Here is a 51,060-nt window from a genome sequence, read left to right as displayed (position 1 = left end):
CTACCCCGCCCTGCCGGACTAAGAGCGCTGCAGCACTACCGTGCCGCCGTCAGGCGGGCGCGGCCGGTGCGCGGAACCGGCATCACGTCGGTTCCTCCGCGCCATCCGCACCATCTGACAACGGCTCGCTATGTTTTGTCAGCCGCTGCAAGGCACACCGGCTGCGCTCGGCATCAAGCGAGCGCAGCCGCTGCCGCAGGTCGGTCGGTCCGTCCATGCATGCAGCGCGGCTCCGGGCCTCGGGCAGCCCCGTGCGTCTTGCATGCGCCAAGCGCCCTGCTGCGGATCGCGATGCGGCGGCCATCGGGCACCTGCCCACTCAATCGTTGAACCAGCGCGCAACACCACGCGCTTGTGCGTGTTACGCAACAGGTTGGCGACTTACGCAACAGGTTGGCGACGACGCATACGTATCCATGGCACCGTGCTTGCAACGCCGATGCCTTCGCACCGTCGCACTATCGGCAGCAACCACATGACGCGCGCACCCGGCCCCGCTAGGATCATGCCGACACTGTTTTCTGGACTGTCGATGCGGCCCCTGCTCACTGCTGTTCTCTTCTGCACGCTGCTGATCTGCGGGCAAGCGTCCGCCGTGCCGTTCTGGGGCGCGCGCCAGTCCAGCCCTGCGGAAACGGCGCCGGCCGACCTCAAGCCGGGCGAATGGATCTGGGGCGGCGTCAGCAAGGGCTGGGGGCCGATGGCGGTGATCGTCAGCCTCACCGAGCAACGCGCCTATGCGTATCGCAACGGCATCCTGATCGGCATTTCCACCATCAGCTCCGGCAAGCCCGGGCACGAGACACCGACCGGTGTGTTCACCATCCTGCAGAAGGACAAGGACCACCGCTCCAATCTCTACAACGCCGCGCCGATGCCGTATCAGCAACGCCTGACCTGGGACGGCGTGGCCCTGCACGCAGGCGGCCTGCCCGGGTATCCGGAATCGCATGGCTGCGTGCATCTGCCGTCGGAATTCGCGCGGCTGCTGTTCGACAACTCCAACATGGGCATGGTGGTGGTGGTTGCGCAGGCCGGCGTGGATGCCGACGCGGTGGTGCATCCACGCGCGCTCAGCCCGATCGACCCCACCACCGGCGCGCAGCGTGCGTTGCTGCCGCTGCCCAACGGCCAGACCTTTGCGTGGCAACCGGAACTGGCGCCCACCGGCCCGATCTCGATGCTGGTCAGCAGCAGCGATCAGCAGCTGGTGGTGTATCGCAACGGCGTGGAAATCGGACGCGCGCAGGTGGCATTGCGCGCACAGACCGGTGCCGCGCCGCTGGGCACGCAGGCGTTCATCGTCGGCCAGGGCTTCCTGCCTGGCGAGGTGCCTGGCCTGCCCGGTCAACGCATGCCCAACTGGATGCGCATCGGCATCCCCGGCAGCAATGCCGCGGCAGGACAGCCGCTGGATGCCGACACCATCGCCCGGCTGCAGGTACCGCCGGCATTCCTGGCAGGCCTGCTGCCGCTGTTGACGCCTGGCGTGGTGTTGGTCGCCACCGATCAACGCATCCTTCCCGAAACCACCGGCGGCAAGCTGCAGGTGCTGGATTCGGACCCGCCCGAGGCGCCCTGAGCGCAGGCTCCGCCGCGTTATCGCGCCGGCGAGTTGCAAGCAGCGCGTGAGGTTGCGCGCGCACATGCTTGCAGCCCAGCATCGGCAGGCACTCGTATGCGCTGGCAGTGCCGAGCGCTGGCCGCCCGCCCGGCGCTGTTGAGCGCGCGACCCGACGCGCGTTGCTGCGATTGTCAGCGCGACCTGCCTGGCAGATGATGCGGACATCCCTCATTGCCAAGGATGTGCGTGATGCGTTTACTCACTGCGGTTCTGCTCGGCAGCACGCTATTCGGTTACGCGTCCTCCACGGCAGCGGCCGAGCCGCTGCGCCCTGCCGCACCGAACGCCGAGTGCCTGGATGCGCGCAAGGTGACGGAACTGCATCAAGCCGATCCGCGCACGCTGGCGGTGGCCGAACAAGGCGGACGGCTGTTCCGCATCAGCCTGGCGCAGGACTGCCCGCAGCTGGCCGCACAAGCCGATGCCAGCCTGCTGGCGGCGCACGGCTGGGTCTGCAACGGTGCACCGGCATACGTGAGCTCGGGCCAGCAGCGTTGCGCGGTCAGCCAGATCGCCAGCTTGAGTGCGCGCGAGTACGCCAGCGCGGCGCGGCAACGCGACAGCATTATCCCGACCCTGGACGGGGTCAGCGTGCGCGAAGCGCGCCGGCGCAATTTCGCCGGCTCGTCCAGCTACTGCTTCAACCCCAGCATGCTGCGTTCGTGGTCGGAAGACGGCCAGGGCTGGTGGTGGAAGTGTCGCCTCGTCACCCCGGCACGCATCGCCACTACCGCGTCGAACTGATGGACAGCTGCCGCGAACTCAGCGGCGCGCCGCCGATTCGCTTCGTCTCCGGCATGGGCTTGAACGCGATCTGCGGCAATCCCGGCGACAAGGTCGATGTGCTCGACGAAATGGCACTTGCCGGCGCAGCTGCCGGATCCGGCCAGCAGGGCGACCTGAGCACCACCCGCGGCGGCCTGGCTGCGCGGATGCGCCAGAGTTGCATGGTCGCGGCGGTGTATCCGCGCGACTGAGCGTGCCGCAACGTAGGAGCGCGCTTGCGCGCGAGGGAGCGTTAGCGACGACGCCCCATCGCGCGCTAGCGCGCTCCTAACACACGCTACATGCGGCGCCCCCGCAACAGCCTCAGGCCTTGCGCAGGAAACAGGTCTTCAACACCAGCCCCTTGATCTTTTCCGAATTGCCTTCGATGTGCTCGGCATCGTCTTCGACCAGGCGGATGTTGCGGATCAGCGTGCCCTGCTTGAGCGGAATCGACGAACCCTTGACCTTCAGGTCCTTGATCACGGTCACCGTGTCGCCGGCCTGCAGCAGGTTGCCGTTGCTGTCGCGCACCACCGTCGTGGTCGCGGCGGATTCGCCGGCGCTCCATTCGAAGCCGCAGTCTGCGCAAATCCACAACGCGCCATCGGCATAGGTATTGTCCAGGCCACATTGCGGGCAGGCGGGAACGGGAGACATGCGATTCCTGAGAGTTGAAACGGGTGTGAATTGTAGCCTCCCTGCCGCGCGATCACGTCTCCGGCACGGCACCAGCGCGATAGTGCGGCGCTTGTCGAATGCCCTGCAGGTCGCGCGTGTCCAACCCATCGGTTCCCCAAGCCCCCGGCGCTGCGCCAGGACCCACCGAGCCCGCGGCTGGCGAACCGGGCGCGGAAAAAAAGACCGGCTCGCATCTGGTGGTCTACGTCGCGCTGGCCGGCAATCTTGCCATCGCGGTCGCAAAATTCATTGCCGCAGGGATTTCGGGCAGCTCGGCGATGCTCAGCGAAGGCGTGCACTCGCTGGTGGACACCGTCAACGAAGTCCTGCTGCTGTACGGCCTGCGCCGCGCAGCGCAGGCACCGACGCCGACCCATCCGTTCGGTTACGGGCGCGAGCTGTACTTCTGGAGTTTCATCGTTGCGCTGCTGGTGTTCGCGATGGGCGCAGGCGTGTCGCTGTACGAAGGCATCGTGCATCTGCGCAACCCCGAGCCGGCCAAGAGCCATCTGATCGCCTACATCGTGCTCGGCGTGTCGATCGTGTTCGAAGGCATTTCCTGGGTGGTGGCGCTGCGCGAGTTCCGCGCCAAGAAGGGCCGCATGGGGTATTTCCAGGCATTCCGGCAGAGCAAGGACCCCAGCACGTTCACCGTGCTGCTGGAAGACAGCGCCGCCTTGATCGGCTTGTTCATGGCGGTACTGGGCTTGGCCGGCGCGCAATTGCTGGACATGCCCGAGCTCGATGGCATCGCCTCGATCGGCATCGCCTGCGTGCTGGCCTTCACCGCATTCCTGTTGGCGCGCGAAACCAAGGGCCTGCTGATCGGCGAACCCGCGCACGCGCACGTCACCGAATCGCTGCTGCGCATTGCCGCCAGCGATCCGGACGTGCGTGCCGCCAATGGCGTGTTGACCATGCAGATGGGCCCGAACCAGGTGGTCGCCGCCCTGAGCGCCGAGTTCGAGGACAGCCGCACCACCCCGCAGATCGAGGCCTGCGTCGGGCGCATCGAAGCGGCCGCCAAGCGCCAGCACCCCGAACTCACCGCGCTGTTCATCAAGCCGCAGACACCGGAAACCTGGCACGCGCGGCGTGTCCAGATGGAACAGGGTGCCGAGAAGGAATAGCGCGCTGCAGGCCGTGAATTGCGCGCGATGCGATCCGCTGCGATACGGCCAACCGCTGCGCAGTGTTGCGCACGGCGCTGCTGACATTCGAGCACCGATGCAGCGCCAGGAATGGGCCGCATCGCAGAGCTGACATCGTCACCACCAAGCTGATCCTCGCCATAACCGCCGCCGCGGCTGCAGTTGCATCGCCCGGGGCGATTGCCTACGGTAGGCGGGCACCAACTCCTGGCGTCGTGAGTCAGCCGACGCATCCCACTCGATCATCAGCATGGAGGTTTCCGATGGAAATCAGCCAGGGTCGCGTTGCGACCATTCATTACACCCTTTCCGACGACAGCGGACAGGTCCTGGACCGTTCGACGCCAGACACACCCTTGAGCTATCTGCACGGCGCCGGCAACATCGTGCCCGGCCTGGAACAGGCGCTGGACGGCAAGCGCAGCGGCGAGACGCTCACTGCCGACGTGGTGCCCGAACAAGGCTACGGGCCGCGCCACGCGCAGCTGATCCAGCAGGTGCCGCGCGCGGCATTCCCGACCGATGTCGAGGTCGTGCCGGGCGTGCAGTTCGAGGCGCGCACGCAGCAGGGCCCGGTGCTGGTCACCGTCACCGAGGTCGGCCCGGAACAGGTCACCGTCGACGGCAACCATCCGCTGGCCGGGCAGACCCTGCACTTTGCGGTCGAAGTCGTCGACGTGCGCGAAGCCACCACCGAGGAACTGAACGAAGGCCAGGTCGCCAGCGTCGCTGCCTGACCCTGCGTGCCGCGTGCCGGCGGGCATGCGGCACGTCGCTTGCTGCGACGTCCGAACGCAGGGCGATGGGCGTCGCCGGCGGCAGAAGTAGTAAAGTGCGCGGCCCGCTTACAGGCCCGTCCGCATGAAACTCGGCATCGACTTCGGTACCAGCAACTCCGCCGCTGCGGCGATCGTCGATGGCCAGGTAGTGCCGGTGCGCTTCGGCGAGGCCTTGCAGTTCCGCACCACGGTGTATTTCCCCGACACGATGCGCGACCCGGACGATTTCAGCCTGACCCCGGCGCTGGAATACGAGGTCGAACGGCTGATCGACTCCGGCCGTCGCGACGCGGCCGCGGCCGGCCGCACCTCCAGCACCGAGAGCCTGCGCCGCGACGCGATCCGCATCGTGCGCCGCCAATGGATGGAAGAGCAGGTGCGCGAGCCGCGCAGCTCCGCCGCCCTGCTGCAGAACGCGGTCTACGGCGACGAAGCGCTGGATGCGTACTTCCTGGAAGGCGAAGGCAGCCTGGTGCAGAGCCCCAAATCGATGCTGGGCTACAACCTGCATCCGCGCGCGCGCCAGACCATCACCGGCATCGCCACGCATGTGCTGGAGCACATCCGGCTCACCGCCTCGCGCCAGTTCGACATCAATATCCGCAGCGCCACGCTGGGCCGCCCGGTGCAGTTCCGCAGTTCCATCGGCGAGGCCGGCAACGCGCAGGCGCTGGAAATCCTGCAGACCGCCGCGATCGCCGCCGGCTTCGACCAGGTGGATTTCCTCGAAGAACCCGCAGCGGCCGCGATGCACTACCACGTCAGTCACGACAGCCGCCACGACACCGTGGTGGTGGACATCGGCGGCGGCACCACCGACATCGCCCATGCCAGCGTCGGCGGCAGCACCGCGCCGCAGGTCCACCGTGCCTGGGGCATCGCGCGCGGCGGTACCGACATCGATCTGGCGCTCAGTCTGGCCGCCTACATGCCGCTGTTCGGCCGCGGCATCACCCGCGTGCCCACCCACCACTACGTCGAAGCGGCGATGGTGCAGGACATGACCCGCCAGCGCGAATTCCGCCTGCACAAGTACCAGGACGTCCCCGCCCCGTTCGACAAGCGCCTGCAGGCACTGCAGGACACCGGCAACACCGCGCGCCTGTACCGCGGCGTGGAAGCCTGCAAGATCGCACTCAGCGAGCGCGACCGGCATCAGGCCGCACTGGACTTCATCGAACGCGGGCTGGACGTGGAGGTGCAGGCCAGCGCGCTGGTTGCGTCTGCTTCCAACTATCTGGGCGAACTGGAAGGCTTGCTCGCACAGGTTCGTGCCGACCTGGCTGCGCCGCCCGCGACACTGTTCCTGACCGGCGGCATGTCGCGCGCCGGCTATATCCGCGACACGGTGGCAGCCGTGTTCCCGGAATCGCGCCTGGTGCAGGGCGACCCGTCCTTTGGCGTGGTGCAGGGCCTGGCCTGGGCAGCGGCCGCCGGGGCCCGCCCGTCGGGCGGTTAAGGCAACCTGCGCTCGCATCCCTTATAATGCACGGTTGCTGCATGATGCTTAGCCGTCTTGTCAGCAAGGCACGCTTGCCGTGCCACCGCGATTGCGCACCGAACGCGACCGCACCTCTCGACACCGCTTCCGCGCGCGCCACCCTAGCCGCACGCGGTGTCATTGCACTTCCCCGCTACAGGAGGCCACATGGCACGTCCCGCGACCAAGCAGAAATCCCAGCCCAGCATCGCTCGCAGCGAAGGCAAGTCGCAGCCGCTCAGTCGTGAGCGCATCGCTGCCGACATCGCCGCGTTCCGCAAGACCGGCGGCCGGATCGAAGTGCTCACCACCAACTTCGGCCCTGCGCGTAACGACGGCGACAAGATCGCTTAAGCGTTACCCGCAATCGAAAAGCGTTGAACCGACGTGCCACCGCAAGGTGGCACGTTCGTTTCCGGCCCTGGGCGTTGCGGGCGTCCGGCATCGTCATCGATGCGCCCCCGACCAACATGCGATGCCGGCCCAGTGGCGCCATCGCCGGTCCCCAGCGGCAACGCCGCGGCGACATGCGCGATCCCGCAAGCCATCGCAGCAACCATGAGTGCGTCCTGCCGTCGCCACCGCTGCGCGCACATTCACCCCGCGCACCGGCCGCGCAACGACGGCCCCGTTACAATGAGGGTTCTCCACGAACCTGCACGATGTGATGTCCGCGTCCGACGCTTTGCCCACGATGATCCGTAGCCTGCTGCCGCACTGGAACCCGCAGTGGCTGACCGTCGCCGTAGTGACGGTGCAGATCGTGTTGATCCTCGGCGTTGCCGCATTGGTTCGGCTGCTGCTGCGGCAAGTGCTGCGACGCCTGTGTACGCGCTACAGCCTGCCGGCGGAAATGATGATCGGCATCCGTCGCGTGGGCAGCTTCGTCATTTCCGTCACTGCGGTGCTGACGGTACTGAACGTGCTGGGCGTCTCCAGCGGCACCTTGTGGACGGCGTTCACCGGATTTGCGGCAGTTGGTGCAGTGGCGTTCTTCGCGGCATGGAGCGTGCTGTCCAATATCTTCTGCACCTTCCTGATCATCACCACGCGCCCGTTCCGCCTGCACGACCATATCGAACTGCTGGAAGGCGGCGACAAGCCCGGCCTGAAGGGCCGGGTGATCGACATCAACGTGATTTACACGACCCTGGAAGAAACCGGCGACCACGCCGGTAGCGTGCTGCAGGTGCCCAACAGCCTGTTCTTCCAGCGCACCACGCGGCGCTGGCGCGAGACCAGCCACTTCAACCCCAACTGAGCGTAGGCGCCAGCAGTGCCCGATAACACCTGGCCGGCAGCTCCCAGATGCGCGGTCGGCGCATCAGCTGCCGCGGCGTACCAGCGGCAAGGGCCGTCCGTAGCACCGGCCGCGCCCGCTTTTGCGCCTAGCCCAGTCGTCGGTTGGCCGCGCTGGAACGCCCCCCATGGCAATCAACGCAGCTGGCTGTCCTTGCTGCCACGACGGTTGTAGCCGCCTTGCGCGGCCTGCTCCTGGTCATGCGCCTGCTGACAATTCACGCATAAATGCACCCCCGGCACCGCCTTGCGGCGTGCCTCGGGAATGGGGGCATCGCATTCTTCGCAATGCGTCAGGCTCGGGCCTTGCGGCAGCTGGCTCCGCGCGCGCTTGATCGCATCCTCGACGGTCGCATCGATCTGGTCCTGCACCGCCCCATCACCTGCCCATCCGGTCGCCATGATCGCCTCGGCTTGTCTGCTCAGAACTGGAATATGGGCATGCGCACGGGCAAATCCAAGCCACACGTGCACAGTGCGCTCAAATCAGGTGCTTTAGCATCCGCTCATCCGCACTCTTCGAGGAAGTCGCAATGGAACAACCCGTCCACCCGTTCTCCGAACTATTTTCCCAGTTGGGCCTGCCATCGGACGAAGTCAGCATTCGCGGCTTCATCGATGAACACTCCCCGCTGCCGGGCGACATGCGTCTGGAAGAGGCGCCTTTCTGGACGCCGGCACAGGCACAGTTGTTGCGTGAAGAACGTCTCGACGATGCCGACTGGATCGTGACCATCGACCAACTCAATATTGCGCTGCATACCACTGCCGAGAACACCGGCGTCTGATCTGCGCACGCGGGCAGCGATCGCCCTGCGCTCGACCTCGCTCGCGGCCTCGCTGTCGTTATGTCGGTTCAGCAGATGGCAGGAACAAAAAAGGAGCGGCCAGTGGTCGCTCCTTCTGCTTTCCGGGTGATGCGGCCGGCACGCAAAGCGCACGCCGCAGCCACGCCCTGCGGGTCAGGTCACCTTCTTGGCGATCGTCATGCCGAGCACGAACAGCACGATGGCGATGATGATGCCGGCCCAGAACAGGAACTTGGCAATCCCCATCGCAGCGCCTGCCATGCCGCCAAATCCGAGCGCACCGGCAATCAGTCCGATGATGGCGAAAATAATGGCCCACTTGATCATGTTTGTTGTCTCCTCATCCGGCACGGTGCCGTGTTCAGTCGTGTGCTTGCGCGGTCGTGCCGCAAAACATGCGCTGCACGCTACGCATCCGGATGTGCCGCATTCGTGAATACGCCTGACACACGACGCCACATTCGCGCATGCACAGTCGCCAGCAGCACCCGCATCGGCGATCATGCGCACTTCGCAGCAATCGATTGGCATGGACACTCTTCGCTACCTCGCCGGTTACCCGCCCGCCGTGCTGGATCAGGTACGCGAGCTGATCGCGCAGGACAAACTCGCACTGGTGCTGGCACGCCGCTACCCGGATCGCCACACGATCCGCAGCGACCGGCAGCTGTACGACTACGTCAAGGCCATGAAGGAGCGCTACATGCGCTCCTCGCCCACCGTGCACAAGGCGCTCTACGACAACCATCTGCAGGTGGTGAAGCATGCGCTGGGCACGCACACGGCGATCTCGCGCGTCCACGGCACCCGCCTCAAGGCCAGCCGCGAGATCCGCATCGCCTCGGTCTTCCGCGACGCGCCCGAACCGTTCCTGCAGATGATCGTCGCCCACGAGCTGGCGCACCTGAAAGAAGCCGACCACAACAAGGCCTTCTACCAGCTGTGCAACCACATGCGCCCGGACTACCACCAACTGGAGTTCGACCTGCGCCTGTATCTGACCCAGCTGGCGCTGTCCACGGACGCCTGATCGCGCACCGGCAAGCGAAGGCAGCGCGGCCAGGTCGCCGCCCGTCCGTGGCGGCCGGTTGCCAGGCCGGCAAGCACCATCTGCACCGATCACCGGCACTGCTGCCCTCCACCTGGCCTCGGGCGGCATCCGCGCCCGCCCGAGGCCAGGCACGACAGGGGTGCCGGCCTCTCCTAGAATGCGGCCATGCAGGCACCGTCCCTCCAGCAGCTCACCGATGCCGCGCAGACCGCGCAACCTGCAGCAATGACGGCGTTGGCACATGCGTTGGTGCGCATGGGGCAGGCCGAGCAGGCGCTGGACTGGTACACGCGTAGTGCGGCCGCAGGCGATGCCAGCGCGCAGATCGAAGCCGGCCGCATGCTGGCCTACGGTGTCGGGTGCGAGGTGGACGTGGCCCAGGCGCTGACCCACTGGCAGCAGGCCGAACGCCAGGATGTGGCGGCAGCGCGCTATCTGTTGGCGACCCTGGCCGTCACCGAGAACCCTGTAGCGCTGGACGTGCAGGCGGCCTCTCGCCTACGGGCCGCAGCCGCTGCCGACCATCCGCCTGCGCTGCGCGCGCTGGCCATCCAGCACGGCCGGATCGATCACCCCGCGCAGCAACGCCGCTGCGTTACCTTGCTGGAGCGCGCCGCCGCAGCCGGCGATGCAGTGGCGGCCGCGCTGCTGGCCGAGCGCCTGCTGCGTGGCGAAGGTGTCCCGCCGCAGCCCGACGCCGCGGCCCAGCTGCTGCGGCAATTGCAACCGCTGGGCATTGCCGCGCCGCCTGCCGTGCGGATCACGCCACCGGATCCGGGCGGCGACGATCAGCGCATCGGTTTCGCTGCCCGACACATCGCCACGCGCCGCCATGACGCGCCCATGATCGAAGAAATCTCCGGCGTGCTGTCTGCCGACGAGTGCCGCTTGCTGATGTTGCTGGCGCGGCCGCACCTGCGCGCCTCCGAGGTGGTCGACCCCGACGATGCCAGCACACGCCGCGCGCCGATCCGCACCAGCCGCGGCGCCACGCTGGATCCGATCCTCGAAGACTTTGCCGCGCGTGCGGCGCAGGCGCGCGTGGCGGCCTGCGCGCAGCTGCCGTTGACCCATGCCGAAACGCTATCGGTGCTGTGCTACGCGCCGGGTGAGCAGTATCGTGCGCATCGCGACTACCTGCCGCCCGGCACGATCGCCGCCGACCGCCCCACTGCCGGCAATCGCCTGCGCACCGCCTGCGTCTACCTCAACGACGTCGACGCAGGTGGCGACACCGACTTCCCGGTCGCGGGCGTGCGCGTGCGTCCACGTGCCGGGTCGGTGGTGTGCTTTGACAATCTGCACGCCGATGGCCGCCCCGACCCCGACTCGCTGCACGCCGGCCTGCCGGTCAGCGCAGGGACGAAATGGCTGGGAACCCTGTGGTTTCGGCAGCGGCGCTATCGGCATTGGTGAACAGATTCATACACCAGCCCCCGCCGACGTGGTTTAAAATGTTGCAGCGCGACGTGATCGGACAGGGTCTGCAGACGTCGCGTTTTTGTTTCCCATTGCACGGGTTCCGGCCCGGCCTCAGGGAAGGCACATCACGCAGCCCCCGCGGAGCCTTCGATGCTTTTCGAAACCCTCGACACCACCGGCCACGAGCAGGTGATCTTCTGTCACAACCGCGACGCCGGCCTGAAAGCGATCATCGCCTTGCACAGCACCCGCCTCGGGCCTGCGCTGGGTGGCGTGCGCATGCGCCCCTACCCCAATAGCGAGGCGGCGCTCAACGATGCGCTGCGGCTCAGCCGCACCATGACCTACAAGAACGCGCTGGCCGGATTGAATGTGGGCGGCGGCAAGGCGGTGATCATCGGCGACCCCAGAAGCGACAAGAGCGAAGCGCTGTTTCGCGCGTTTGGCCGCTTTGTCGACACCCTGGGCGGACGCTACATCACCTCCGAGGACGTCGGCACCGACGTCAACGACATGGAACAGATCTATCTGGAGAGCGAGTACGTCACCGGCGTGCACCAGGTGCACCGCGGCTCCGGCGACCCGGCCCCGTTCACCGCCTACGGCGCGTTGCAGGCACTGATGGCCTCGCTCAATCGCAGGCTCGGCCACGAGGAAGTCGGCAAGGCCAGTATCGCGATCCAGGGCCTGGGCCATATCGGCATGGAGCTGGTGAAACTGCTCAAGGAACGCGGCGCCAAACTCTATGTGGCCGACCTGAATCCGGCGCTGGTGGACCGCGCGGTGGCCGAGTACGGCGCCGAAGCGGTGAGCATCGAGGAGATCTACCAGGTGCCGGCCGATGTGTTCGCACCGTGCGCGCTGGAAGGGGCGATCAACGAAGACACACTGCCGCGGCTGAAGGCCAAGATCATCTGTGGCACCGCCAACAACCAGCTTGCCAGTGCCGCCATCGGCGAAGAACTGCACAAGCGCGGCATCCTGTATGCGCCCGATTACGTGGTCAATGCCGGCGGCGTGATGAATGTGTCGCTGGAGATCGACGGCTACAACCGCGAACGCGCGATGCGCCTGATCCGCAGCATCTATCACAACCTGGAAAAGGTGTTCGACCTGTCCACCCGCTTGGGCGTCGCGCCGCAGCAGGCAGCCGACCAGATTGCCGAGGCGCGGATCGAGGCCATCAGCAAGCTCAAACTGCCGCTGGGCCGCACCGCACCGCGCTTTCTGCACAAGCTGCGCGGCGAGTGATCCACCTGCCCAGGCACGTTGCTGCCTGGACAGGTGCACCACCGATCACACACCAACGCTCACCCATGCAACGCGCCGATCAGAAATCGGCGCTGTAGCGCAGGCTCAGCGCGCGATCGTCACCGCGCCCGCCCACCCGCTGGTCATAGCCGAAGCGCAACTGGCTCTGCTGTCCCAACGGCGCGGCAGCGGTGATGCCGAACAGCCCACCCGAGCGCGCCGGCTGCATGCCGCGCAATGGCGCCCATGCATCCACGCCGATGAAGCTGGCATCGAGCATCAGACCTTCGCTGCTCAACGCCTGCTGCCATTCGGCATAACCGCCGAGCTGCACGCCGCGCCAGCGATAGGCCGAACGCACACCGGCCAGCACCTGGGTGCGCGAGGACGTGCTGGCATCGGCACGCAAGCCGAAGCCGTCGCCACCGCTTTCGCGGAATCCTTCGCTGCGCAGGCGCACGTAATCCACGCCCATGTAAGGCGTCAGGCTGGCGCGCGCGCCGCCCAGGCGATACCCGGTTTCCAGGTTGCCGCTGAGGTAATTGCCGCTGTAGTCGCTGAAGGCATTGCTGCGCTCTTCGCCCAGTTGCAGGCTGCGCTCGATCTGCCGGTTGACGTTGCCGAAACCCAGCTGGCCCAGCGTGTACGCCGCCCCCAGCGTGGTGCCCCAGTACAGCTGCCCCTGCACCTGCCGGTCGCGCCCGCGTGCACCGTCCAGATCGCCCAGGCTGCTGGAGCGCGTTTCGCCGAAGGCAAAACCGGTGACTGCGCCGGACGCCAGGCGCAGGTCGTTGCCCATCATCCACCCCGAAGTGGCGAATCCCGCGGTGGTCACCCCACCCTCGCCCGGCCCGCCGAGCGCGCGCTGCCAGACGCCCAGCAGGCGCGGCTGCTGCGATACCCCATCGAAATGCGCGGCCAACGCACGCCTGCCCAGATCGATGGTGTCGAAGGTCATCGCTGCCGACTCGGCATGCGCACGGCCGGACAGACTCCGCAGCGAATCGGCGGCAGCCCTGGCATCCGGTGACTGCTGCAAGGCCGCTGCGGCGCGGATAAAGCCGCTGCTGATGCCGCCAGTGCCCTGCAGCTGTTGCGCATCCACCTGCTGGAATGCCTGCTCGACACGGATTGCCGAATCCATCGCCGCCGTGCCGGTCATGCCCAGCGTGGCGGCAACGGCGGTGGCATTCAAACTGCGCAGGGCAAGGTAGGCCGTATTGCTGTCGTAGGTCAGCGAGGCATCCAGAAAGGTCACGGCCGCGCCGCGGCTGAGCGTATCGAAGGTGCCCTGCAGCCCGCTGCTGGCCTGCAACAGCGTGTAGGTGGTGTTGTCGACCACGTAATCGCGGCGACCGAGCACCTGCAGATCGCCGGCAATCGTCGCGGTCCCGATCACGTTCACCCGGTCGCCCACGTTCAGCGCCAGGCGACCGTCGCTGGCCTGGGTGTAGTTGCCTGCGATCGACAGCGTCGCACTGTTGACCTGCAACGTGCCGGCATTATCGACGCGTCCGCCGATCCTGCCTGCGCCGATCAACGCCGCACCATTGGCAATGCCCACGCGCGCACTCTGCAGGCTGGCCGTCTGCAAGGTGCCCTCCAGCACCTGGGTGTCGCCGTTGAACGTATTGGCGCCACTGCTCAACACCAGCGTGCCGGTGCCGCGTTTGGTCAGGCCACCTGTGCCACTGATGTCGTTGCCCCAGGTGGAACGCAAGGTGTTGACGGTGACATCCACCGTGCCCCAATCGAAGCGCGCCGGCCCCAGCACCGCCTTGCCGACATTGAGCAGGCCGTAGCCGAAGGTCGGGTCGACACCGGCCGCGCCCAGATCGGTCGCCGTTCCCAATAGCGTCTGCCGCACCAGGTCGTTGTTGAAGTACGGAAACGCCTGCCACACCAGCGCAGCCGCACCGGACACCAGCGGTGCGGCAAACGAGGTGCCGCTGCCATAGAAATAACGGAGATTGCTGGCGGTGGCATCGGGGTCGAGGAACATCGAGGTGCCCGGCGCCACCAGGCAATAGCGCATCGCCACGCCGCAGGCATTGGAATACGACGCCAGCTGCGTGGGATTGGCGGTATCCAGTGCGCCGACGACCAACCAGCCACGTTCCAGATCGGCGGCCGGCAGCGTGCCGTTCGGGCCCACCTGGCTGGGCAGCGCGGCGGTATCGGACGGTTGCGATCTGGATTCATTACCCGACGCGAACACCACCAGCCCATCGTTGCCGATGACGAACGGCCGGTATTCCTGCGCGATCTGGTTGGTGACGGCCGGGTCGTTCCAATACAGCCCGCCCCACGAGTTGTTCATGATGCGCACGCCTGCGCTGACCAGATCGGCATGCACCGGCGCCAGGCCAAGCGGACCATCGACCTGGTTGCCTTCGCCGCTGCCATCATCGTCCGGCGCTTCGTCGTTGATGATGCGGGCGGACACCAGGCCCGCGCCGCTGGCGATGCCGCCCGGCCACTGGCCCACTGCGCGCCCGGCTGCCAATTGCGCCACGACGGTGCCGTGGCCCACCACATCGCCTGCGGCGACATTGTTCGTGCGCGGATCCACATAGATGAAGCTGTCGCTGACCCGCCCCTGCAGGGCCGGATGATTGGTATTGATGCCGGTATCGATCACGCCGATGCGATATCCCGCACCTGTGAACCCCAATGCCTGCGCGGCGCGTGCGTTGGTCAGCGTCAAATGCGCATCGATTGCAGGCTCCGGCGTGGTCGGCGGTGCCACCACCGGCGGCGGCGGGGGCGGAGGCGGCGGTGAAGTCGGCGGCGGCGGGGGTGGTGGCGAGGTCGGTGGCGGTGCCGTCGGCGTGCTCGGCCGGATACCACCGCCCCCGCCACCGCCGCCACACGCGGTCAATGCCACGGCCAACGCCGAGGCCAGGACAGTCCTGGCGACGTCTCTCTTCTGCATTTGGATGTTCTCCCCGAACCCATTCCATGGATAGGGCCCAGTCCCGGGCCCGAACGCCGTCTTTATACTGCATCCTCACACCCCTGTCGCAGCTGAGTGCGTAGCGCATGGCGCCGCATCGGCACGTGCTGGCGCGAACCGGGCGTGAGGCAGATAATCGTTTCACTTTCAACGGTATCTCCTCATGTCCGACATCGTCATCGTTGCTGCCAAACGCACTGCCATCGGCTCGTTCCTTGGTCAATTCAACGGTGTGCCGGCGCCGACACTCGCCGCCGCCGCGATCGAAGGTGCGCTGGCGCAGTCCGGCGTCGCGCCGGCCGACATCTCAGAAGTCATCGTCGGCTGCGTCCTGCCGGCCAACCTGGGCCAGGCACCGGCACGGCAGGCGGCGATTGCCGCAGGCATCCCCACCTCGACCGGCGCCACCACCATCAACAAGGTGTGCGGCTCGGGCATGAAGGCGATCATGTTCGGCCACGACCTGATCAAGGCCGGTTCGGCCAGCATCGTGGTCGCCGGCGGCATGGAGTCGATGAGCAACGCGCCGCATCTGCTGCCCAACTCGCGCACCGGCAACCGCTACGGCAACTTCCAGGCGGTCGACCACATGGCCTGGGACGGCCTGACCAATCCCTACGACGGCCAGGCGATGGGCGTGTTCGGCGAGGCCACCGCCGAGAAGTTCGGTTTCAGCCGTGCCGATCAGGATGCGTTTGCGATCGCCTCGGTCGAACGCGCGCAGGCGGCGCAGCGCAGCGGCGCGTTTGCCGATGAAATCGTTCCGGTCACGGTGGCCACGCGCAAGGGCGAGGTGGTCGTCGACAGCGACGAGCAACCCGGCAAATCCGACATCGCCAAGATTCCGACCCTGAAGCCGGCCTTCAAGAAGGACGGCAGCGTCACCGCCGCCAGTTCGTCGAGCATCTCCGATGGCGCGGCGATCACCGTGCTGATGCGCGCAGACGAGGCGCAACGGCGTGGCATCGCGCCATTGGCACGCATCGTGGGGCATGTCACCCACTCACAGGAACCTGAGTGGTTCACCACCGCCCCGGTCGCTGCGATCCAGACCTTGATCGGCAAGATCGGCTGGCAACTGGACGAGGTGGATCTGTTCGAAATCAACGAAGCATTCGCGGTGGTGGCGATGACGCCGATCGCCGAGCTGGGCATTTCGCACGACAAGGTCAACGTCAACGGCGGTGCCTGCGCATTGGGGCATCCGATCGGCGCATCCGGCGCCCGCCTGGTGGTGACATTGGTGAATGCGTTGCGCACGCGCGGTGGCAAGCGCGGAATCGCGACGTTGTGCATCGGCGGCGGCGAGGCGACTGCCATCGCTATCGAATTGATTTAATTGTTTTTAACGGCGATTTTGCAAAACTGAATGCGCGTACGCTTGACACTGGTCTTTGGACCGTCATCATGTCGGGGGCGCGCAATAGCGCGTTGCCTAATCTAACGACGAGGATTGAAACAATGACCATTAACAAGCTGCTGATCGCAATGGCTCTGGGCCTGGCCCTGACCGCTTGCTCGAAGCCGGAACAGGCTCAGGACGCTGCTGCTTCGGCTAACGAAGCCGCTGCCGACGCTCAGACCGCTGCTGACCAGGCTTCTGCCTCGGGCTCGCAGTCGGCTGACGCCGCTCAGGCTGCTGCCAACACCGCCGCTGCTTCGGCTGACACCGCTGCCGACGCTGCTCAGGCTGCTTCCGGCGCCGCCACCGACGCTGCTGCTGACCAGGCTGCCGACGCTGCCAAGACGGCTGAAGACACCGCCGAAGCTGCCAAGGACACCGCCGAAGAAGCCAAGAAGTAATCACTTCTTAGCTCCAAGCGAGTTCGGAGAAAGCCGCTGGTTTCCAGCGGCTTTTTCTTTGCCTGCGATTGGCCGTGAGCGGGTTGCGTCGCTGTCCAAACCGTCGAACGCGCGCCATGTCGCGGCGTGGATGGCGCATGCCGCCTACCGGCTGAATGGCCGGCAGCGCATTGACGCCGGCTGCATCGGTGCGTGCATAAGCTCCGCTTTCCAACACCGGAACAGGAACAGGACCACCCATGAAGACGATCCGCATGCTGTCGTTGAGCGCCATTGCCGCCTTCACTCTCGCCGCTTGCCAGGGCCCTGACGCCGAGCAGGCGCAACGCGATGCCGCCTCCGCTGCCAAGCACGCGGCGGCTGCGACCGAACAGGCTGCCGATCGCGCAGCCGTGCAGGCCAAGGCCGCCACCGCCGATGCACGCGTGGCAGCACGTGAACTGGCCGCCGATGCGAGCCGCGCAACCGCCAACGCCGCAGATGCCACCGCCGATAAGACCCGCGAGATGGCCAACAAGGCCGAGCAGAACGCCGACAAGCACGACGCCGAACATCCGCAGCACTGATCGACCGTGTGACCGTCTCAACAGTTTGCAGATGTGCCGGCCAGATTGCGCCGGCGCATCTGCGTCCTGCCAACGGCAACCTCGTGTTGTCCAGTCTGGCGGGCTAGCATCCGTCCATGCCCTTCTCTTTCACCGCGCGCCGCCGCAACCAGCTGGCGCTTGCGTTTTCCGCCCTGATCTTCATCGCCATCGGTGTCGGCATCTTTGTCGGTGCCCGCCGCTCACTCGCCGACGCGGCACTGGTCTCGCATACGCATGAAGTGATCGGCCGGGTCGACGAGATCCAGGCGCGTGTGCTGGACGCCGAATCGGCGCAGCGCGGCTTTCTGCTGACCGGCAACGATGCCTATCTGCTCGACTATCAGACCAGCGTCGAGCGCCTGCCGATCCTGCTCGACAACCTGCGTCGCCTGATTGCCGACAACCCCGACCAGGTGCAGCACCTGGACAGCTTGCGGCGACTGGTGGAAACGCGACTGCAGCAGATCCAGCATGTCCTGGACGTGTACGCGCAGGACGGCCTGGAGCCGGCGCGTGCCGGCATCCGCCAGACCGCCTTCCGCACCACCAGCGCGATCCGCGAGCAAGCGCTGACCATGGTGCAACGCGAGCAGGAACTGTTGACGCAACGCGCCGAAAGCAGCCGGCAGAGTGCGGCCTTGTTGCTGGTACTGGCACTGGCCGGCATCCCGTTCGGGCTGGCGGTGGTCGGCCTTGTCTATGCCCTGCTGATGCGCGAGCTGCGGCATCGCTCGCAGGCCGAGAAAGAGGCGGCGCAGGCCAATCGCGAGTTGGCCGACAGCGTCGTGGCGCTGCAACGCAGTACCGCCGATCTGAATCTGCTCAGCCGCTACACCGGCCTGCTGCAGGGCTGCATCAGCGCGGAAGAGGCGCTGATGGTGACCAGCCGCACCCTGGCCAGCCTGCTGCCGGGCGTTGCCGGCAGCGTCTATCTGCTGCGTGCCTCGCAGGATCGCGCCGAGGCGATCAGCCACTGGGGCGAGCCACTGGTGCACAGCGCACCCCATCTGTTGCCTGAAGAGTGCTGGGCGCTGCGCCGCGGTCAACCGCACATCATCGAAGACCTGGCACGGGATGCACCATGTGCGCATATCGGCGCGCCCGAGCACGGCAGCGCCGTCACCACCGCATGCCTGCCGATGTCTGCGCAAGGCACCCAGCTCGGCTTCCTGTTCCTGTCTTCGCCGGGCCCGGGGCCGATGCCGCGGCTGGAAATCGCCGAGGCGGCCGCCGAACAGCTGTCGTTGGCGCTGAGCAACCTGCGCCTGCGCGAATCGCTGCGCCGGCAGTCGATTCGCGACCCGCTGACCGGGTTGTACAACCGCCGCTATCTGGAAGAATCGCTCAGCCACGAGCTGGCGCGCTGCGCACGCCGCAGCCTGCCGTTGTCGGTGCTGATGCTGGACGTGGACCACTTCAAGCAATTCAACGACAGCCAGGGCCACGCCGGCGGCGATCTGCTGCTGGCGGCGCTGGGCGAGTTGCTGCTGACCCGGTTGCGCGCCGAAGACGTGGCCTGCCGCTACGGCGGCGAAGAATTCACGGTCATTCTTCCCGAGGCCGACGGCGCCGAGGCAGCGCGTGTGGCCGAGGCCATTCGCGGCCATATCGCGGCGCTGGCAGTCAGCGACGGCCAGCGCGCGTTGCCGCGGGTGACGGCCTCGATCGGCGTGGCCAGCTTCCCGGTCGATGGCGAGCTGGGAGCCAGCCTGCTCCAGAAGGCCGATGCGGCCTTGTACGTGGCCAAGCGCGGCGGCCGTAACCGGGTCGAGCGGCACGGCGCGGCCAGGCCCGCAGTGGACTGAGCACGCGCGCCATCGACCTTGGTTTGCGCAATCCATCACACAAAAGATCGGCCCACGCGGCGATAGTCGGCTTTGATCCCCTGGCGAGGCAGTCCGATGTCGATGTGGCGCGATCAAGGTCCCAACAAGAAAGACGGCGTTCCCGCAGCAGCTGAGGTCCCCGCGGCCGATGGGCGGCTGTTCACTGCCGAGGCCAGCCCGGCGCCGCCGGTGCCTGCCGCCACGCCACCCAGCGTTGCGACCGCTGCGACCACACCGCAGCGACACAGCGAGGCCAAGGAATCGCTGATTGCCGCCGACATCAGCATCGAAGGCAAGATCGAGGGCGTCGGGCACGTACGCCTGGCTGGCCGCTTCAAGGGCGATGTCAACGTCAAGGGCGATCTCACCATCGAGCGTGGCGCCAAGCTCAACGGCGGCGTCCGTGCCAACAAGGTGATCATCGCCGGCGAGCTGGAGGGCAATATCGAATCGGCCGCGCAGGTGGAACTGCAGACCTCCGGCGTGCTGGTCGGCGACGTCAAGGCCGGCAGCCTGACCGTGGCCTCGGGTGCGCGCATGCGCGGCCAGGCCGATTTCGGCTGGGGCGAGGACACCGGCAAACCGGTCGGGACGGCCAAGCCGGTTGTCAGCGGAGACAGCGACGCCACATGACCGCGCTCCGCCCGGGCACGCCCGGTGCCACGCGCAGCTGCCCGCATTGCAAGGCGACGATCCTGGAAAGCGCCAGCGTCTGCCCTGCGTGCAAGCACCACCTGCGCTTCGACTCGGCGGCGGTGCAGCACGCACAGCCGGCCCCGATCGTGCCGCTCAAGGTGGACGGCACCATCCGCCATCCCGCCGATGGTGATCCGTGGGAATACACCGTGGTGGTGGTGGTGCGCAACGGCAAGGGCGAGGAGATCAGGCGCCAGGTCGTGGACGTGGGCGCGATGCAGGGTGGCGAAGAGCGCGGCTTTACGCTGGCGGTGGAGGCGACCGCCGTGCGCGCGCCTGGACGGCGGGCGCGGCATTAGGGGTTGGGGCGGGGATTGGGGGATTGGGGGATTGGGGGATTGGGGGATTGGGGGAATCGGGAATCGGGAATCGGGGATCGGGGATTGGGGATTGGGGATTGGGGATGGGGGATTGGGGATTGGGGATCGGGAATCGGGAATCGGCGAGGAGGATGCTGGACAGCGCATGCGTGGGTGTTCGATTTCCGAGTTCTGACTAATTGTTCCGATGAGCAATGGCGCGAGCTGGCGGCGTGCGTGCCGCATTGAAGGCCAGCTCACGCCCCGCCAGGCGCTTGATCGATTCGATGGCCTTGCATTGATCGTGCACTGGCTCGATTAGCGATTGCGATCTGCAGGCCTAGCCGCATCGGTACACCGATGCGTGCCATTCCCATTCTCAGGATCTGCACACCGGCTTGGCCAGAGTTGTCGCATGCGCAACGGCAACGAACAATCTGGCGATCTGGTGGTGCTCGGGCCCGAAGGCCTGTATTGCCCGCAGGGTGATTTCCATATCGATCCCTGGCGGCCGGTGCCACGTGCGGTGATCACCCACGGACACGGCGACCACGCACGCAGCGGCATGGGCGAGTACCACTGCACGCACGAGAGCCTGCCGATCCTGCAATGGCGCCTCGGCGAGCAGGTCTATCACACGCATGCCGACGGCGAAGCGTTCGATCTGGGACGCGCGCGGGTGTCGTTGCATCCGGCCGGGCATGTGCTCGGCTCGGCGCAGGTGCGCATCGAAGTGGACGGCGAGGTCTGGGTCGCCTCGGGCGACTACAAGCGCCAGCACGATCCCACCTGCAAGCCATTCGAAGTGGTGCCCTGCGACACCTTCATCACCGAAGCGACCTTCGGGCTGCCGGTGTATCGCTGGCCGGATACCGCCGATGTCGCGGCCGACATCGTCGCCTGGCGCCACGAATGCGCCGAACGTGGCGAGGCGGCCATTCTGTATTGCTATGCCCTGGGCAAGGCGCAACGCGTGCTGGCCGAATTGCGCGCCTGGGATACGCAACCGGCGTTGCTGCATGGCGCCATCGCCGTGGGCGTGGAGGTGTATCGCCAAGCCGGCATCCCGATGCTGGATACCCAACCGGTCAGCGAACATGCGCGTGGCGCCGACTATGCCGGGCAACTGGTGCTGGCGCCGCCATCGGCGGCCGGCAGCGCCTGGATCCGTCGCTTCCGGCATGCGCAACAAGGCTTCGCATCGGGCTGGATGCGCATTCGCGGCAACCGCCGTCGGCGCAATTACGACCGCGGCTTCGTGGTGTCCGATCATGCCGACTGGCCGGACCTGCTGCGCACCATCGAAGACACCGGCGCACGGCGGGTGATCGCCACCCACGGCAATACCGATGCGTTGATCCAGCACCTGCTGGAGCGCGGCGTCGCTGCCGAAGCCTTCCGTACCGATTTCGGAGCCGAGGAATGAACCCCTTGCCTGCACGCCGTTATGCGCGCGCGCGCCCACGTCTGCGTCTGACCGGCGCCCTCGCGTTCCGCCGGCACGCATTGGCATTTCGCCTACATCGCGCAGTGCCGGCCGCGGTGATCGGGCCGCCGCGGCCCTACCGGCGTCCACGCTGCCTGAGCGCATTTACGCGCCGCGCACTGGAGCTGCGTGCTGCCGACCACCGCGCATACCTGCAGGGCCCCGCGTGAAGCGATTTGCCGCGTTGTACCGCACCCTGGATCGCAGCACCGGCACGCTCGACAAGCGTGCGGCCTTGGTCGCCTACTTCAGCAGCGCACCGCCGCTGGATGCGGCGTGGGCGCTGTACCTGCTGGCCGGCGGCAAGGTGGCCGGCACGCGCATGCGCATTGCCAGCAGTGGCGAATTGCGCGAATGGATCACCGAAGCTGCCGGCATCGCCGACTGGCTGGTGGCCGACAGCTACGACCATGTCGGCGACCTGGCCGAGACCTTGGCCTTGTTGCTGGACGACCCGATCACCGAAGCGGCCGATCTGCCGTTGGCCGACTGGATCGAGCAGCGGTTGCTGCCGGTCGCCAATCAAGATGTCGAGGTGCGCAAGGCCTGCATCGTGCAGGCGTGGCGCAGCCTGGCCTTCGACGAGCGCCTGGTGTTCAACAAGCTGCTGACCGGCGCCTTGCGCGTGGGCGTGTCGCAGCGCCTGGTGCAGCAGGCGCTGGCGGAGATGTCCGGAATCGAGATCGCACGCATCGCGCAGCGCATGCTCGGCAGCTGGCGGCCGCATCCGACCTATCTGGCCAATCTGCTGACTGCAGAAGAACTGCCCGGCGATCGTCAACAGCCCTACCCGTTCTTTCTCGCATCGCCACTCGAAGCCGAGGTCGAAACGCTGGGCACGGTCGATGACTGGTTGCTGGAATGGAAGTGGGACGGCATCCGCCTGCAGCTGATTCGACGCGCGGGCGAAGCGGCGCTGTGGTCGCGTGGCGAAGAACGCCTGGATGGCCGCTTCCCGGAAATCGAACAGGCCGCGCTGCAGTTGCCCGATGGCACCGTCATCGACGGCGAGCTGCTGGCCTGGCAACCGGAGCAGCCCTTGCCGATGCCGTTCACCGCATTGCAGACGCGCATCCAGCGGCTCAAGCCCGGGCCAAAGACCTTGGCGGCGGCGCCGGCGCGGGTGGTCGCCTACGATCTGCTTGAGCTCGGCGGCGAGGACTTGCGCGAACGTCCCTTGCAGGAGCGCCGCGCGTTGCTGGAAGGGGTGCTGGGCACGCTCGCCGACCCGCGTATCGTCGCCTCGCCGCTGGTGCAGGTCGGCGACTGGCAGGCGGCGGCGCAGGTGCGCCTGGATGCACGCGAGCGCGGTGTGGAAGGGCTGATGCTCAAGCGCGCCAGCTCGATCTACCAGTCTGGCCGCCGCCGCGGCGACTGGTGGAAATGGAAGATCGACCCGCTCACCATCGACGCGGTGCTGCTGTATGCGCAGGCCGGCCACGGCCGCCGCAGCACGCTGTATACCGACTACACCTTCGGGCTATGGCACGAGGGCCAGCTGGTGCCGATCGCCAAGGCCTACTCGGGTCTGGACGACAAGGAGATCCTGCAGCTGGATCGCTGGATTCGCGCCAACACCACCGAGCGCTTCGGCCCGGTGCGTGCAGTCACCGCCCATCATGTCTTCGAGCTGGGGTTCGAAGCGGTCAACCGCAGCGCGCGGCACAAGTCCGGCATTGCGGTGCGTTTCCCACGCATCCTGCGCTGGCGGCAGGACAAGCCGATGAGCGAGGCCGATCACCTGAGCAGCCTGCAGGCGCTGGCACGGTGAGTGCCGCGCAGCAGACGCGCGGCACGCCCTTGCAGCAATGGCGTGCCTGGTTCGCGCAGCGCGGCTGGGCGCCGTTGCCGTTTCAACGCGATGTGTGGAAGCGCTATCTCGCCGGCGAGTCCGGCTTGCTGCATACGCCCACCGGCAGCGGCAAGACGTTGGCCGCCTTCGGCGGGCCATTGCTGGAAGCCTTGTCCACACGTGGACGCAAGCCGGCGATCAAGCCGGCGCCGGCCGCGCGGCGCCAACAGCAACGCACGCTGCAGGTACTGTGGATCACGCCCCTGCGCGCACTCGCCGCCGATACCGCACGCGCCCTACGCGAGCCGGTGGAGGCCTTGGGGCTGGATTGGCAGGTGGGCCTGCGGACCGGCGACGCCAGCGCGCGCGACAAGCGGCTGGCGCGCAGCGGCAAGCTCGATGTACTGGTCACCACGCCCGAATCGCTGGCCTTGCTGTTGTCCTATCCCGACACCGCGCCGCAGTTGTCGGCGTTGCGCTGCGTGATCGTCGACGAATGGCATGAGCTGCTCGGCAACAAGCGCGGCGTGTTGCTGCAGCTGTGCCTGGCGCGGCTGCGCGGCTGGGCGCCGGCGCTGCGCATCTGGGGCCTGTCGGCGACGCTGGGCAACCTGGCGCAGGCACGCGACGTGCTGCTGCCGCATCTTCCCGATGCTGCGCTGGTCTCGGGTGTCAAACCCCGCGCGATGACCCTGGAGACACTGCTGCCCGACAGCGGCGAACGCTTTCCGTGGGCCGGACATCTGGGCCTGGCGCAGCTGGCGCGCGTGCTGCAGAAGATCATGCAGCAGCGCACCAGCCTGGTGTTCACCAATACGCGCGCGCAGGCCGAGTTGTGGCATCAGGCCTTGAGTGCGGTGTGGCCGGACGACCTGGCCACGCTCGCGCTGCATCACGGCTCGCTGGACCCGTCCTTGCGTGCGGCCGCCGAACACGGCTTGCGCGATGGCAGCCTGCGCTGCGTGGTCGCCACCTCCAGCCTGGACCTGGGCGTGGATTTCCCCGCCGTCGATCAGGTGCTGCAGGTCGGCAGCCCGAAAGGCATTGCGCGCCTGCTGCAGCGCGCCGGCCGCGCGCGCCACCGTCCGGGCGAGTCCGGGCATGTGGTGTGCGTGCCCTCGCATGCGCTGGAGCTGGTGGAGTATGCCGCCGCGCGGCGCGCCATTGAGCAGGGCCAGATCGAAGCGCGGCCGCCGCCGCGGCTGTCGCTGGATGTGTTGGCGCAGCACTGCGTGACCCTGGCACTGGGTGGCGGCTTTCAGGCCGATGCAGTGTTCGAGCAGGTGCGCGGCACCGATGCGTTTGCAGCACTGGATCATGCCACCTGGCAGGCGGTGCTGGACTTCATCGTGCAAGGCGGCAGCGCGCTGGCGCATTACCCGGATTTCCACAAGGTCGTGCGCGACGAACAGGGCGTGTATCGCGTCATCGATCGGCGCGTGGCGCTGCGGCATCGCCTGTCCATCGGCACGATCACCAGCGACGGCAGCGTGCGCGTGCAGTTCCTGCGCGGCGGGCGCCTGGGCGCGGTGGAGGAACAGTTCGTCGGCCGTCTGCGCCGTGGCGACCGGTTTCAGTTTGCCGGCCGTTTGCTGGAGCTGGTGCGGCTGGAAGACATGACCGCCTATGTGCGCGTGGCCAAGGGCGGCAGCGGCGTGGTGCCCAAGTGGATGGGCGGACGCATGCCGTTGTCGTCGGCGTTGGGGCGCGAAGTGGAAGCGGTGTTTGCCGATCCCGGCGACGCGCCGGAGATGCAGGCGCTGGCACCGTTGCTGCGCCTGCAATCGTCACTGTCCTCGTTGCCCGGCCGTGACCATCTGCTGGTGGAAAGCATCAAGGCCCGCGATGGCCGGCACGTGTTCGTGTATCCGTTCGCCGGCCGCCAGGTCAACGAAGGGCTGGCCGCGTTGCTGGCGGCGCGCTGGGGCCGGCGCAAGCGCAATACCTTCAGTTTTGCTGCCAACGATTACGGCTTTGTGCTGTCGCCGGCGCAGGATGTGGACCTCGATGCGGGCGTCTTGCAGGCCTTGCTGTCGCCGGAGGGCCTGTTTGCCGATCTGCGCGACAGCCTCAACCTGGGCGAGCTGGCACGCCGCCAGTTCCGCGAGATTGCGCGCGTGGCCGGTTTGCTGTCGCCATCGTTGCCCGGCCGTGCACCACGCAGCCTGCGTCAGCTGCAGGCCTCCAGCGGATTGCTGTACGACGTGTTGCAACGTTTCGATCCGGATCATCTGCTGCTCGCGCAGGCCGAGCGCGAAGTATTCGAAGGCCAGCTCGAACTGGCACGGCTTGCACATGCGCTGGAAGATTGCGCGCGGCGCGACCTGCGCCTGTGCAAACCGCGCAGCCTCACCCCGTTGTCGTTTCCGCTATGGGCCGAACGTGTGCGCGGCCAACTCAGTACCGAAGACTGGAAGGCCCGCGTGTTGCGTGCTGCCGAACAACTGGAGCGCAAACATGGGCGATAGCGTGCAGCTGCAGCTGGCCGGCGAAACGGTGGAACTGCTCGGCGAACGCGCACTGTATCGGCCAGCACAACGCGCCTTGTTGATCGCCGACCTGCATCTGGGCAAGGCCGATGTGTTCCGTCGCGCCGGCATCGGGATGCCGGCCGGCGGCACCGCGCACGATCTGGAGCGGCTGGATGCGCTGCTGGAACAGCGCGAGGTGGACGCGTTGTGGATACTCGGCGACCTGCTGCATGGCCCCGCACCGCGCGCAGCCTGGCACCGCCGCTGGAGCGCATGGCGCGAGCGGCATTGCGCATTACGCGTGATCGCCATCCGCGGCAATCACGACCGCGCCTTGGCCGGCGCCGATCTGCATATCGAGCCGGCCGGCGAACAGGTGGAAGATGGCCCCTTCGTGCTGCGCCACGATCCGCTGCCGCATCCGACCGGGCACGTGCTGTGCGGGCATCTGCATCCGCTGGCCGCACTGCCCGGCATGGCGCGTCGCTGGCCGGCGTTCTGGTTGCGCGAGCGCGTCACCATCCTGCCGGCGTTCTCGCATTTCACCGCCGGCATCGTGCCGACGCTGGTCGAAGGCGAACGCCTGGTTGCCTGCGTGGAAGACGACGCGCTGGCATTGCCGGTGCGCTAGCGGGCGCGGCCGTGCGTGGGCTGCGACGGCCTCTATGCGGCCGCTCCGGTCTTGTCGACGGCCACACGCGGCAACGGTTGCGACAAGGCCTCCATAAACTCCGGCGCCAATGCCAATTTGCCGAACCAGCCGTGCTGGGTGCCGCTGAGCACGCGCAACATGTGTCCGCGCCCGCCGGGCACGCGCCCCATCGGGTGCAGCAGTAGGTCGCGCCCGTGCGCCCACAGATCGCGTTCGGACTGGAACAGCGGCGTCAGCCAACGGCTCCAGCGGTGGTAGATCGCCACATGCGCCTGGCGCTCGCGCTGGTAGCGCTGCAAGGCCGCATCCAGATCGGCACCGGCCCGCAAGGCATCGCGCAGCGCCAATGCGTCCAGCAGCGCCATGTTGACGCCCTGCCCCAGCTGCGGACTCATCGCATGCGCAGCGTCGCCGGCCAGCACGAAACGGCCGCGATGCCAGCGTTTGACCACCGCGTCGCGGTAACTGGCACGCGCCAGTGCGCCATGCACCTGCACGCTGTCCAGACGCGCATGCGCCTGCGGCCACATCTGCGCGATCTCCTCGCGCCATGCGGCAATGCCGCGCTGCTCCCATGCGGCAAAGTCGCTGCACGGCAGGCTCCAGAAAAAACTCAGCCGCGGGGTGTCGTCGCCCGGGCGCGTACCCACCGGCAGCAGGCCGATCATCTTGCGCGCGCCGATATAGCGCTGGCGCAACTCGTCGACAAACGGCCAGTCCTCGCGCGGCAGCAGACACCACAACGCCCCCCACGGATACACCCGATCCAGCCGCGTGCCCTGCGCCTGCGCGCGCAAGCTCGATGCGGAACCATCGGCGGCGATGATCAGATCATACGGGCCATGCCAGTGCCCACGCTGGTCCTGCACGCGCACGCCGTCGTGATCGATGGCGGTGATCTGCGTATCCACATGCAGTTGCGCGTGCTCCGGCCAGGCCTCGCGCAACAGCGTGAACAAGGCGCCGCGCTGCATCCCCAGGCCCATCAGCCGCGCATCCAGGTCGCGATACTGCATGTCCATCACCGCGCGTCCGCACGGCGTTTCGCCATACAGCCGGCGCACCGGCGCGCCATGCGCAAGCGCCTGCGGCAGCAATCCCATCGTCCACAGCACCTGCAGGCCGCTGGGCTGCAGCAGGAACCCTGCGCCCACCGGCCCGGGCGCGGCAGCGCGTTCGAACACGTCCAGTCGATGCCCGTCGGCGCCCAGCAGCGCGGCCAGTGCCTGCCCTGCCGTGCCATAGCCCGCTACCGCAATCCGCAATGTTCGCTGCATGTCCTTCGCTCTTTGAAGCTCACCGACCCCGCATGGACCGGTGCAAAAAAAACCCCGCCGTGGCGGGGTTCTTCAACCGCACAATCGAGTCACATCACTCGACCGGCGTGATGTTCGAAGCCTGGGCACCCTTGGGGCCCTGGGTCACGTCATAACTGACGCGCTGGCCTTCCTGCAGGCTGCGGAAGCCCTTGGAGTTGATCGCGGAGAAGTGCGCGAAGACATCGGCGCTGCCGTCCTCCGGTGAGATGAAGCCAAATCCCTTGGCGTCGTTGAACCACTTGACGGTACCGTTCGGCATGGTGATGCGAGACCTTTGCAATAATTAATGGGTGGTGTACGGCAATGCGTACGCGCCGAGTATGCAAAGCTTATGCCCCGATGACAATCACCCGCGTGCAAGTTCGCCAATCAGCTCCGGCAATCCGGACGAGGCGGCATCGACGTTGGCCAAAACCTCCGCCATGGTGATTTCCTGCGCGTCGCCGCAGCCGGCCGCCCAGTTCGCCACGATCGCCAAACACGCATATTCCAGGCCTTTTTCGCGTGCAAGACCGGCTTCGGGCATGCCGGTCATGCCGACCAGATCGCAGCCGTCGCGACGCATGCGGGCGATCTCTGCAATCGTTTCCAGCCGCGGTCCCTGGGTGGCTCCGTAGCATCCGCCGGCAACCATCGTGACGCCGGTCACCTTGGCCGCGGCGATGACCTTGCTGCGGAACATCGGCGAATACGGATGACCGAAATCCACGTGCTGCACCTCGCTGCCCGGCTCTTCGCAGAAGGTCGACACGCGGCCCCAGGTGTAATCGATCAGCTGATCCGGGCAGGCCAGCACGCGCGGACCGAACTGCTCGGTGATGCCGCCGACGGTGTTGAGCGCCAGCACGCGCGCAGCGCCAATTTGCTGCAGCGCAGCGATGTTTGCGCGGTAATTGACCTTGTGCGGCGGCAGCGAATGGCCTTCGCCATGGCGCGCCAGGAACGCCACGCGGTGGCCCAGCAACATGCCGACGTGGATCGGGCCGGAGGGCGCGCCATACGGCGTTTCGATAGCGTGCGTCTGCACCTCGTCCAGCTGGGCGAGCTTGTAGACGCCAGTGCCGCCGATGACGGCCAATGCGATGGAATTGGGGGACACAAGCAACCTCTGCTACAAAAGACATGACGGTGCGCGCACGCGTGCGCGCCGGGCTGCCCGCAGAAACGCGGGCACGCTGCGGCAGTTACTGCTTCGTTGCGTAGATGGCGGGAATGCCGCGCAGCTGCTCGTTGACGTCCATGCCGAAACCGAACACGTAACGGTCGGCCACTTCCACGCCGACATAATCGGCGGCCACGCCGGGCACGCAGCGGTCGTGACGCTTGACGGTCAGCACCGCCACGCGCACGTCGGTGGCGCCCTGCTCCAGGCACCACTGGCGCACGCCCTGCAGCGTGTAGCCCTCGTCGAGGATGTCATCGACCAGGATCACCCGGCGGCCGAACAGCGCAGTGGCCGGACGGTGCTTCCACACCAGCTCGCCGCCGGTGGTTTCGCCGCGATACCGGGTGGCGTGCAGGTAATCGAACTGCAGGTCCTGGCCGCGTGCGCCCAGCTCCAGCGCCAGCTGGCCGGAGAACGGCAGCGCGCCGTGCATGATAGTGAGATACACCGGCACTTCGCCGGCATAGTCGCGCGCAATCGCGTCGGCGATGCTGGCGACGGCCGCATCGATGGCGGGGCGGTCGACCAGCAGGTCGGCTTGGGCCAGGGCCTGGGAAATGGTGAGCGTGGACATCAGGCAGTTGTTCCGAAAGAGGCGGAAAGGGGAGTGGTGAATGCGGCGTCGGAGCCGGCGAGCAGGCCATCCCAGCCCAGCGCGCCGCGGCCGATCAGGCCGATCAATGCTGCGGTATTGAGGCTGCGGCCGGCCACGGCCTGCAGCGATGCATCGACCAGTTCCGGGTGGCAGACCAGCACCACGTCGCAGCCGGCATCCAGATGCGCATGCACCCGGCCCGCCACGCCGCCGGCGCTGAACGAGGCGGCCATGCCGATGTCGTCGGAGAACACCACGCCACGGAAGCCCAGTTGCCCGCGCAGGATCTGCTCGATCCAGCGCTGCGAATAGCCGGCCGGTTCCGGGGCGATCTGCGGGTAGACCACGTGCGCCATCATCACCGCATCGGCGCCGGCCTCGATGCCGGCCACGAACGGCACCAGATCCTCGGCCAGCAGGACCTCCAGCGGCCGCGGGTCGCTGGCATGGTCGACGTGGGTGTCTTCCAGCACGGTGCCGTGGCCGGGGAAATGCTTGAGCGTGGCGGCCATGCCGGCGCCGTGCAGCGCCTGCACATAGGCGCGGGTGAAGCTGGCCACGACCTGCGGATCGTCGCTGAAGGCACGGTCGCCGATGGCGCGGTTGCCACGGCCCAGATCCACCACCGGCGCGAAGCTCAGGTCCACGCCGCTGGCACGCACCTCGCTGGCCATCAGCTGCGCATGCGCGCGCGCAGCGGCGAGCGCGGCCTCGGGGTCCTGCGCGTACTGCACGCCGAAGCTCTGCAGCGGCGCCAGCGCGCTGTAGCCGTCGCGAAAGCGCTGTACGCGCCCGCCCTCCTGGTCCACGCAGATCAGCACCGGGCGCGGTGCGGCCGCGCGGATGGACGCAGACAGCTCGGCCACCTGCGTGCGCGAGGCGAAGTTGCGCGTGAACAGCACCACGCCGGCGACCGCGTCGTGCTGCAGCCAGTCGCGTTCCTGTGCGCTGAGTTCGGTACCGGCAACGCCGATCAGAAGCATGTTGGGGGACTCCCGGGCCAGGCGCCACGTTGGCGCAGCGCGGCATTGTCGCAGATGCGCGTTGCAGCGTCAGATCGCGCATTCAGGCAGGCGCGCGTTTGCCGCCGTCTGGGCCCCGCCGCGGCCCGCCGGCCGTGCCTCAGAGCACCTCCAGATTCGCCCGCCAGTGCGCGGCCTGCGCCTGCACCTGCTCCAGCACCTCCGGTGCCATGGCATCGAGCTGCCGGTACGGCAGCGCCAGGCGCTCGTTGGCACCCAGCAGCGTGCGCTGCCGCGCCAGGAAATCCCAATACAGCGCGTTGTACGGGCAGGCCTGCGCGCCGACCCGCGCCTTGCGCTGGTAGCGGCAGCCCCCGCAGTAATCGCTCATGCGGTCGATATAGGCCGCGCCGCTGATGTAGGGCTTGCTGCCGAGCAGGCCGCCATCGGCGAACTGGCTCATGCCAACCGTGTTGGGCAGCTCCACCCACTCGAACGCATCGATATAGACCCCCAGGTACCAACGATGCAGCGCCTGCGGCTCCAGCCCCGCCAGCAGCGCGAAATTGCCGATCACCATCAGCCGCTGGATATGGTGCGCGTGCGCGTTGGCCAGCGAATTGCCGATCGCATCGGCCAGGCAGCGCATGCCGATCTGCCCGTCCCAGAACCAGTGCGGTAGCGGTGCATGCTGGTCGAGCTGGTTGGACTGCGCATAGGCGGGCATCTGCGACCAGTACACGCCGCGCACGTATTCGCGCCAGCCCAGGATCTGGCGGATGAAGCCCTCCACCGATGCCAGCGGCGCATGCCCGTCGTGCAACGCCGCCTCCGCGCGCGCGATCAACTCGCGCGGATGCAGCAGCTTGACGTTGAGCGCGAACGACAGCAGCGAATGAAACAGCCGCGGGCTGCGCGTGCTCATCGCATCTTCGTAGCGACCGAAGTGCGGCAACGCATGCGTCATGAAGGCATCCAGGTGCTGCAAGGCTTCGTCGCGGTCCAGCGGCCACGGCAGCGCGTCGGCGTTCGGTGCGCCGAAGCTGCGGACGCCGGCTGCCTCGATAGCGCTCCACAGCGCGCGGTGATCGTGCGCTGCGCGCCACTCCTGCGGCGCGGGCGGATCGCCCGGCCATGGCGCACGGTTGTCGTGATCGAAATTCCAGCGCCCGCCTTCCGGCTCGCCCGCGGCATCGAGCAGGATCCGGTGGCGACGGCGCATCTTTCGGTAGAACACTTCCATGCGCCATGGGCTACCGGCGCGAAAACAGCCGGCGACCTCATCGCGTTCGGTCAGGAAATGCTCGCTGCCGACCATGCGCGTGGCGAACGGCTGGCGCGCGCACCAGTGCTGCAATGCCTGATCCAGCCGCCATTCGTCCGGCGCCTGGTACTCCAGCCGGCTAGCGCGGTAATGCGCCATCAGCGCGTCCAGATTGGCGGGGATCGCATGCCGATTGCTGGGGTTGTCGATGGACACATAACGCACCCGGTGACCGGCCTGCCGCAAGTGCGCGGCGAACGCGCGCATCGCCGCGAAGATCGCCAGGATCTTCTGCGCGTGGTGCAGCACGTAGTCGGTTTCCTCGCGCACTTCCATCAGCACGTAGACCACACCCGCATCGATCGCATCGAACCAGCTGTGTTGCCGATTGAGTTGATCGCCCAGGATCAGCCGCACTGTGTGCGCGGCGGCCTGCGGGGTGTGGCCAGCTGTGCCTGCCACCACATCAATCCTGCCCGCTGCCCGCGGCGTCGCCGGCACACACCCGCGCGGCCAACGCCACACCGCTTTGCCAGGCCCCTTCGACCTTGCCGCCGGCCAGCCAGTCGCCGCAGATGCCGATGCCCGGCCGCGCCTCCCAGGCACAGCCGATCTGCAACGCAGGCTCGGTGCTGGCCACCGTCCAGCGGTATGCATCGCAGGACTGCGGTGGTGGCAGGCCGAGCGCGGCCAGCGCCGGCAACAGGCTGGCGATCACGGCCTCAGGCGTTGCGTCCAGATGCGCCTGACTCCAATCGGCAGTGGCATGCAGCAGCCAGGTTTCCACGCCCGCCCTCCCCGGCTTGCTGGAGTTGCGTGCCACCCAGCGCACCGGGCCAGCGTTGACGAACAAGGCGTCGTAGCCGGGATCGACCGCCAGGTCGAAACGCAGCACCACCGCCCAGGCCGGCTGCATCCGTGCAGTGGCGGCAAGCGTCGCCAGCGTGGGGGCGAAGCCCGCCAGCAAGGCAGCCGCACGCGGTGCCGGAACCGCCAGCAGCACGATATCGAAGGCGTGTGTCGTCGCGTCCTCCGCCAGCTCCAGCTGCCAGGCGTCGCCATTGCGCTGCAGTGACCGCACGCAGGTGCCCAACCGAACATCGAGGTCGGCCGCAAGCGCACGCGCCGGTGCGGCCATGTCCGGCACCCCGACAAAGCGCGTCAACCCGCTGTGCGACGCACGCAGGGCGGTGCCATCCCAACTGGCGACGCGCGCAGGCCAGGCCGCCGCCGCGCCGCGCGCGATCCACGCACCCACCACGGCGGCAAACGCCGGATCGCGCGCGGTGAAATACTGCGCGCCGTGATCGCACTGCCAGCCATCGCCGCCACAGCTGCGCATGCGCCCACCGGGCCTGTCGGCCTGCTCGAACAGCGTCACCGCCATCCCCGCCGCCTGCAGCCGTTGCGCGCAGGCAAGCCCGGCCAACCCGGCACCGATCACCGCAACCGTCTTCGAGCGGGTGGGCGTCATCTCTCAGCTGCCGGCAGTCGCATCGCGCCGCCGGCCGTTCATACCGCGCAGCCGTCCGGCCCGCAGGCATCGGGACCACCGATCGGCGCCGATTCGGCCGCCAGCTGCAACAACGCCTGCGCGAAGCTCTCCGGCGGCTGCGCGCCCTGGATCAGGCTGCGTCCGTCGATGACGAAACTGGGCACCGCACGGATTCCCAGCGCAGCGGCTTGCGCCAGTTGCGCCTGGACGGCAACGACGCCTTCGTCGGAGTCCAGCAGCGCGCGCACGCGCGCCTCGTCCAGGCCGCCGGCGGCGCCGGCGGCCACCAGCGTTTCGGTCGCCCCGACGTTTTGGCCTTCGGCAAAATACGCATGGAACAGCGCTTCGATCACGGCCTCGACATCGCCCTCGCGGCTGGCCAGCCAGATCAGCCGATGCGCGCGCAGGGTACTGACCTGCACCTGCCCGCGCCCGAAGTCGAACGGCAGGCCTTCGGCGCGCGCGGTGGCCTGGGTCTGCGCCAGCATCTGCTCCACGCGCGCGGCACCGCCGAACTTTTGCGCCAGCGCATCACGCAGCGGCGTCGGCTCCAGGCCGGCCTCGGGATCGAGCTGGAACGCGTGGTAATGGATGTCCAACGCCGGCGCCTGCGCACCAAGCGCGGCCACCGCCTGCTCGAAACGGCGCTTGCCGATCCAGCACCAGGGACAGACCACGTCAGACCAGATATCGATGCGCATGGGCGGGGATTGGAGATGCGTCATTGGGGATGCGCAAAGCATAAACCCAATACCAAGGCAGGGATTGGGGAGTCGCAACGCAATCAGCCCAAGTCCGACGCATCGCGTTAGCGTTTACGAATCCCGAATGCCCAATCCCGAATCCCGAATCCCGAATCACACATCCCCGCTCCAGTTCTTGAACGGATGCGAGGCCAGCGCCAGATTGTAATAGCGCACGTCGTCGGTGACTTCCGCGCCGACCCACGCAGGCCTGGCGAAGGCCTGGTCGGCATGTTCCAGTTCGATCTCGGCCACCACCAGCCCGGCATTGTCGCCAAGGAATTCGTCCACTTCCCACACCTGCCCCTGGTACTGGACCAGATGCCGGCGCTTGTCGATCAAACCGCCGACGCACAGCGCCAGCAGCGCACGCGCCTCGACCACCGGAATCGGATACTCGAACTCCTGCCGCGTGTGCCCCACCTCGCGCGATTTCAGATTGAGGAACGCGCTCTGGCCCTGGATACGCACCCGCACCGACGCGTTCTGCGCACCACTGCGCAAGGCGGCCTGGTCGTTGATATAGCCCTGTGCCATCGGGATCACCGCATGCGCGGCAGCGCGCCAGCCATCGCCGGTCACCAGGAATTTGCGTTCGATTTCAATGGGCATGGGAATCGGGAATCGGGAATCGGGAATCGCAACAGCATACGGCGAACCGCACCTACGATTCCCGATTCACTATTCCCGATTCACCGCCGTTCAAACACCGCAATGCTCTCCACATGCGCGGTATGCGGAAACATGTCCATCGCGCCGGCGGCCTTGAGCGTGAAGCCCTGCTCGTTGACCAGGTAGCCGGCGTCGCGCGCCAGCGAGCCGGGGTGACAGCTTACATAGACGATGCGCTCGAACGTTTTCAGCGGCAACTGCTGCAGCACTTCCAGCGCGCCCGAGCGCGGCGGGTCCAGCAGCAGCTTGTCGAAGCCCTGCCGCATCCACGCAGCATTGCGCTGGTCCTGGGTCAGATCGGCCGCATGGAACTGCGCATTGGCCAGCCCATTGCGCTGCGCGTTGTCCCGGGCGCGCGCCACCAGCCCGGCATCGCCCTCCACGCCGACCACTTCGCGCACGCCGCGCGCCAGCGGCAGGGTGAAATTGCCCAGCCCACAGAACAGGTCCAGCACGCGGTCGTCGGGCCTGGCATCGAGCAGCGCCAGCGCATGCGCGATCATCTTCTGGTTGAGCGAGGCGTTGACCTGGATGAAATCCAGCGGCCGGAACGCCAGCTCCACATCCCACTGCGGCAAGCGGAACGACAGCGGCACCTGCTGCGGCCACAGCGGATGCACGCTATCCACGCCGCCCGGCTGCAGGAAGATCGCAAAGCCCTGCGCCTGCGCGAACGCCGTCAGCGCCTGCAGATCGCGCTCGCTGAGCGGCTGCATGTGGCGGATGGTCAACGCCACCGCCTCGTCGCCGGCAATGAATTCGATCTGCGGGATGTCGCGCTTGCCGTCCAGGCCTTCGACCAGCGCCGCCAGCTGCGGAATCTTCTCGCCGATCTGCGGGATCACCGTGTAACAGACCGACAGATCGGCCACGAAACGCGGATCCAGCTCGCGAAACCCCACCAGGGTCTTGTCCTTCTTCTCGACGCGACGGACCGAAAAGCGGCCCTTGCGCCGGTAGCCCCAGTTATCGCCGACCAGGGCCGGCAACACCGCCTGCGGCGTGACGTGGCCGATGCGCTCCAGGTTGTCCATCAACACGCGCTGCTTGGCCACGATCTGCTGCGACTCTTCCAGATGCTGCAGCACGCAGCCGGCGCAGACGCCGAAATGCGGGCAGCGCGGGGTCACCCGCTGCGGCGATGCCTCCAGCACCTCGATCGTCCGGGCCTCGTCGAAATGCCGGCTGCGCGCGGTGGGTTCGGCACGCACCAGCTCACCCGGCAAGGCGCCACTGATGAAGGTGACTTTGCCGCCCTCGCCGTCGCGGCGGGCCACACCGCGCCCGTCGTGGCTGAGGTCGGTGATCGCGGTCTGGAACGGCGTACGGTCGAAGCGGTTTCGGGTTCTGGCCACGTGGCGACGAGCTGCGGGCAAAAAGGGTGCGTATTGTCGCAGATGCGATCGATCGCGGCCGCCTCGCGCCGCAGAACAATTGTCGCGCCCCGCAAACACAGGCACACTTCCGCTGCACGCGGCTGCTAGGACGCGGCATCGCTGACAAGGAGGCAGCATGAACATGGCAACACGCCAGGAACCCCAACCACGACTCTTGCTGGTAGAGGACGACCCGATCAGCCGTGGCTTTCTGCAGGCGGTGCTGGACGGTCTTCCCGCCCATGTGGACTGCGCGGACTCCTTGTCGTCGGCACTGGACCGCGCGCGCGCACGTCGCCACGACCTGTGGCTGATCGACGTCAATCTTCCCGATGGCACCGGCAGCGGCCTGTTGCGGGCACTGCGCCTGCTGCACCCGGACGTGCCCGCGCTGGCCCACACTGCGGACACCAATCTGGCGATGCAACGCAGCCTGCAGTCCGATGGGTTCCTGGAAATGCTGGTCAAGCCGCTGACCTCCGAGCGCCTGCTGCAGGCGGTCCGTCGCGGACTGGCGCGCGGCCGCTACAGCATGGCACCGGTGGGTGTGGTCGACATCGCTGCCAGCGATTGGGACGAAGCTGCCGCGCTCAGCGCGCTCAACGGCCAGCAACACCATCTCAACGCGCTGCGCGAGTTGTTCCTGGCCGAGTTGCCGGGCACCCGCGATGCGGTGGATTCGGCCCTGCAGGTCAGCGACGATCAGGCGCTGCGCAGCCATCTGCATCGGCTGCAGGCCAGCTGCGGATTTGTCGGCGCGGCGCGGCTTGCCGGCGCAGTGCGCCTGCTGCGCGGCGACCCGCATTCCAGCACGGCGCAGACGCAGTTCCACGCGGCGGTGGCTGCGCTGCTGCACTGAAGGATGACGGCGCCGATGCTCTTGGACGCGGCGCAGCGCCGGCAGGCGGGACGCGCGACACCGGGCATCATGCGTGCGCGACGGGTCCACCTGGACCCTGCCGCGCGTCCGCGCACTGCTCGCCAAGCCTGGTCGAGCAGCCTTGCGCCCCTCAACGCCGCCGCGCCAGATCCTCGAGCATTTCCCAGGATTTCAGCCCGCGTCCGCTCAGATGATGCAGCAGCACGCCACGCATGCTGCGACGCAGGCCAGGCATGTCGTCGGCCGCGGGCATGACGTCCTGGCCCAAGGCCAGCAGCGCCGCGCCGGTCACGGTGTCGCGCCGATCCTGCGCCATCGCCTCGCTCAATACGCGCAAGGCGCCTTCCTGCGGATCGAGCCGGTAGCGCGCCGCCGGGTCGATCGCCTGGCCGTCGCGGTCGTGCTGCAGATCGAACGCAAAGCCCAGGCCATCGAGCACATCGCGCTCGAACTGGCGCAGGCCCCAGGCCAGCGGCAGGCCAGAGGCCAGGTGCGCCCGCGCTTGCGCATAGCAATCGAACAATTCCGGCACCGGATCGTTGCGCGGCGCCAGGCGCAGCAGCAGCTCGCTGATATAGAAACCGGCCAACATGGATTCGCCCGCCAGGCGGGGGGCGGTATCCAGCGCCTCGGCCTGACGCAACTGCGCCAGTTCGCCGCGTTGCACCGCGGTGAACTGGATCAGCTGCAATGGCTGCAGCGCGGCCCGCAGGGCCTGCTTGCGCGGGCCTTGCACCCCGCGCGCCAACAGCCCGACCCGCCCATGCTGCTCGCTCAGCACTTCCACCAGCAGGCTGGTCTCGCGCCAGGCGCGCACATGCAGGACGAACCCGCGTTCGTGTTCGATCAGCATGCGCTGCAGAGCCCTGAGCGACGTCCGGAGAACCGGGGCCCGGGAAATGCCAGGGCAGGCATTCGATCCACATGCCGCCGAAGCGGCGCGTCATCGCATTCGCCAGCCCCGCGTGCGGCGTGACCAGCACACGGCTGGCTGCGCAGCACCGGTCCACCGCGCCTTGCGACGGCCGATCCGGCGCTGCTCTCGGGTCCCGGGTCCTTGGTCCCAGGCCCCGGCTTCATTCGTATCCGAACGCCTTCAATGCCGCTTCGTCGTCCGACCAGCCTTCGCGCACGCGCACCCAGGTTTCCAGGAACACTTTTGCACCGAATAGCCGCTCCATCTGCAGCCGCGCCTTGCCGCCGATGTCCTTCAGGCGGGTACCGCCCTTGCCGATCACGATCGCCTTCTGGCCTTCGCGCTCGACCCAGATCACCGCGCCGATGCGCAGCAGCGCGCCATCTTCGGCAAAGCGTTCGATCTCCACGGTGGTGGCATACGGCAGTTCTTCGCCGAGCTGACGCATCAATTGCTCGCGCACCAGCTCCCCGGCCAGGAAGCGCTGACTGCGGTCGGTGATCTCGTCCTCGCCAAACATCGCATCGGCTTCCGGCACCAGCTTGAGCAGGTCGCCGACCAGCGCCTCCAGGCCCTTGCGCTTGAGCGCCGACACCGGATGCACCGCCGCGAACGTCCGCCCCTCGCTGACCTGGGCCAGGAACGGGAACAGCGCGGTCTTGTCCTTGAGCCGGTCGACCTTGTTGACCACCAGCACCACCGGTACCTCGGCGTCGCTCAGGACCTTGAAGGCCAGGGTGTCCTCGTCGTCCCAGCGGCCGGCTTCGATCACCAGCACCGCCGCGTCCACGCCTTCCAGCGAGCCGCGCGCGGCGCGGTTCATCACCCGGTTCATCGCGCGCTTCTGCTCGCGATGCAGCCCCGGGGTGTCGACCAGCACCAGTTGCCCTTCGGGGAAGGTGGCAATGCCCAGCAACCGATGGCGCGTGGTCTGCGGCCGGTTGGACACGATGCTGACCTTCGCGCCGACCAGGGCGTTGGTCAGGGTGGACTTGCCGACGTTGGGCCGGCCGATCACCGCAACGCTGCCGCTACGGTGGGGGGAAGAGGTTGCGCTCACGTGTTCGAATCCAGTTGTGCGATGACGAGGGTGGCCGCCTGTTGCTCGGCGAGGCGACGCGAGGTGCCCTGGCCTTCGGCGCGGGCGACGGGCTGCTCCAGGATGCAGGCGACATGGAACTGCTTGGCATGTTCGTCGCCGCTTTCGCTGATCAGCGCGTAATTGGGCAGCGGCAGCTGCCGCGCCTGCAGCCATTCCTGCAGCCGGGTCTTGGGGTCTTTTTCCGCCTTGCCCACCGGCAGCGCCGCCAGCGAGGGCTCGAACCAGGGCAGCACCACCGCGCGGCAGCGTTCGAAGCCGCAGTCCAGATAGATCGCCGCCACGATCGCCTCGACCGCATCGGCCAGGATCGAATCGCGTCGATGGCCGCCGGACTTCAGCTCGCCCGGGCCCAGCGTCAGCCGCTCGCCCAGGTTGAGGGCGCGGCCGATCACCGCCAGCGCCCCTTCCCGCACGAGTTCAGCGCGCGCGCGGGTCAATGCGCCTTCGTCGGCCTTGGGCCAGCGCTGATACAGCGCCTCGGCGATCAGCAGATTGACGATGCCGTCGCCAAGGAATTCCAGTCGTTCGTTATGCGGAGTACCGGCGCTGCGATGCCGCAGCGCCTGGGCGAGCAGACCCGGATCGGCGAACGCATGCCCGATCGGATCGCCACGCTGGAATGTCCTATTCGCCACCACGTCCCGTCATGTCCTGGGACGTCTCGAACTTGCCGACGACATCAAGATTGCCGATCAATTCGCGGCGGACTTCATAGTTGACCTTCATGCGCCAGCCACCGTCAACGCGCTCGAACTTGACGTCTTCCTTCTTGACGTTTTCCGAGTAGTTGATGTACAGCCGACGAAAGAACAGGTCCTGCAACTTGGACGGGTCCATGTTGGCGCTATCGGGCTCCTTGGCCAGGCTCTTCATGGCCGTGCGCACCGAATAGTATTCCTGGTACATCGGAAACAGCTTCATCCCGATGTACAGGGCAAAGCCCACCACCGCCAGCACCACCACGAACGACGTCAACGTCATACCGCTTTGCTTGCGCTTCATTGTGCTTCCCCGGCACGCCGTGCGTGCATTACTGGATTCCGGTCCCGATCCGCGACGGATCGAAACTCCCCTTGCAGAACCATCCTTCGCAATTGAGCCAGATCAGGAACGCCTTGCCGCGCAGGTTGGCCTCCGGCAGGAAGTGCGTCTGGGTCCAGAACCGGCTGTCTTCGCTGTTGTCGCGATTATCCCCCATCACGAAATAGCTGTCCGCCGGCACGGTCCAGTCGCCCTGCCCGGCCGGCATGTTGCGGTCGACCCACTCCAGCACGGTGTGGGTGCGGCCCGGCAAGTCCTCGACCAGCAAGGTGGTGCCGGTCATCTCGGCGCCCTTGCCCTTGCCGATGTACTCGCCCTTGACCGTGTAACGCATCGGCTTGTCGTTGATGTACAGCGTATCGCCGTGGAAGCCGATCTTGTCGCCCGGCAGACCCACCACGCGCTTGATCCAGTTCTGGTCGGGCGCATGCGGCGGCTTGAACACCACCACGTCGCCGCGCTTGGGCTCGCCGGTCGGAATGAACTTGGTATTGGTGATCGGCAGACGGAAGCCGTAGGCGAACTTGTTGACCAGGATGAAGTCGCCGATGAGCAGGTTGGGCATCATCGAGCTGGACGGAATCTTGTACGGCTCGGCGACGAAGCTGCGCAGGATCAACACCACCGCCAGCACCGGAAAGAAGGCGCGCGAGTAATCGATGATCGCCGGCTCGCTGTCCAGCAGACCGGCACGTGCAGCGCGGCGCTTGGCCAGGAACAGCTTGTCCAGCAGCCAGATGAAGCCGGTGCCCAGCGTCAGCACAACCAGGGCGATTTCAAACCATTTCATTGATGTTCCTTTCGGAAAGGGAATCGAGAATCGAGAATGGGGAATGGGAACAGCAGGAGCACTCGCGCCCTTACGATTCCCGATTCCCGATTTACCATTCCCAGCTACTTATCCATCTGCAAGACAGCCAGGAAGGCTTCCTGCGGAATCTCCACGCGGCCGACCTGCTTCATGCGCTTCTTGCCTTCCTTCTGCTTTTCGAGCAGCTTTTTCTTGCGCGAAACGTCGCCACCATAGCACTTGGCCAACACGTTCTTGCGCATCGCCTTGACCGTGGAGCGCGAGATGATTTGCGAGCCCACGGCGGCCTGGATCGCCACGTCGAACATCTGCCGCGGGATCAGGTCCTTCATCTTTTCGCACAGTTCGCGGCCGCGCCGGTCGGCATAGCTGCGGTGCACGATGATCGACAGCGCATCGACCTTGTCGCCATTGATCAGCGTATCCACGCGCACGAACGGGCCGGCATCGAAACGCAGGAAGTGGTAATCCAGCGAGGCGTAGCCGCGCGAGACCGACTTGAGCTTGTCGAAGAAATCCAGCACCACTTCGGCCATCGGCAGCTCGTAGCTGATCTGCACCTGGCTGCCCAGGTAGTTGATGCCGATCTGGGTGCCGCGCTTTTCTTCGCACAAGGTGATGATGTTGCCGACGTAATCGGGCGGGGTGAGGATGTTGGCGCGGATGATCGGCTCGCGGATCTCTTCGACGTTGTTGAGCGGCGGCAGCTTGGATGGATTGTCCATCGGGACGATGCTGCCGTCGGTCTTGAGCACTTCGTAGACCACGGTCGGCGCGGTCGAGATCAGGTTGAGGTTGTACTCGCGCTCCAGCCGCTCCTGCACGATCTCCATGTGCAGCATGCCGAGGAAGCCGCAACGGAAGCCGAAGCCCATCGCTTCGGAGCTTTCCGGCTCGAAGCGCAGCGCCGCATCGTTCAGGCGCAGCTTGTCCAGCGCCTCGCGCAGATCCGGGTAGTCCTCGGCATCGACCGGAAACAGGCCGGCGAACACGCGCGGCTGCATTTCCTGGAAACCGGGCAATGCATGCGGCGCCGGGTCGGCCGCCAGGGTCAGGGTGTCGCCGACCGGCGCGCCGTGCACGTCCTTGATCGAGGCGTTGATCCAGCCCACTTCGCCCGCGCCCAGCGCGGCAAGCTCCTTGCGCTTGGGCGTGAACACGCCGACCTTGTCGACCAGATGGGTGCGGCCGGTGGACATCACCAGGATCTTGCTGCCCGGCTTGATCTCGCCTTGCATCACGCGCACCAGCGAGACCACGCCCAGGTAGTTGTCGAACCACGAGTCGATGATCAGCGCCTGCAGCTTGTCGGTGTCGCGGGGGGTGGGCGGCGGAATCCGCTGCACGATCGCTTCCAGCACCAGATCGATGTTCAGACCGGTCTTGGCGCTGACCGCCACCGCGTCCTCGGCATCGATGCCGATCACCGCCTCGATCTCGGCCTTGGCCCGCTCGATGTCGGCGGTCGGCAGGTCGATCTTGTTGAGCACCGGCACCACTTCCAGGCCCTGCTCCACCGCGGTGTAGCAGTTGGCCACCGACTGCGCTTCCACGCCCTGGGCCGCATCCACCACCAGCAGCGCGCCTTCGCACGCGGCCAGCGAGCGGCTGACCTCGTAGGAGAAGTCCACATGCCCCGGGGTGTCGATGAAGTTCAGGTGGTAGACCTGCCCGTCCTTGGCCGTATACGGCAAGGACACCGACTGCGCCTTGATGGTGATGCCGCGTTCGCGCTCGATCGGGTTGGAGTCGAGCACCTGGGCCTCCATCTCGCGCGCCTGCAGGCCGCCGCACAGCTGGATGATCCGGTCGGCCAGGGTGGATTTGCCGTGGTCGACGTGGGCGATGATGGAGAAGTTGCGGATATTCCGCATTGAATCAGAGGACATTGAGGTGGGCGCCGGCGGTGCCGTCGTCAGGGTAACGCAGCATTATCGCACGCCACGGCCCCGCGGGGCCGAGAATTGGGAATCGGGAGTGGGGAATCGGAAAGCCAGGCGAGCTCTCACCTCGCAGAGCCGCTCTTGCCATTCCCGATTCCCGATTCTCCACTCCTCCCTCAGCCGCCGGCCTTCAAGGCCACATAACTGGTCGCCTTGCCATCGGTGACCAGCAGCATGACCACGTCGCCCTTCTTGTAGCTGGACAGGGCGCGGTTGAGGTCGGCGACGCTGCCGACCTTGGTGCGGCCGACGCGGGCGATGACCAGACCCGGCGACAACGGCGGCTGGGTGCTGCGTGCTGCCGCGCCGGTCACCGAGGCGATGCGCACGCCCTCGCCTGCTTCCAGGCCCAGGCGGCTGCGCTCGACGGCGGTCAGATCGGCCACCTGCAGGCCGAGCAGCTCCACGCTGGCCGGTGCGCCGGGCTTGGCGTCGTCGGCAGCGGTGCGCGGTGCAGCGTTGCCGGCCGGGTTGTCCAGCGTCGTCAGGGTGACCGCCACCTTGCGCGGCTTGCCATCGCGCAGCACGTCCAGGTTGACCTTGGTACCCGGCGCCATCAGCCCGATCATCGGCGGCAGGTCGCTGGCGACATCGATCGGCTTGCCGTTGACCGCGCGGATCACATCGCCCACCTCGATCCCGGCCTTGGCGGCGGGGCTACCGGGCGGGATGTCGTTGACCAGTGCGCCACGCGTATCCGGCAGGCCCAGGCCCTGCGCCTTGAGCGAGTCGATCGGGCCGACCGCCACACCCAGCATGCCGCGGCTCACGTGGCCGGTGGCCTTGATCTGCTCGGCGGCGCTGAAGGCCAGGTCGATCGGGATCGCGAAACTGATGCCCATGTAGCCGCCGGAGGCGGAGAAGATCTGCGAATTGATGCCGACCACCTCGCCGCGCGTATTGAGCAACGGGCCGCCGGAGTTGCCCTGGTTGATCGCCACGTCGGTCTGGATGAAGGGCACGTAGCGCTGGTCCGCATACGGATTGCTGCGCCCGGTAGCGCTGACGATGCCGGCGGTGACCGAGTGATCCAGGCCGAACGGGGAGCCGATCGCCACCACCCACTGGCCCGGCTTGAGCGTGTTGGAATCACCCAGGCGCACCGTCGGCAGGCCCTTGGCGTCGATCTTGAGCAACGCCACGTCGAACTGCTCGTCGCTGCCGACCACCTTGGCCTTGAACTCGCGGCGGTCGGTCAGCTTGACGGTGACTTCGCTGGCACCATCGACCACGTGGTGATTGGTCAGCACATAGCCGTCGGCCGAAATGATGAAGCCCGAACCCATCGACTTGCCGGCGATGCCGCCATCGTCATCGCCGCCCTGTCCCGGCCCCTGGCGCGGCCCGCCCGGCATCTGGAAATCCGGACCGAAGAAGCGACGGAAGAATTCCGGCATCTGCTCATCGCCGGGCATCGCGCCGCCGTCCTGCCCACCCGGACCACCGCGCCGCTGGCGCGCCATGGCGTCCTTGCGGGTGATGGTGGTTTCGATATTGACCACGCCCGGGCCGACCTGCTCGACCAGATTGGTGAAGTCCGGCAACCCGGCCACCAGCTGCGGCGCCGGCGTGGCGCTGCGGTTGGCGGCAATCGGGGCAACGTCCTTGGCAGCGGGCGCGGACTGCTGCGCGCAGGCGGCCAGCGGCAAGGTCATGGCGATCAGGCCGAACATCTGGGTGCGAATGCGGTGGTTCATCAGGTTGCCTCCGATGGCAGGGCGACAGGGGCCAAAGCCCCTGCCGTTGCAGGGGTCCGGCACGATAACGGAAGGGGAAGCGCCGAACGGATGAAGAGCGGCGGCGGTATCAATCCTGCGGCGGCTGCACCGGCAGCGGCCGGCTTGGCGCAGGGCTGGCAACACCCTGCGGCGCGGGCTCGAACGGATAGAACGCGGTGCCTTGGCCGCCTTGGCGGAAGCTGGCATTGAGCGGACTGTCGCCGGCACCGGACAGCGCCGCACGCGGCCACGGGCGCGCCTGCAGGGTGGTATCCGGATGCGTGAACGGATTCGATGGCGCCGCAACGGCCGTGGCGGCCGCCGAGGCGGGAGCAGCGGATGCCAGCGCGCGGGCTGGCGCCTGCTGCTGCCGCGCCGCGACGCTGCGGGCGACCTGTTGGTTGCGCGTGGCCGCGCCACGGCGCGTGGATGCCAGCGCGGCAGCCGGCACCGCTGCGGCCAGCGCGGCGACCTCGTCGGGAGCTGCCGGGCCAGGCTCGGCCGGCCCCTTCGGCGCCACGGGCGTGGTGGGAGCCTGCGCGGTGCCAGGCAGCTGTGCCACGGTGGCGAACACCGGGACCTGCGTGGCAGGCGCTGCCGTCTCCGGCAAGCGCTCGCGCGCCATGAACAAGGCGATCGCCGCGACCGATGCCGCAATCGCCGCGCCACCACCCCAGCGCCAGCGCGCCGCCGGACGCGTGGATGGCTGCGCCTGCGGCACCGGCTCATCGGCGATGGCACTGCGCACGCGCGCGGCAAAATCCAGCGGTGCCGGCGCGCTGGCCGCACCACGCAGCACATCGCCGCACAGCTGCCAGCGTTCGTGGCAGCCGGCCAGTTCTTCGTCGTGGGCCAGGCGGCGCAGCAAAAAGCGCGACTCGTCGGCGCTCAATTCGCCATCCACCAGCGCAGACAGCTGCTGGCGGTAGTGACGCTCGAACTTGTCGGTAGTGGACATGGCAGGGTTATGGCTCATACACGGTGTCGCTCACGGGTGGCGCTTTCGGTCTCCAGCAGAGGCCGCAGCTCGATGTCGATGGCCTCGCGCGCTCGAAAGATGCGCGAGCGCACCGTTCCGATCGGGCAATCCATCTTTCGCGCGATTTCGTCGTAGCTCAGCCCATCCACCTCGCGCAGGGTGATGGCCGACCGGAGCTCTTCCGGCAGGGCTTGGACCGCGCGCATCACCGTTTGTTCCAGCTCCTGTCGCATCAGTTCACGCTCCGGGGTGTCGGTGTCGCGCAAGCGGGTGGCACCATCGAACTGTTCGGCATCGCTGATCTCGATATCGTCGGTGGGCGGACGGCGGTTGTGCGCAACCAGATGATTCTTGGCAGTGTTGACGGCAATGCGGTGTAGCCAGGTATAGAACTGCGAGTCGCCGCGGAAACTGTTGATCGCCCGGTAGGCGCGCACAAACGTATCCTGGGCCACGTCCTGGCATTCGCTCCAGTCGGCGATGTAGCGCCCGATCAACGCAACGATGCGGTGCTGGTATTTGCGCACCAGCACATCGAACGCTGCGCTCTCGCCGCGCTGCACACGCCGGACCAGTTCCAGGTCAAGCTCCTGAGGTGTATCGACTTCGGCCATGTCGGGCCGCACTCCTGTCAGCCCACCGAAGTCGGGCAATAAGACAACCATTGAAGGGAAAAGTTCATACCGATCCGTGCGATCGTCACGCAACAGGCTAGCTGCACCGATGCGCTACTGGCGACGCCTCGCACCAGGCGCGCGTCGCCCTGCCGACAGGTATGGGTATTTGACGTGAAGGAAACAACCTCTGGATGATAACGACCTTTCCTTATATCTCCGGACGGCCAGACGCATGCTTCCAGGTTTCGACGGGCTCCGATTCAGCCATTGGCAGGCCGACCTGCGCGAGGACGGCGTGGTCGTACTCAGCCTTGATCGCCAGGGCGCACCGGTCAACGCATTTTCGCAGGAGGTGCTGCTCGAACTGGGCGCGCTGGTCGAACGCCTGGCGCTGGACCCGCCCAAGGGCGTGGTGCTGCGCTCGGGCAAGCCCAACGGCTTCATCGCCGGCGCCGACCTGAAGGAATTCCAGGAGTTCGACCGCAAGGGCACCGTCAACGATGCGATCCACCGCGGCCAGAACGTCTTTCAGAAGCTGGCCGAGCTGCCCTGCCCCACGGTCGCGGCGATTCACGGATTCTGCATGGGCGGCGGCACCGAGATCGCGCTGGCGTGCCGGTATCGCGTGGCCTCCGACGATGCCGGCACCCGCATCGGCCTGCCGGAAACCAAGCTCGGCATCTTTCCCGGCTGGGGCGGCAGCGCCCGCCTGCCGCGCCTGATCGGTGCGCCGGCAGCGATGGACCTGATGCTGACCGGCCGCACCGTCGCGGCCAAGGCCGCACGCGCCATGGGCCTGGTCGACAAGGTCGCCGCGCCGGCGGTGCTGGTCGATGTCGCCGCCGCGCTGGCGCTCACCGGCAGCAAACGTCCGTTCAAGCAGCGCGCCACCGCATGGGCCACCAATACCCTGCTCGCGCGCAAGTTGCTGGCGCCGCAGATGCGCAAGCAGGTCGCACGCAAGGCGCGCAAGGAGCATTACCCGGCGCCCTACGCCTTGATCAACGTGTGGGAACGTGCCGGCGGCAGCGGCATCCAGGCGCGCCTGGCGGCCGAGCGTAAGGCGGTGGTCAAGCTCGCCAGTACGCCGACCGCACGCAACCTGATCCGCATCTTCTTCCTGACCGAGCGCCTGAAGGTGCTGGGCGGCAAGGACGCCGGCGCTGCGGCCTTGCCCCCGATTCGCCATGTGCATGTGGTCGGTGCCGGCGTGATGGGCGGCGATATCGCGGCCTGGGCTGCCTACAAGGGCTTCGAGGTGACGCTGCAGGATCGCGAACAGCGCTTCATCGACACCGCACTGGGCCGTGGCGGCGAGTTGTTCGCCAAGCGCGTCAAGGACGAGGCCAAGCGGCCAGCAGTGGCCGCGCGCCTGCGTGGCGACCTGGCCGGTGCGGGCGTGGCCCAGGCGGACCTGGTGATCGAAGCGATCATCGAGAACCCGCAGGCCAAGCGCGAGCTGTACCAGTCCGTCGAGCCGCAGCTCAAGCCCGATGCGTTGCTGACCACCAATACCTCGTCGATTCCGCTGACCGAGTTGCGCGAGCATCTCCAGCGCCCGGCGCAGTTTGCCGGCCTGCACTACTTCAACCCGGTATCGATGATGCCGCTGGTGGAGATCGTGCAGCACGACGGGCTGGATCCGGCCAACGTCGCGCGCCTGGCGGCATTCTGCAAGGCGCTGGACAAGTTCCCGGTACCGGTGGCCGGCACACCGGGCTTCCTGGTCAATCGCGTGCTGTTCCCGTACCTGCTCGAAGCGGCCACCGCGTATGCTGAGGGCGTGCCGGGCCCGGTGCTGGACAAGACGGCGGTCAAGTTCGGCATGCCGATGGGGCCGATCGAACTGATCGATACGGTGGGGCTGGATGTCGCCGCCGGTGTGGGCGCAGAGCTCGCGCCCTTCCTGCACCTGCCGATTCCCGCGGCGCTGGCCACCGTGGAGCCGGGCAAGCGCGGCAAGAAGGACGGCCAGGGTTTGTACAAGTGGGAGAACGGGCGCGCGGTCAAGCCCGAGGTCGCCAGCGGCTACGCGGTGCCGGCAGACCTGGAAGATCGCCTGATCCTGCCGTTGCTCAACGAAGCGGTCGCCTGCCTGCACGATCGCGTGGTGGCCGATGCCGACCTGCTCGATGCCGGTGTCATCTTCGGTACCGGCTTTGCGCCGTTCCGCGGTGGCCCGATCCAGCATATCCGCAGCGTCGGTGCCGATGCCCTGCTCGAACGCCTGCTGGCTCTGCAGGCGCGCCATGGCGAGCGTTTCGCACCGCGCCCGGGCTGGGAGTCGCCGTTGCTGCGTGAGCCGGTGGCGTAACGCGTTGACGCGGCCTTCGAGCTCGGCCAGATACCCAAGCGCCATGCACTCGGCCACGGTGGTGCTCTGAAGGTTGCAGCGCGGCACACCATCGCCACCAGATGCAGGCAATCAAAAAACAACGGCGAGCCAAGGCTCGCCGTTGTTCTACCGGGTCGCAAGGCGACTCAGAAGCGCAGGCCCACACTGGTGAAGAAGTAACGACCCGCCTGGTCGTAACCGGCGAGCGAGTTGCCGTTGAAGGTCAGGCTGCCACCCACCAGCGGCGGCTCCTTGTCGGCGATGTTGTTGATGCCCAAGGTCCAGGTGACGTAATCGCCCAGCTGCATCGAACCGGAGAGGTCGAAGTAGTTGTACGCCGACACCTTGTTGTCCTGGTTCACCAGGCGTACGTCGGTTGTGCCACGGGTCCCGTCGGTGTTCTGGTAATCCAGCTCGCCGATATAGCGCCAGCGCAGGCTGACGGTGTACCGATCGAAACTGTAGCGCGTGCTCAGCACATGCCGCCATTCGGCACTGTTGCAGGCCACGTTCACCACGCCGGCGCAGTCGTAGGTCACTTCCTGCACACCCGGAACCGGCTCGTATTCCTGCTTGATGGCGTAGCTGCCCATCATCGAGGCAGTCAGGCGCCCGGGGCCGACGCTCCACGCGTACGACGCGGTCAGATCCACGCCCTGGAAATGCAGCGACCCAAAATTATCCTGGGAATTGAAGATCAGGCCGGAGACGTCCGGGTCGCTGCCGCGGAACAGGTCGCCTGTGGTGGCATTGCGGCGGACGCGGCTGCAGATATCCGCGTTGCCGGTCACGCCGCATGCGGTCAGGATGTTGGAGGAACCGATGGCACGGATGGCGTCGTCGATCTTGATGTCGTAGTAATCCACGCTCAGATCGAGCCCCTTGATGGGGCTGGCAGCAAAACCGACGGTCCAGGTGTTGGCCGTTTCCGGCTGCAGTGTCGTATTACCGCCGCCGATTTCGTTGTACTGGCCCGCCGGGTTTGCCGCAACGCGGCCGTACTGCGCCGCCGTCACGCCAGTATTGGCGCACTGGGCCTGGGTAAAGACCGGGTTGGCACCGGCGCATGGGTCGCTGCCGCTCCACAATCCGATCGTATTTTCGTTATACAGCTCGGTGACGTTCGGCGCGCGGATTGCGCGATTCCAGCCGGCGCGCAGGTGATACTTGCCGTCGGCGAATGTCGCGCCCAGACCGGCCTTGTAGGTGCTGACGCCACCGGAGATGTCGTAGTCCGAGTAGCGATAGCCAAGCTGCATGTCGAGATGATCCAGGCTGCCGGCCTGCGCCACCAGCGGCACCGCGCCCTCCAGGAACAGCTCCTTGACGCCGATGTCGCCGGAGACATTGGAGGTCGGGCCGCCCAGACCGGTGAAGTTGCCGGTCTGCATGTTGCTGTCGGCCACCCGCTTGAAGGTTTCGGTACGCGTTTCCACGCCGCCGACGACGCTGATCGGATTGTCCCCGGCCCACGGCAGGCTGTAGCCGAAATTGCCGGTCACGTAGGCGTTGAACACGCGCATCGAGGTTTCGTAATTGACGATACCAACCCCCTGCAGCGCTTGCGCCTCTGCAGCGGTGACACTGTCGGTCCACACGCTATAGGGCACGCAGCCATCGAACGCCCCCGGCTGGCAGCCCAGCAGCGCATCGCGTACACGGGTGGTCACGAAGTCGTTGATGTTCTCGGACTTGGTCGTGCTGCGGTTGTAGGTGAAGGACGCGTCGTAGGACCAGTTGTCGTTGATATCGCCCTGGGCACCGGCGGTGATGCTGAAACTGTTGGTATCCGAGTCGGTGATGCGCGGGCCGCCTTCGACGTTGCGCTTGGCCACATAGACGGTGAACTCATCGTCGGTGATGCCGACGTCGTTGCACAGGCTACCGATCACCGAGGTGGCGCAGTTGACGTTGAGGTCGGTGAAAAACGCACCCGACGGCGCGATCTGCGTCGAACTCTTGCGGTTGACGAACAGGGTTTCAAGATAGGGCTTGAAGTGCTCGTTGACCTCGTACTTGATGTTGGTGCCGGCCGTGTAGCGCGTATCCGGACGCTGGTAGTAATTCAGCGGCGCGAAGTTGTAGAGATTCGGGGATGCGACCTGCGACCAGGTTCCGCCGGCCGAAGGCTGCACGTAAAAGGCACCTGCAGACGGAGCGACGACGTAGAAGTTGGCCGGATCTGCAGTGGCAGACCCGCCGCACGCGGTGCCGCTGTTACTCAGGGCGCAGGCGGAGTAATCGCGC

Annotated in this window: 50 protein-coding genes and 1 other RNA gene (1 of these 51 cut by a window edge); 26 read left to right on the top strand and 25 right to left on the bottom strand. The window is 67.0% G+C overall.

All coding sequences use genetic code 11. The features are described 5' to 3' along the window. Positions 1-81: 81 nt before the first annotated feature. The 4 genes from CPBF1521_RS07075 to CPBF1521_RS07060 all read left to right on the top strand — a co-directional run bounded on the left by CPBF1521_RS07075 (position 82) and on the right by CPBF1521_RS07060 (position 2,601). A non-coding RNA gene (locus CPBF1521_RS07075) (sX9 sRNA) lies at positions 82-144 on the top strand. A gap of 382 nt (positions 145-526) precedes the next feature. Further along, positions 527-1,582, top strand: coding sequence for a L,D-transpeptidase (locus CPBF1521_RS07070; protein WP_115676565.1), 1,056 nt, complete (start codon positions 527-529; stop codon positions 1,580-1,582). Positions 1,583-1,813: 231 nt separating this feature from the next. Continuing rightward, positions 1,814-2,368 (top strand): hypothetical protein, encoded by a 555-nt coding sequence (locus CPBF1521_RS07065; protein ID WP_147295422.1) that lies wholly within the window; start codon positions 1,814-1,816, stop codon positions 2,366-2,368. Then, complete coding sequence (locus CPBF1521_RS07060) at positions 2,320-2,601, top strand: hypothetical protein (protein ID WP_235858405.1); 282 nt, start codon at positions 2,320-2,322, stop codon at positions 2,599-2,601. Before CPBF1521_RS07065 ends, CPBF1521_RS07060 begins: the two co-directional genes overlap by 49 nt. Before the next feature lie 112 nt (positions 2,602-2,713). Here the strand turns inward: CPBF1521_RS07060 and CPBF1521_RS07055 are convergent, their stop codons facing one another. Further along, entirely contained in the window at positions 2,714-3,049 is a 336-nt protein-coding gene (locus tag CPBF1521_RS07055; RefSeq protein ID WP_047130753.1) for a zinc ribbon domain-containing protein YjdM, read from the bottom strand. A 98-nt stretch (positions 3,050-3,147) separates the two neighbouring features. Here CPBF1521_RS07055 and CPBF1521_RS07050 point away from each other — a divergent pair, with 98 nt between their 5' ends. From CPBF1521_RS07050 to CPBF1521_RS07030, 5 genes are all read left to right on the top strand, one after another. Continuing rightward, a complete protein-coding gene (locus tag CPBF1521_RS07050) occupies positions 3,148-4,200 on the top strand; it encodes a cation diffusion facilitator family transporter (RefSeq protein WP_181901119.1) in 1,053 nt (350 codons plus the stop codon). A 284-nt stretch (positions 4,201-4,484) separates the two neighbouring features. Next, a complete protein-coding gene (locus CPBF1521_RS07045) occupies positions 4,485-4,958 on the top strand; it encodes an FKBP-type peptidyl-prolyl cis-trans isomerase (RefSeq protein ID WP_047130752.1) in 474 nt (157 codons plus the stop codon). Between the two features lie 124 nt (positions 4,959-5,082). Next, a complete protein-coding gene (locus tag CPBF1521_RS07040) occupies positions 5,083-6,459 on the top strand; it encodes an Hsp70 family protein (RefSeq protein WP_115676434.1) in 1,377 nt (458 codons plus the stop codon). A gap of 189 nt (positions 6,460-6,648) precedes the next feature. Then, positions 6,649-6,834 carry a hypothetical protein gene (locus CPBF1521_RS07035; RefSeq protein ID WP_010366034.1) on the top strand — a complete coding sequence of 62 codons (186 nt, stop codon included), beginning with the start codon at positions 6,649-6,651 and terminating at the stop codon, positions 6,832-6,834. Between the two features lie 313 nt (positions 6,835-7,147). After that, complete coding sequence (locus CPBF1521_RS07030; RefSeq protein WP_164740067.1) at positions 7,148-7,741, top strand: mechanosensitive ion channel family protein; 594 nt, start codon at positions 7,148-7,150, stop codon at positions 7,739-7,741. A gap of 173 nt (positions 7,742-7,914) precedes the next feature. Here CPBF1521_RS07030 and CPBF1521_RS07025 read toward each other — a convergent pair whose 3' ends face one another. After that, entirely contained in the window at positions 7,915-8,181 is a 267-nt protein-coding gene (locus tag CPBF1521_RS07025) for a DksA/TraR family C4-type zinc finger protein (protein ID WP_115676432.1), read from the bottom strand. Between the two features lie 131 nt (positions 8,182-8,312). Here CPBF1521_RS07025 and CPBF1521_RS07020 point away from each other — a divergent pair, with 131 nt between their 5' ends. Beyond that, positions 8,313-8,567 carry a DUF2789 domain-containing protein gene (locus CPBF1521_RS07020; protein ID WP_115676431.1) on the top strand — a complete coding sequence of 85 codons (255 nt, stop codon included), beginning with the start codon at positions 8,313-8,315 and terminating at the stop codon, positions 8,565-8,567. A gap of 174 nt (positions 8,568-8,741) precedes the next feature. Here the strand turns inward: CPBF1521_RS07020 and CPBF1521_RS07015 are convergent, their stop codons facing one another. Beyond that, a complete protein-coding gene (locus CPBF1521_RS07015) occupies positions 8,742-8,915 on the bottom strand; it encodes a DUF1328 domain-containing protein (RefSeq protein WP_003489471.1) in 174 nt (57 codons plus the stop codon). A gap of 175 nt (positions 8,916-9,090) precedes the next feature. Here CPBF1521_RS07015 and CPBF1521_RS07010 point away from each other — a divergent pair, with 175 nt between their 5' ends. From CPBF1521_RS07010 to CPBF1521_RS07000, 3 genes are all read left to right on the top strand, one after another. Next, entirely contained in the window at positions 9,091-9,618 is a 528-nt protein-coding gene (locus CPBF1521_RS07010) for a M48 family metallopeptidase (protein WP_181901118.1), read from the top strand. Between the two features lie 186 nt (positions 9,619-9,804). Continuing rightward, on the top strand, positions 9,805-11,055 hold the full coding sequence (locus CPBF1521_RS07005; protein ID WP_115676430.1) for a 2OG-Fe(II) oxygenase: 1,251 nt from the start codon (positions 9,805-9,807) through the stop codon (positions 11,053-11,055). Between the two features lie 156 nt (positions 11,056-11,211). Then, positions 11,212-12,312 carry a Glu/Leu/Phe/Val dehydrogenase dimerization domain-containing protein gene (locus tag CPBF1521_RS07000; protein ID WP_115676429.1) on the top strand — a complete coding sequence of 367 codons (1,101 nt, stop codon included), beginning with the start codon at positions 11,212-11,214 and terminating at the stop codon, positions 12,310-12,312. Positions 12,313-12,391: 79 nt separating this feature from the next. Here the strand turns inward: CPBF1521_RS07000 and CPBF1521_RS06995 are convergent, their stop codons facing one another. Further along, positions 12,392-15,247, bottom strand: coding sequence for a S8 family serine peptidase (locus tag CPBF1521_RS06995; RefSeq protein ID WP_115676428.1), 2,856 nt, complete (start codon positions 15,245-15,247; stop codon positions 12,392-12,394). Between the two features lie 184 nt (positions 15,248-15,431). On the opposite strand from CPBF1521_RS06995, the gene CPBF1521_RS06990 reads away from it, so the two are divergent. Both CPBF1521_RS06990 and CPBF1521_RS06985 read left to right on the top strand, forming a co-directional pair. Then, the gene (locus CPBF1521_RS06990; RefSeq protein ID WP_104650539.1) at positions 15,432-16,607 is read left to right on the top strand and encodes a thiolase family protein; all 1,176 of its coding nucleotides are present in this window, start codon (positions 15,432-15,434) and stop codon (positions 16,605-16,607) included. Positions 16,608-16,729: 122 nt separating this feature from the next. Beyond that, entirely contained in the window at positions 16,730-17,071 is a 342-nt protein-coding gene (locus CPBF1521_RS06985; RefSeq protein WP_104585815.1) for a hypothetical protein, read from the top strand. A gap of 7 nt (positions 17,072-17,078) precedes the next feature. On the opposite strand, the gene CPBF1521_RS06980 is transcribed toward CPBF1521_RS06985, so the two are convergent. Further along, positions 17,079-17,345, bottom strand: coding sequence for a hypothetical protein (locus CPBF1521_RS06980; RefSeq protein WP_115676427.1), 267 nt, complete (start codon positions 17,343-17,345; stop codon positions 17,079-17,081). Between CPBF1521_RS06980 and CPBF1521_RS06975 the strand changes: the two genes are divergently transcribed. The 9 genes from CPBF1521_RS06975 to pdeM all read left to right on the top strand — a co-directional run bounded on the left by CPBF1521_RS06975 (position 17,311) and on the right by pdeM (position 26,859). Further along, a complete protein-coding gene (locus CPBF1521_RS06975) occupies positions 17,311-17,637 on the top strand; it encodes an XAC1346 family secretion chaperone (RefSeq protein WP_104585817.1) in 327 nt (108 codons plus the stop codon). The two genes, CPBF1521_RS06980 and CPBF1521_RS06975, sit on opposite strands and share 35 nt — an antisense overlap. A gap of 116 nt (positions 17,638-17,753) precedes the next feature. Next, positions 17,754-19,463, top strand: coding sequence for a diguanylate cyclase (locus tag CPBF1521_RS06970; protein ID WP_115676426.1), 1,710 nt, complete (start codon positions 17,754-17,756; stop codon positions 19,461-19,463). A gap of 96 nt (positions 19,464-19,559) precedes the next feature. Continuing rightward, entirely contained in the window at positions 19,560-20,117 is a 558-nt protein-coding gene (locus CPBF1521_RS06965) for a bactofilin family protein (protein ID WP_115676425.1), read from the top strand. Beyond that, positions 20,114-20,479, top strand: coding sequence for a hypothetical protein (locus CPBF1521_RS06960; protein WP_104650542.1), 366 nt, complete (start codon positions 20,114-20,116; stop codon positions 20,477-20,479). Before CPBF1521_RS06965 ends, CPBF1521_RS06960 begins: the two co-directional genes overlap by 4 nt. Before the next feature lie 415 nt (positions 20,480-20,894). Further along, positions 20,895-21,905, top strand: a complete 1,011-nt coding sequence (locus CPBF1521_RS06950; protein WP_104585825.1) for a ligase-associated DNA damage response exonuclease — start codon at positions 20,895-20,897, stop codon at positions 21,903-21,905. After that, positions 21,902-22,135 (top strand): hypothetical protein, encoded by a 234-nt coding sequence (locus CPBF1521_RS06945; protein ID WP_115676423.1) that lies wholly within the window; start codon positions 21,902-21,904, stop codon positions 22,133-22,135. Before CPBF1521_RS06950 ends, CPBF1521_RS06945 begins: the two co-directional genes overlap by 4 nt. Next, positions 22,132-23,736: an ATP-dependent DNA ligase gene (locus CPBF1521_RS06940; protein ID WP_115676422.1), complete on the top strand. Its 1,605-nt coding sequence runs from the start codon at positions 22,132-22,134 to the stop codon at positions 23,734-23,736. The genes CPBF1521_RS06945 and CPBF1521_RS06940 overlap by 4 nt, the downstream gene beginning before the upstream one ends. Beyond that, positions 23,733-26,225 (top strand): ligase-associated DNA damage response DEXH box helicase, encoded by a 2,493-nt coding sequence (locus CPBF1521_RS06935; protein ID WP_115676421.1) that lies wholly within the window; start codon positions 23,733-23,735, stop codon positions 26,223-26,225. Before CPBF1521_RS06940 ends, CPBF1521_RS06935 begins: the two co-directional genes overlap by 4 nt. After that, positions 26,215-26,859: a ligase-associated DNA damage response endonuclease PdeM gene (gene pdeM / locus CPBF1521_RS06930; protein WP_115047635.1), complete on the top strand. Its 645-nt coding sequence runs from the start codon at positions 26,215-26,217 to the stop codon at positions 26,857-26,859. Before CPBF1521_RS06935 ends, pdeM begins: the two co-directional genes overlap by 11 nt. A 32-nt stretch (positions 26,860-26,891) precedes the next feature. Here the strand turns inward: pdeM and CPBF1521_RS06925 are convergent, their stop codons facing one another. The 10 genes from CPBF1521_RS06925 to rlmD all read right to left on the bottom strand — a co-directional run bounded on the left by CPBF1521_RS06925 (position 26,892) and on the right by rlmD (position 36,450). Continuing rightward, complete coding sequence (locus CPBF1521_RS06925) at positions 26,892-28,157, bottom strand: FAD-dependent oxidoreductase (protein ID WP_115676420.1); 1,266 nt, start codon at positions 28,155-28,157, stop codon at positions 26,892-26,894. Positions 28,158-28,251: 94 nt separating this feature from the next. Beyond that, positions 28,252-28,458 (bottom strand): transcription antiterminator/RNA stability regulator CspE, encoded by a 207-nt coding sequence (gene cspE, locus CPBF1521_RS06920; protein ID WP_003488188.1) that lies wholly within the window; start codon positions 28,456-28,458, stop codon positions 28,252-28,254. An 87-nt stretch (positions 28,459-28,545) separates the two neighbouring features. Further along, positions 28,546-29,298 (bottom strand): S-methyl-5'-thioinosine phosphorylase, encoded by a 753-nt coding sequence (locus tag CPBF1521_RS06915; RefSeq protein WP_104585835.1) that lies wholly within the window; start codon positions 29,296-29,298, stop codon positions 28,546-28,548. A gap of 85 nt (positions 29,299-29,383) precedes the next feature. Next, positions 29,384-29,938: a hypoxanthine-guanine phosphoribosyltransferase gene (locus tag CPBF1521_RS06910; RefSeq protein ID WP_115676419.1), complete on the bottom strand. Its 555-nt coding sequence runs from the start codon at positions 29,936-29,938 to the stop codon at positions 29,384-29,386. Further along, positions 29,938-30,942: a beta-N-acetylhexosaminidase gene (nagZ, locus tag CPBF1521_RS06905; protein WP_104650549.1), complete on the bottom strand. Its 1,005-nt coding sequence runs from the start codon at positions 30,940-30,942 to the stop codon at positions 29,938-29,940. The genes CPBF1521_RS06910 and nagZ overlap by 1 nt, the downstream gene beginning before the upstream one ends. Before the next feature lie 139 nt (positions 30,943-31,081). Next, positions 31,082-32,656 (bottom strand): cryptochrome/photolyase family protein, encoded by a 1,575-nt coding sequence (locus CPBF1521_RS06900; RefSeq protein WP_115676562.1) that lies wholly within the window; start codon positions 32,654-32,656, stop codon positions 31,082-31,084. Continuing rightward, a complete protein-coding gene (locus tag CPBF1521_RS06895; protein WP_115676418.1) occupies positions 32,652-33,659 on the bottom strand; it encodes an NAD(P)/FAD-dependent oxidoreductase in 1,008 nt (335 codons plus the stop codon). Before CPBF1521_RS06895 ends, CPBF1521_RS06900 begins: the two co-directional genes overlap by 5 nt. A 38-nt stretch (positions 33,660-33,697) precedes the next feature. Then, on the bottom strand, positions 33,698-34,381 hold the full coding sequence (locus CPBF1521_RS06890) for a DsbA family oxidoreductase (protein ID WP_115676417.1): 684 nt from the start codon (positions 34,379-34,381) through the stop codon (positions 33,698-33,700). A 156-nt stretch (positions 34,382-34,537) separates the two neighbouring features. Next, positions 34,538-35,035 (bottom strand): CYTH domain-containing protein, encoded by a 498-nt coding sequence (locus CPBF1521_RS06885; RefSeq protein ID WP_115676416.1) that lies wholly within the window; start codon positions 35,033-35,035, stop codon positions 34,538-34,540. Positions 35,036-35,115: 80 nt separating this feature from the next. Further along, a complete protein-coding gene (rlmD, locus tag CPBF1521_RS06880) occupies positions 35,116-36,450 on the bottom strand; it encodes a 23S rRNA (uracil(1939)-C(5))-methyltransferase RlmD (RefSeq protein ID WP_115676415.1) in 1,335 nt (444 codons plus the stop codon). Positions 36,451-36,607: 157 nt separating this feature from the next. Here rlmD and CPBF1521_RS06875 point away from each other — a divergent pair, with 157 nt between their 5' ends. Further along, entirely contained in the window at positions 36,608-37,330 is a 723-nt protein-coding gene (locus CPBF1521_RS06875) for a response regulator (protein ID WP_104585847.1), read from the top strand. Positions 37,331-37,481: 151 nt separating this feature from the next. On the opposite strand, the gene recO is transcribed toward CPBF1521_RS06875, so the two are convergent. From recO to rpoE, 9 genes are all read right to left on the bottom strand, one after another. Next, on the bottom strand, positions 37,482-38,204 hold the full coding sequence (gene recO / locus CPBF1521_RS06870; protein WP_104585849.1) for a DNA repair protein RecO: 723 nt from the start codon (positions 38,202-38,204) through the stop codon (positions 37,482-37,484). A 223-nt stretch (positions 38,205-38,427) separates the two neighbouring features. Continuing rightward, positions 38,428-39,327, bottom strand: a complete 900-nt coding sequence (era, locus tag CPBF1521_RS06865; protein WP_104585851.1) for a GTPase Era — start codon at positions 39,325-39,327, stop codon at positions 38,428-38,430. Further along, positions 39,324-40,004: a ribonuclease III gene (gene rnc / locus CPBF1521_RS06860; protein WP_104585872.1), complete on the bottom strand. Its 681-nt coding sequence runs from the start codon at positions 40,002-40,004 to the stop codon at positions 39,324-39,326. The genes era and rnc overlap by 4 nt, the downstream gene beginning before the upstream one ends. Beyond that, complete coding sequence (locus tag CPBF1521_RS06855) at positions 39,994-40,371, bottom strand: DUF4845 domain-containing protein (protein WP_104585853.1); 378 nt, start codon at positions 40,369-40,371, stop codon at positions 39,994-39,996. The genes rnc and CPBF1521_RS06855 overlap by 11 nt, the downstream gene beginning before the upstream one ends. Positions 40,372-40,399: 28 nt before the next feature. Beyond that, entirely contained in the window at positions 40,400-41,200 is an 801-nt protein-coding gene (gene lepB / locus CPBF1521_RS06850) for a signal peptidase I (protein WP_011036465.1), read from the bottom strand. A gap of 104 nt (positions 41,201-41,304) precedes the next feature. Next, positions 41,305-43,095, bottom strand: a complete 1,791-nt coding sequence (lepA, locus tag CPBF1521_RS06845) for a translation elongation factor 4 (RefSeq protein WP_161960003.1) — start codon at positions 43,093-43,095, stop codon at positions 41,305-41,307. 185 nt (positions 43,096-43,280) lie between these two features. Continuing rightward, complete coding sequence (locus tag CPBF1521_RS06840) at positions 43,281-44,861, bottom strand: DegQ family serine endoprotease (RefSeq protein WP_115676414.1); 1,581 nt, start codon at positions 44,859-44,861, stop codon at positions 43,281-43,283. A gap of 109 nt (positions 44,862-44,970) precedes the next feature. Then, positions 44,971-45,858, bottom strand: a complete 888-nt coding sequence (locus CPBF1521_RS06835) for a sigma-E factor negative regulatory protein (RefSeq protein ID WP_115676413.1) — start codon at positions 45,856-45,858, stop codon at positions 44,971-44,973. Next, entirely contained in the window at positions 45,855-46,475 is a 621-nt protein-coding gene (gene rpoE / locus CPBF1521_RS06830) for an RNA polymerase sigma factor RpoE (RefSeq protein WP_043908138.1), read from the bottom strand. Before rpoE ends, CPBF1521_RS06835 begins: the two co-directional genes overlap by 4 nt. A gap of 235 nt (positions 46,476-46,710) precedes the next feature. Between rpoE and CPBF1521_RS06825 the strand changes: the two genes are divergently transcribed. Then, the gene (locus CPBF1521_RS06825; RefSeq protein WP_115676412.1) at positions 46,711-48,792 is read left to right on the top strand and encodes a 3-hydroxyacyl-CoA dehydrogenase NAD-binding domain-containing protein; all 2,082 of its coding nucleotides are present in this window, start codon (positions 46,711-46,713) and stop codon (positions 48,790-48,792) included. Between the two features lie 167 nt (positions 48,793-48,959). Here CPBF1521_RS06825 and CPBF1521_RS06820 read toward each other — a convergent pair whose 3' ends face one another. After that, a protein-coding gene (locus CPBF1521_RS06820; protein WP_104650558.1) for a TonB-dependent receptor crosses the window boundary here: on the bottom strand, positions 48,960-51,060 show its 3' portion. It continues 752 nt past the right edge of the window; only the last 2,101 of its 2,853 coding nucleotides appear in the window; the start codon falls outside the window, past its right edge; its stop codon occupies positions 48,960-48,962.

Source organism: Xanthomonas euroxanthea (genome assembly GCF_900476395.1).
GTDB classification, from domain to species: Bacteria; Pseudomonadota; Gammaproteobacteria; order Xanthomonadales; family Xanthomonadaceae; genus Xanthomonas; species Xanthomonas euroxanthea.
The sequence above is the reverse complement of the archived record's forward strand: the minus strand, read 5'-3'. Positions and strand labels throughout refer to the sequence as shown.

Bases quoted from the DNA above. Each gene is read 5' to 3' on its own strand.
- lepB (WP_011036465.1), bottom strand. From the start codon at position 41,200: ATGAAATGGTTTGAAATCGCCCTGGTTGTGCTGACGCTGGGCACCGGC.
- CPBF1521_RS06965 (WP_115676425.1), top strand. From the start codon at position 19,560: ATGTCGATGTGGCGCGATCAAGGTCCCAACAAGAAAGACGGCGTTCCC.
- CPBF1521_RS06995 (WP_115676428.1), bottom strand. From the start codon at position 15,247: ATGCAGAAGAGAGACGTCGCCAGGACTGTCCTGGCCTCGGCGTTGGCC.
- CPBF1521_RS07040 (WP_115676434.1), top strand. From the start codon at position 5,083: ATGAAACTCGGCATCGACTTCGGTACCAGCAACTCCGCCGCTGCGGCG.
- CPBF1521_RS06875 (WP_104585847.1), top strand. From the start codon at position 36,608: ATGAACATGGCAACACGCCAGGAACCCCAACCACGACTCTTGCTGGTA.
- lepA (WP_161960003.1), bottom strand. From the start codon at position 43,095: ATGCGGAATATCCGCAACTTCTCCATCATCGCCCACGTCGACCACGGC.
- CPBF1521_RS06970 (WP_115676426.1), top strand. From the start codon at position 17,754: ATGCCCTTCTCTTTCACCGCGCGCCGCCGCAACCAGCTGGCGCTTGCG.
- CPBF1521_RS07030 (WP_164740067.1), top strand. From the start codon at position 7,148: ATGTCCGCGTCCGACGCTTTGCCCACGATGATCCGTAGCCTGCTGCCG.
- CPBF1521_RS06835 (WP_115676413.1), bottom strand. From the start codon at position 45,858: ATGAGCCATAACCCTGCCATGTCCACTACCGACAAGTTCGAGCGTCAC.
- pdeM (WP_115047635.1), top strand. From the start codon at position 26,215: ATGGGCGATAGCGTGCAGCTGCAGCTGGCCGGCGAAACGGTGGAACTG.
- CPBF1521_RS07035 (WP_010366034.1), top strand. From the start codon at position 6,649: ATGGCACGTCCCGCGACCAAGCAGAAATCCCAGCCCAGCATCGCTCGC.
- CPBF1521_RS06910 (WP_115676419.1), bottom strand. From the start codon at position 29,938: ATGTCCACGCTCACCATTTCCCAGGCCCTGGCCCAAGCCGACCTGCTG.
- CPBF1521_RS06825 (WP_115676412.1), top strand. From the start codon at position 46,711: ATGCTTCCAGGTTTCGACGGGCTCCGATTCAGCCATTGGCAGGCCGAC.
- CPBF1521_RS06945 (WP_115676423.1), top strand. From the start codon at position 21,902: ATGAACCCCTTGCCTGCACGCCGTTATGCGCGCGCGCGCCCACGTCTG.
- CPBF1521_RS06960 (WP_104650542.1), top strand. From the start codon at position 20,114: ATGACCGCGCTCCGCCCGGGCACGCCCGGTGCCACGCGCAGCTGCCCG.
- recO (WP_104585849.1), bottom strand. From the start codon at position 38,204: ATGCTGATCGAACACGAACGCGGGTTCGTCCTGCATGTGCGCGCCTGG.
- CPBF1521_RS07065 (WP_147295422.1), top strand. From the start codon at position 1,814: ATGCGTTTACTCACTGCGGTTCTGCTCGGCAGCACGCTATTCGGTTAC.
- CPBF1521_RS07055 (WP_047130753.1), bottom strand. From the start codon at position 3,049: ATGTCTCCCGTTCCCGCCTGCCCGCAATGTGGCCTGGACAATACCTAT.
- CPBF1521_RS06950 (WP_104585825.1), top strand. From the start codon at position 20,895: ATGCGCAACGGCAACGAACAATCTGGCGATCTGGTGGTGCTCGGGCCC.
- CPBF1521_RS07050 (WP_181901119.1), top strand. From the start codon at position 3,148: ATGCCCTGCAGGTCGCGCGTGTCCAACCCATCGGTTCCCCAAGCCCCC.
- CPBF1521_RS06980 (WP_115676427.1), bottom strand. From the start codon at position 17,345: ATGGCGCTCAACGACAGCATGCGGATCGTCTTCATGGGTGGTCCTGTT.
- CPBF1521_RS07000 (WP_115676429.1), top strand. From the start codon at position 11,212: ATGCTTTTCGAAACCCTCGACACCACCGGCCACGAGCAGGTGATCTTC.
- CPBF1521_RS07045 (WP_047130752.1), top strand. From the start codon at position 4,485: ATGGAAATCAGCCAGGGTCGCGTTGCGACCATTCATTACACCCTTTCC.
- CPBF1521_RS07025 (WP_115676432.1), bottom strand. From the start codon at position 8,181: ATGGCGACCGGATGGGCAGGTGATGGGGCGGTGCAGGACCAGATCGAT.
- CPBF1521_RS06855 (WP_104585853.1), bottom strand. From the start codon at position 40,371: ATGAAGCGCAAGCAAAGCGGTATGACGTTGACGTCGTTCGTGGTGGTG.
- CPBF1521_RS06895 (WP_115676418.1), bottom strand. From the start codon at position 33,659: ATGACGCCCACCCGCTCGAAGACGGTTGCGGTGATCGGTGCCGGGTTG.
- CPBF1521_RS07020 (WP_115676431.1), top strand. From the start codon at position 8,313: ATGGAACAACCCGTCCACCCGTTCTCCGAACTATTTTCCCAGTTGGGC.
- CPBF1521_RS07005 (WP_115676430.1), top strand. From the start codon at position 9,805: ATGCAGGCACCGTCCCTCCAGCAGCTCACCGATGCCGCGCAGACCGCG.
- CPBF1521_RS06840 (WP_115676414.1), bottom strand. From the start codon at position 44,861: ATGAACCACCGCATTCGCACCCAGATGTTCGGCCTGATCGCCATGACC.
- CPBF1521_RS06890 (WP_115676417.1), bottom strand. From the start codon at position 34,381: ATGCGCATCGATATCTGGTCTGACGTGGTCTGTCCCTGGTGCTGGATC.
- CPBF1521_RS07010 (WP_181901118.1), top strand. From the start codon at position 9,091: ATGCGCACTTCGCAGCAATCGATTGGCATGGACACTCTTCGCTACCTC.
- CPBF1521_RS06885 (WP_115676416.1), bottom strand. From the start codon at position 35,035: ATGCCCATTGAAATCGAACGCAAATTCCTGGTGACCGGCGATGGCTGG.
- CPBF1521_RS07015 (WP_003489471.1), bottom strand. From the start codon at position 8,915: ATGATCAAGTGGGCCATTATTTTCGCCATCATCGGACTGATTGCCGGT.
- CPBF1521_RS06975 (WP_104585817.1), top strand. From the start codon at position 17,311: ATGAAGACGATCCGCATGCTGTCGTTGAGCGCCATTGCCGCCTTCACT.
- nagZ (WP_104650549.1), bottom strand. From the start codon at position 30,942: ATGCTTCTGATCGGCGTTGCCGGTACCGAACTCAGCGCACAGGAACGC.
- CPBF1521_RS06985 (WP_104585815.1), top strand. From the start codon at position 16,730: ATGACCATTAACAAGCTGCTGATCGCAATGGCTCTGGGCCTGGCCCTG.
- rpoE (WP_043908138.1), bottom strand. From the start codon at position 46,475: ATGGCCGAAGTCGATACACCTCAGGAGCTTGACCTGGAACTGGTCCGG.
- CPBF1521_RS06990 (WP_104650539.1), top strand. From the start codon at position 15,432: ATGTCCGACATCGTCATCGTTGCTGCCAAACGCACTGCCATCGGCTCG.
- CPBF1521_RS06925 (WP_115676420.1), bottom strand. From the start codon at position 28,157: ATGCAGCGAACATTGCGGATTGCGGTAGCGGGCTATGGCACGGCAGGG.
- cspE (WP_003488188.1), bottom strand. From the start codon at position 28,458: ATGCCGAACGGTACCGTCAAGTGGTTCAACGACGCCAAGGGATTTGGC.